The sequence below is a fragment of the Blautia sp. CGZ-1-C1 genome (assembly GCF_056504575.1).
In genome coordinates this window covers 1-48,228 of record NZ_JBWLUT010000036.1, presented here as the reverse complement: position 1 = coordinate 48,228, position 48,228 = coordinate 1, and the positions used below count along the sequence as shown (strand labels likewise).

At 41.5% G+C, this 48,228-nt stretch carries 38 protein-coding genes, 1 tRNA gene and 1 pseudogene; 9 read left to right on the top strand and 31 right to left on the bottom strand.

Annotation, left to right across the window (positions count from 1 at the left end):
- Window positions 1-541, bottom strand: a pseudogene (locus AC058W_RS02020) (sugar ABC transporter permease); the annotation flags it as partial.
- Window positions 542-905: 364 nt separating this feature from the next.
- Between AC058W_RS02020 and AC058W_RS02015 the strand changes: the two are divergent.
- The 3 genes from AC058W_RS02015 to AC058W_RS02005 are packed head-to-tail and all read left to right on the top strand — an operon-like array spanning window position 906 to window position 3,409.
- A complete protein-coding gene (locus AC058W_RS02015; protein WP_117676127.1) occupies window positions 906-1,979 on the top strand; it encodes a LacI family DNA-binding transcriptional regulator in 1,074 nt (357 codons plus the stop codon).
- Window positions 1,980-2,013: 34 nt separating this feature from the next.
- Entirely contained in the window at window positions 2,014-2,658 is a 645-nt protein-coding gene (locus AC058W_RS02010) for a YesL family protein (protein ID WP_117676129.1), read from the top strand.
- A 22-nt stretch (window positions 2,659-2,680) separates the two neighbouring features.
- Window positions 2,681-3,409 (top strand): hypothetical protein, encoded by a 729-nt coding sequence (locus tag AC058W_RS02005; RefSeq protein WP_479389645.1) that lies wholly within the window; start codon window positions 2,681-2,683, stop codon window positions 3,407-3,409.
- A gap of 122 nt (window positions 3,410-3,531) precedes the next feature.
- Here AC058W_RS02005 and AC058W_RS02000 read toward each other — a convergent pair whose 3' ends face one another.
- The 3 genes from AC058W_RS02000 to modA are packed head-to-tail and all read right to left on the bottom strand — an operon-like array spanning window position 3,532 to window position 6,187.
- A complete protein-coding gene (locus AC058W_RS02000; RefSeq protein WP_479389644.1) occupies window positions 3,532-4,590 on the bottom strand; it encodes a sulfate/molybdate ABC transporter ATP-binding protein in 1,059 nt (352 codons plus the stop codon).
- Window positions 4,590-5,285: a molybdate ABC transporter permease subunit gene (gene modB, locus AC058W_RS01995; protein WP_117676135.1), complete on the bottom strand. Its 696-nt coding sequence runs from the start codon at window positions 5,283-5,285 to the stop codon at window positions 4,590-4,592. The genes AC058W_RS02000 and modB overlap by 1 nt, the downstream gene beginning before the upstream one ends.
- 2 nt (window positions 5,286-5,287) lie before the next feature.
- Window positions 5,288-6,187 (bottom strand): molybdate ABC transporter substrate-binding protein, encoded by a 900-nt coding sequence (gene modA / locus AC058W_RS01990; RefSeq protein ID WP_181977690.1) that lies wholly within the window; start codon window positions 6,185-6,187, stop codon window positions 5,288-5,290.
- Window positions 6,188-6,414: 227 nt separating this feature from the next.
- On the opposite strand from modA, the gene AC058W_RS01985 reads away from it, so the two are divergent.
- Both AC058W_RS01985 and AC058W_RS01980 read left to right on the top strand, forming a co-directional pair.
- Window positions 6,415-6,627: a TOBE domain-containing protein gene (locus tag AC058W_RS01985; RefSeq protein WP_008706085.1), complete on the top strand. Its 213-nt coding sequence runs from the start codon at window positions 6,415-6,417 to the stop codon at window positions 6,625-6,627.
- Window positions 6,620-7,558 (top strand): substrate-binding domain-containing protein, encoded by a 939-nt coding sequence (locus AC058W_RS01980; RefSeq protein ID WP_294437017.1) that lies wholly within the window; start codon window positions 6,620-6,622, stop codon window positions 7,556-7,558. The genes AC058W_RS01985 and AC058W_RS01980 overlap by 8 nt, the downstream gene beginning before the upstream one ends.
- A gap of 89 nt (window positions 7,559-7,647) precedes the next feature.
- On the opposite strand, the gene AC058W_RS01975 is transcribed toward AC058W_RS01980, so the two are convergent.
- The 3 genes from AC058W_RS01975 to AC058W_RS01965 all read right to left on the bottom strand — a co-directional run bounded on the left by AC058W_RS01975 (window position 7,648) and on the right by AC058W_RS01965 (window position 13,054).
- Complete coding sequence (locus AC058W_RS01975; protein WP_117676138.1) at window positions 7,648-8,550, bottom strand: undecaprenyl-diphosphate phosphatase; 903 nt, start codon at window positions 8,548-8,550, stop codon at window positions 7,648-7,650.
- Between the two features lie 212 nt (window positions 8,551-8,762).
- On the bottom strand, window positions 8,763-11,978 hold the full coding sequence (carB, locus tag AC058W_RS01970) for a carbamoyl-phosphate synthase large subunit (protein WP_118136944.1): 3,216 nt from the start codon (window positions 11,976-11,978) through the stop codon (window positions 8,763-8,765).
- Window positions 11,978-13,054 (bottom strand): carbamoyl phosphate synthase small subunit, encoded by a 1,077-nt coding sequence (locus AC058W_RS01965; protein WP_022380222.1) that lies wholly within the window; start codon window positions 13,052-13,054, stop codon window positions 11,978-11,980. The genes carB and AC058W_RS01965 overlap by 1 nt, the downstream gene beginning before the upstream one ends.
- Before the next feature lie 367 nt (window positions 13,055-13,421).
- Here AC058W_RS01965 and AC058W_RS01960 point away from each other — a divergent pair.
- A tRNA-Leu gene (locus AC058W_RS01960) sits at window positions 13,422-13,505 on the top strand.
- A gap of 193 nt (window positions 13,506-13,698) precedes the next feature.
- Here the strand turns inward: AC058W_RS01960 and AC058W_RS01955 are convergent.
- The 10 genes from AC058W_RS01955 to AC058W_RS01910 all read right to left on the bottom strand — a co-directional run bounded on the left by AC058W_RS01955 (window position 13,699) and on the right by AC058W_RS01910 (window position 27,852).
- Window positions 13,699-14,838, bottom strand: coding sequence for a hypothetical protein (locus tag AC058W_RS01955; protein WP_479389643.1), 1,140 nt, complete (start codon window positions 14,836-14,838; stop codon window positions 13,699-13,701).
- A 129-nt stretch (window positions 14,839-14,967) separates the two neighbouring features.
- Window positions 14,968-16,461 carry a leucine-rich repeat domain-containing protein gene (locus AC058W_RS01950; protein WP_117844863.1) on the bottom strand — a complete coding sequence of 498 codons (1,494 nt, stop codon included), beginning with the start codon at window positions 16,459-16,461 and terminating at the stop codon, window positions 14,968-14,970.
- A gap of 308 nt (window positions 16,462-16,769) precedes the next feature.
- Window positions 16,770-17,393: a DUF7575 domain-containing protein gene (locus AC058W_RS01945; protein WP_117676145.1), complete on the bottom strand. Its 624-nt coding sequence runs from the start codon at window positions 17,391-17,393 to the stop codon at window positions 16,770-16,772.
- Between the two features lie 91 nt (window positions 17,394-17,484).
- Window positions 17,485-18,906, bottom strand: coding sequence for an ATP-dependent Clp protease ATP-binding subunit ClpX (clpX, locus tag AC058W_RS01940; RefSeq protein ID WP_117676147.1), 1,422 nt, complete (start codon window positions 18,904-18,906; stop codon window positions 17,485-17,487).
- Window positions 18,907-19,153: 247 nt separating this feature from the next.
- Window positions 19,154-20,569: a S1C family serine protease gene (locus AC058W_RS01935; protein ID WP_479389642.1), complete on the bottom strand. Its 1,416-nt coding sequence runs from the start codon at window positions 20,567-20,569 to the stop codon at window positions 19,154-19,156.
- A gap of 281 nt (window positions 20,570-20,850) precedes the next feature.
- The gene (locus tag AC058W_RS01930; RefSeq protein ID WP_118411170.1) at window positions 20,851-21,771 is read right to left on the bottom strand and encodes a glycosyltransferase family 2 protein; all 921 of its coding nucleotides are present in this window, start codon (window positions 21,769-21,771) and stop codon (window positions 20,851-20,853) included.
- Window positions 21,772-21,968: 197 nt separating this feature from the next.
- On the bottom strand, window positions 21,969-23,414 hold the full coding sequence (locus AC058W_RS01925) for an LCP family protein (RefSeq protein WP_118247462.1): 1,446 nt from the start codon (window positions 23,412-23,414) through the stop codon (window positions 21,969-21,971).
- A 16-nt stretch (window positions 23,415-23,430) separates the two neighbouring features.
- A complete protein-coding gene (locus tag AC058W_RS01920; RefSeq protein WP_117676153.1) occupies window positions 23,431-24,834 on the bottom strand; it encodes an undecaprenyl-phosphate glucose phosphotransferase in 1,404 nt (467 codons plus the stop codon).
- Window positions 24,835-24,997: 163 nt separating this feature from the next.
- On the bottom strand, window positions 24,998-25,954 hold the full coding sequence (locus AC058W_RS01915; RefSeq protein WP_118590787.1) for a glycosyltransferase family 2 protein: 957 nt from the start codon (window positions 25,952-25,954) through the stop codon (window positions 24,998-25,000).
- The gene (locus AC058W_RS01910; RefSeq protein ID WP_119244749.1) at window positions 25,936-27,852 is read right to left on the bottom strand and encodes a glycosyltransferase family 2 protein; all 1,917 of its coding nucleotides are present in this window, start codon (window positions 27,850-27,852) and stop codon (window positions 25,936-25,938) included. The genes AC058W_RS01915 and AC058W_RS01910 overlap by 19 nt, the downstream gene beginning before the upstream one ends.
- 211 nt (window positions 27,853-28,063) lie before the next feature.
- On the opposite strand from AC058W_RS01910, the gene AC058W_RS01905 reads away from it, so the two are divergent.
- Window positions 28,064-29,344, top strand: coding sequence for a D-alanyl-D-alanine carboxypeptidase family protein (locus AC058W_RS01905; RefSeq protein WP_117844856.1), 1,281 nt, complete (start codon window positions 28,064-28,066; stop codon window positions 29,342-29,344).
- Between the two features lie 240 nt (window positions 29,345-29,584).
- Here the strand turns inward: AC058W_RS01905 and AC058W_RS01900 are convergent, their stop codons facing one another.
- The 13 genes from AC058W_RS01900 to AC058W_RS01840 all read right to left on the bottom strand — a co-directional run bounded on the left by AC058W_RS01900 (window position 29,585) and on the right by AC058W_RS01840 (window position 46,885).
- Window positions 29,585-31,042: an ArnT family glycosyltransferase gene (locus tag AC058W_RS01900; protein ID WP_117676219.1), complete on the bottom strand. Its 1,458-nt coding sequence runs from the start codon at window positions 31,040-31,042 to the stop codon at window positions 29,585-29,587.
- Between the two features lie 91 nt (window positions 31,043-31,133).
- Entirely contained in the window at window positions 31,134-33,578 is a 2,445-nt protein-coding gene (locus AC058W_RS01895; protein ID WP_117676220.1) for a glycosyltransferase family 2 protein, read from the bottom strand.
- A 1-nt stretch (window position 33,579) separates the two neighbouring features.
- Window positions 33,580-36,084, bottom strand: a complete 2,505-nt coding sequence (locus AC058W_RS01890) for a glycosyltransferase family 2 protein (RefSeq protein WP_182438284.1) — start codon at window positions 36,082-36,084, stop codon at window positions 33,580-33,582.
- A gap of 2 nt (window positions 36,085-36,086) precedes the next feature.
- Window positions 36,087-38,279, bottom strand: a complete 2,193-nt coding sequence (locus tag AC058W_RS01885; RefSeq protein WP_118629908.1) for a class I SAM-dependent methyltransferase — start codon at window positions 38,277-38,279, stop codon at window positions 36,087-36,089.
- A 98-nt stretch (window positions 38,280-38,377) separates the two neighbouring features.
- Window positions 38,378-39,652, bottom strand: a complete 1,275-nt coding sequence (locus AC058W_RS01880) for an ABC transporter ATP-binding protein (RefSeq protein WP_117676164.1) — start codon at window positions 39,650-39,652, stop codon at window positions 38,378-38,380.
- A gap of 120 nt (window positions 39,653-39,772) precedes the next feature.
- Complete coding sequence (locus AC058W_RS01875) at window positions 39,773-40,588, bottom strand: ABC transporter permease (protein WP_117676166.1); 816 nt, start codon at window positions 40,586-40,588, stop codon at window positions 39,773-39,775.
- Between the two features lie 12 nt (window positions 40,589-40,600).
- Window positions 40,601-41,155, bottom strand: coding sequence for a dTDP-4-dehydrorhamnose 3,5-epimerase (gene rfbC / locus AC058W_RS01870; protein ID WP_117676167.1), 555 nt, complete (start codon window positions 41,153-41,155; stop codon window positions 40,601-40,603).
- 20 nt (window positions 41,156-41,175) lie between these two features.
- A complete protein-coding gene (locus AC058W_RS01865) occupies window positions 41,176-42,540 on the bottom strand; it encodes a D-alanyl-D-alanine carboxypeptidase family protein (protein WP_340283890.1) in 1,365 nt (454 codons plus the stop codon).
- Between the two features lie 24 nt (window positions 42,541-42,564).
- The gene (gene rffA, locus AC058W_RS01860; RefSeq protein WP_117676170.1) at window positions 42,565-43,695 is read right to left on the bottom strand and encodes a dTDP-4-amino-4,6-dideoxygalactose transaminase; all 1,131 of its coding nucleotides are present in this window, start codon (window positions 43,693-43,695) and stop codon (window positions 42,565-42,567) included.
- A complete protein-coding gene (locus AC058W_RS01855; protein WP_181977693.1) occupies window positions 43,692-44,987 on the bottom strand; it encodes an ATP-binding protein in 1,296 nt (431 codons plus the stop codon). Before AC058W_RS01855 ends, rffA begins: the two co-directional genes overlap by 4 nt.
- Window positions 44,984-45,949, bottom strand: a complete 966-nt coding sequence (locus tag AC058W_RS01850; protein WP_117676172.1) for a hypothetical protein — start codon at window positions 45,947-45,949, stop codon at window positions 44,984-44,986. The genes AC058W_RS01855 and AC058W_RS01850 overlap by 4 nt, the downstream gene beginning before the upstream one ends.
- Window positions 45,949-46,761 (bottom strand): glycosyltransferase, encoded by an 813-nt coding sequence (locus AC058W_RS01845; RefSeq protein ID WP_479389641.1) that lies wholly within the window; start codon window positions 46,759-46,761, stop codon window positions 45,949-45,951. Before AC058W_RS01845 ends, AC058W_RS01850 begins: the two co-directional genes overlap by 1 nt.
- Window positions 46,736-46,885: a glycosyltransferase gene (locus AC058W_RS01840; RefSeq protein ID WP_479389640.1), complete on the bottom strand. Its 150-nt coding sequence runs from the start codon at window positions 46,883-46,885 to the stop codon at window positions 46,736-46,738. The genes AC058W_RS01845 and AC058W_RS01840 overlap by 26 nt, the downstream gene beginning before the upstream one ends.
- A gap of 282 nt (window positions 46,886-47,167) precedes the next feature.
- Between AC058W_RS01840 and AC058W_RS01835 the strand changes: the two genes are divergently transcribed.
- Both AC058W_RS01835 and AC058W_RS01830 read left to right on the top strand, forming a co-directional pair.
- Window positions 47,168-47,518, top strand: a complete 351-nt coding sequence (locus tag AC058W_RS01835; RefSeq protein ID WP_117676175.1) for an EamA-like transporter family protein — start codon at window positions 47,168-47,170, stop codon at window positions 47,516-47,518.
- A complete protein-coding gene (locus AC058W_RS01830; protein WP_479389639.1) occupies window positions 47,511-47,837 on the top strand; it encodes an EamA family transporter in 327 nt (108 codons plus the stop codon). The genes AC058W_RS01835 and AC058W_RS01830 overlap by 8 nt, the downstream gene beginning before the upstream one ends.
- Before the next feature lie 211 nt (window positions 47,838-48,048).
- Here AC058W_RS01830 and AC058W_RS01825 read toward each other — a convergent pair.
- A partial coding sequence (locus AC058W_RS01825; RefSeq protein ID WP_479389638.1) for a hypothetical protein occupies window positions 48,049-48,228 on the bottom strand: 180 nt, incomplete at its 5' end.

Here is a 48,228-nt window from a genome sequence, read left to right as displayed (position 1 = left end):
AGATACCGCTGATAATATAAATGGATCTGAATGCCTCCGGCATTGTCATAAAGTTAATGCTTGTGCCCAGTAAAAGGTTTACCGGACCTGTTACGGAAAGAAAAATTCTTACAATACCGCACAGTACAATTACAGAAACAAAGTTTGGCATATAAAGGATAAGCTGGACTTTTTTCTTAATTCCTTTACTCTCAATTCTGTTTAACAGAAATGCAAGCAGGATCGGTATTGGAAATCCCCACAATAATCCGTAAATACTAAGCTTCAGTGTATTTACCAGATATCTCATAAAATCCGGAGATGACAAAAACCGTTTGAAATATGTCAGTCCTACCCATTCACTTCCCATAATTCCTCTGATCGGGTTATACCTCTGGAATGCGATCAGGATTCCGCCCATCGGTATATACTTGAATATCAGAGTCAGGATAAGTGCCGGAAACAGAAAGATCACATAAAGCTGCCAGTGCTGTTTCACATAGACCAGTGTGTTATGAAGTCCCTGCTTTTTCTCTCCTTGTTTCTTTTCTGAAACACTCATAGTTTTTCCACTCATAGTTTCAGAATCTCCTCCTTTCTCCTTCTCCTGATAATTTTACATTTGTAACTATTCTTCTGACTTTTTTACAATCATCGTTTGTGCATCTGTAAAATTATCTTTTTGATTTATAACATTGTTTTACCATATATTTTTACATTTGTCAATATAGCTTTTACACTTTGCACAACTATATTTTTATTTCCTATTGTATATTTATACTTTTTATCTATATTCTGTTACATTTGTGACATTCTTTTATTTTACATTTTTACATTTATCATTTGACATTTCATCCATTTTACATTACAATAGTTATATATATAAGAAATAACTCCATAAAATTATTAAAAAACAGGAGGTAATTATGCCTGAACGAGTAACCATACAGGATATTGCCGATGCCCTCGGCCTATCCAGAAATACAGTTTCAAAAGCAATCAATAATACCGGCATCCTGGCTGATGCCACAAAAGAAAAGGTTCTCAGAAAAGCAGTAGAAATGGGATATAAACAGTTTTCCTACGCTGCAACACTGGAAGATATCACAAATCAGAACAATGCTTCTGATTCACAGTCTAATAATAAGGAAATCGCACTGCTGACAACGAAGTTTCTGGGAGATTCCCACTTTTCTTCTACCATGCTTGACAAATTCCAGAGAGAAATCTCTCAGATGGGATACAGCCTTTCCATGCACCGTATTCTGGGAAATGAATTAAAGAGCCAGAAGCTTCCGGTCACCTTCGACGCTTCCAGAACTTCAGGAATCATCTGTTATGAACTTTTCGATCACGCCTATAGTCAGATGGTCTGCAATCTGGATATTCCTGTTCTCTTTGTTGATTCACCAGTCGCAGGTCTTGCTGCCCCCTTAAAGGCAGACCGGCTTTATATGGATAACCAGTCCTGTATCTACAGTTTTATACAGGAAATGATCCGACGAGGAAAAAAGAGTTTTGGTTTTGTAGGAGAACGTTTTCACTGCCAGTCCTTCTGGGAACGTTATATGGCATTTCGTGACGCCATGTTTCTTCTTGGGCTGGATTATAATGAAGATTATTGCATGCTGGAAAACAAAGAAGGGGTAGAAAATCCCGGTTCCGAAGATTATCAGGATTATCTTACCCGGTGTTTCGTGAAATTAGAAAAGCTTCCGGAAGTAATCATATGTGCCAACGATTTTGTTGCCATTGATACCATGCATGTGCTTCGCAAACTGGGATATTCCATTCCTGAAGATGTTTATATCTGTGGTTTTGATGATTCTCCGGAATCAAAGATTGTTATGCCGCCTCTGACTACCATCCACATTCACAGCCAGATCATGGGATTTTCCGCTGTTCATCTTCTGATATCCCGGATCAAAAATCCGTCTCTGAACTATCGCACCATATACACAGAAACCAGCCTCATTTATCGAGACTCCACCGGAGACTGATCCAGCTCCCAATCTGACAGGAGGTAATTATATTATGAAAAATTTCTTCAATCCGGATAATACAGTTATGCAGTTTATAACCAAAACAGCACTCAGCGTTTACCTGAACATTTTATGGTTCATCTGCTGTATTCCTGTTGTTACCGCCGGTGCTTCCACAACTGCACTTTTTTATGTCACTCTGAAAATGGCACGAAATGAAGAAGGAAACATCACCAAAGACTTCTTTCATTCCTTTAAGAGTAATTTCCGACAGAGCACAATCGTATGGCTTATTTTACTGGGAATCGGAATCATCCTTGGCATAGACGGCTATGTGTTATACCATCTGCGATTTGAAAATGTTTTCTGGACCATCATAACAGCTGTTTTTATTGTTGCAGTAATTGCCTATGCCATTGTTCTTCTCTACATTTTCCCATTAATGGCGCGCTTTGAAAACTCCATTCCTGCCATGTTTAAAAACTCCATTATCACAGGAATGCGTTTTCTCCTCTGTACAGTTTTGATGATGGTTATCTATTTTATAATGACAGTGGTTGTAATCCGTTTCTTCACACCGGCAATTATCTTTGGCGAAGGACTCTGTGCATTTTTATGCTCCTGTCTTCTTTCCAACATTATGAAACTTCTGGAGGAAAAAAGTATTTCAGAAACTTCCAGCCCTTTACGTACATGATTTTTATAAAGGAGACTCGTTTATGACTTCCACTCATACCAGAATTTCCAGTCTGCCAGGCACAAAAGCAAAAATCAGGTATATCTGGGATTATTATAAACTGCCGATTATTTTTGTATGTATTGCGATATACATCATAGGATATATTCTGTATGGACACCTTACAGAAAAAAATCAGATTCTGTCTGCTGCCTTTGTAAATTTCGTTCCAGATGAAGAACTGAGCGAACAGCTTGGAAATGGTTTTCTTGACGCACAGAAAATTAATGATTCCAGAAATGAGGTTCGTCTGTACAAAGGTTTATATCTTACAGATAACGAAAATAATCCTAACCACGAATACACCTACGCCTCCCGTATGAAGATCCTTGGAGCAATTGACAGTGAATCACTTGATGTTGTATTCATGAACAAAGAAGCATTTGACGCCTTTTCCCAAAATGGTTATCTCTGCGATCTTGAGAAACTGCTTCAGCAAAAAAATCCCGGATTATATAAGGAAGTTTCTCCATTTCTTCAGACAAATACAAAAATCCTGAACGATAATTCAGTAGATATATATCTGGACCCTTCTGTTACTTACTCAGCTGAGACAAAGGAATATCCCATGGGACTGGATATTTCCGAATCTGTCTATTTAAAAAATGCAGGCATGAACGGCACTGTTTATCTGGGAGTGATTTCCAACTCCCCTCATTTATCAGAAGCTGTGTCTTATATTGATTATCTTTTCAACAGTAATCTGTCATAATTCAGATTGCAAAAAGTGCTGTATCTTCTTTCCTGGAAATGAAGATACAGCACTTTTCATTTTTAACCAAATCAGGTAAGTCTTCTGCGATGCTTACGAGTCTCCACTGACTTTTATAGTTCTTATTTTATATCTTTCAGCAACATCAGATGCTCTGTCGGAAAGCAGATATATTTCGGGACTTTTGCCTGCGGGTCTTCTTCGAAATCTCCTTTCGGACACATCCACCAGACCGGCTGACAGTCTCCGCCTTTCTTGTTCTTCAGTAAATACTGATGTTCAAAGGTCGTTTCAATATATTCCACAACTTCCACTTCCATGTGGTTCTCTCCGCCTTCAGATGCACCTTTCATCCAGTGACCGCGGATTCCCACATGGGTAACATCATCCGGCACCACATCTTTTGTCTGCAACATCAGATCCCAGTCCACTGCATAAATGCTGTGTTCTCCCATCTTCTGTACAGTTGAGAAATTTTTACATCCTGTCAGTCTGGCTGCCTGCAGAATACCGGGGCGCTCAAAGAGTTTCTTTGTTTCTCCTGTAGTAAGCGCCTGACCGCTGTCCAGAATTGTCAGATGTCCGCAGAACTTGTAAGCCTCATCACGGCTGTGAGTGACCAGAATCATATCACCTGTGTACTCATTAAGAAAGTTCTGCATATCACGCTGCATGATATCTTTCAGATATCCATCCAGTGCTGAGAACGGTTCATCCAGAAGGATGACTTCCGGTTCTCCGATCATCATTCGTGCCAGTGCGACACGCTGCTGCTGACCTCCGGAAAGCTGTCCCGGATAACGTTTCTCCAGCCCGTTAAGCTGATAGCGCTCTATGTAATCTGCCACTTTTGCCTTAAGATGTTTCTTATCCCCTCTGTATCCGCATGCAATATTCTTCTCTACAGTCATGGTAGGAAAAAGTGCATAGTTCTGAAAAAGATAGCCAACCTTCCTCTCCTGCGGTTTAAGATTGATTTTCTTTTCTGAATCAAAAAGAACTTTATCATTTACAACAATTCTTCCTGAGTCCGGTGTCTGGATTCCTGCAATACAGCGCAGAGTCATACTTTTTCCGCTTCCAGATGCTCCAAGAATCCCCATTGGAGAACCATCACTCTCAAGCTTTACTTTCAGAGTGAAGCCATGAAGTTTCTTCTCAATATCCACACTGACTGCCATTACATCCACCTGCCCATCTTCATTCCCTTACCGGAAACAATATTGATTGCCGCAACGATCACAAATGAAATAATAAGAATCACAACTACCCAGAAACCTGCCATTCCATAATTTCCCGCCGCAGTTTCAGAAGCAATGGCGACAGAAACAGTTCTTGTCTTGCCAAGAATATTTCCTGCAAGCATAGATGTTGCGCCGTATTCTCCGATTGCTCTGGCAAATGCAAGCACCGTACCGGAAGCAATTCCGGGTCCTGCTGTCGGCATAACAACGGTCCAGAAGATTCTTCTGTCACTCATGCCAAGTGTCTTGCCTGCTGCAATCAGATTCACATCCACCTGTTCAAATGCAGCGCGTGCATTTCTGTACATCAACGGAAACGCAATTACAGATGCTGCGATCACGCAGCCCTTCCAGGTCTGTACGATCTTAATGTCAAAATTATCCAGCAGAAATGCCCCCAACGGACGTCTCAGACTGAACAGCAGAAGCAGGATGAAACCGGCCACTGTCGGGGGAAGTACCAGAGGCATGGTCAGGATACCATCCAGTATGCCTCTGGAAACAGGTTTCATCTTCATTACCAGTCTCGCAAAGAATATCCCCAGAAAGAACGCGATCACAGTAGCCGCGAAACCTGTTTTCAGTGAAATCCATAAAGGACTCCAGTTTATTTCTGCCAGAAATTCACTCATTCTTATTTAGCTTCCTCTGTTGTCTCTGTCTCAGCATTTGTTTCTGTGTCATCTGTTTCTTCTGTTGTTTCTGCATCTTTATCATCTGTTTCGGAAATATCATCTACTTTGTATGCTGTAAAGCCATATTTCTCAAACACTTTCATAGCGTCATCAGATTTGATGTACTCAAGAAATGCTTCTGCAGCTGCTGTATCATCTTCAGATGCCTCTTTGTCTTCGATAAGGCCTACCGGATAGCGAACAGGTGTCTTCAGTGCATCTGCCGGAGCTTCTGCGATAACGTCTACTTTATCTGCAACGGAAGCTGCATCTGTAGCATAAACGATACCGATCTCATTACTTCCTTCACTTACTGCAGCAAGAACTTCAGATACATTTTTACCTTCATTGATCTCCATCTTATTTACTTCATCTGTAATTCCAAGGTTGTCAAAAATCTCTCTGGCATACTGTCCAACCGGAACACTGTCACCTGCAAGTGCAATATTGGCTGCATCTGTAATGTTCTCAAATCCTGTAACTTTTGTTTCTCCATCCTTAGGTTTGATCAGAACGACTTTATTCTCAAGGATATCTTCTACAGTATCTTTCTTAGCCAAATTTTCGTCTACCAGAGCATTCATCTGTTTATCAGCTGCTGAAAAAAAGATATCACAGCGTGCGCCTTCTTCTATCTGTGTCTGTAATGTACCTGAGCTGTCTGCATTGTAGAGGATTTCAACATCAGGATATGTCTCATTGAAGTCTTTCTGGATTTCTTCCATTGCATTGCTTAAGCTCGCTGCGATGAATGTGTTGACTTCACCTTTTAAGTCTGTATCCGCTGCGAAAACTCCTGTGCTGAGCATTCCTGCGCTCAGTACTCCTGCCATCATTGCTGCAATTAATTTCTTTCTCATATTTTTACCGTCTTTCATTTAGTTTCGTTTTGTTTTGTTCAGTTTTGTTTCATTTTGTATCTATTGTACAAAACTTTTGTATTCTTGTCAATTTTATTTGTATATGTTATCATGTAAATGACAAAAGGTCGAAAGCCTTATTTTTACCGGCATAAACAACTTTCCGGCCTTTGATCGGGTATCAGATAAATCTATAGAAAAAAATAATAAACAGTGAGGTAATTATCATGAAATTAAGTGCACGCAATCAGTTAAAGGGGAAAGTAGTAAGTATCAATAACGGAGCTGTAAACTCCATCGTTTCTATTGATATCGGCGGCGGAAACATTATTACAGCAACCATCTCCTGTGCAGCAGTTGAAGAATTAAACCTGAAAGTAGGTTCTGATGCTTATGCAGTGATCAAGGCTACTAATGTCATGGTAGGTATTGATGAATAAACTTTACACAGCTCAGGAGGTCGCAGACCGTCTGAAGATCAAAAAGACGACGGTCTATGAACTTATCAAGCGCGGTGAGCTGGAATCTTCCAAAATCGGAAAACAGCTCAGGGTCAGTGAAGAACAGTTGACACAGTATCTTAACAGAAGCAGTTCCGGCAATTTCGGAAGCGGGCAGGATATTCCGTACACTTCTGTTAATTTTGAACCTGAGAGTTCTCTGCTGAAGAGGGATTATCTGCTTCATTCCAGTGGTATCATTTTAGGCGGCCAGACTTCTGCTGCCCTGGAACTTCTTCTCGGCAAAATGTCCGCTCATCCTGATGGGCTTCCTGTCCTGCAGTCTCATATGAATGACTATAACGGACTTTATTCCCTGTATTTCGAAAAGGCACATATCGCTGCTACCAGTCTGGATGTAGATGATATCCGTCACCTGGTTCCCGGAATCCCTCTGGTACTTCTTTCTTTATATAAATACTCTGTCGGCTTCTATGTACAGGCCGGAAATCCTGAAAAAATTTCTTCTGTAGAGGACCTGACGAATCCGAAAGTTGTTTTTATGAATCGTGAAAAAGGAAGTGCCCGCAGGGTTTATCTGGACCGTCTGTTAAAAGAACGGGGAATCTCTTCTGAAAAGATCAGCGGATACAGAAATGAAGCTGTCTCTGATATGTCATCTGCATCTGCTGTTTTTGAGCACAGAGCGAATGTTGCTTTGGGAGAAGAAATGATCGCACGTTATTTTCCGGGACTTGATTTCGTCCCTGTAACTGATATGCAGATGTATCTGGCAATTCCTGCGAAATCAGTGAAAAATCCGGGGTTCTCTGCTCTTGTGGAAATTGTACAGTCTGAAGATTTCAAAACTGAGATTCATCATCTGACAGGTTATGACACCTCTTATACCGGTGAAATGATCTGCATATAGGAATCCTGTAACATGATAAAAAGCCCTGCTGTCCGGGATATACGCTTATGACGTACATGCCGCTTATACAGCAAGGCTTTTCTTATGCATTAACCAAGAAGTGTTTTTCCGATAAAGTATCCAAGCACCAGAATACCAAGTGCGATTCTGTACCATCCGAATACCTTGAAATCATGTTTCTTTATGTATCCCATCAGGAATTTAATCGCGATAATGGAAACTACAAATGCCACTACCATTCCCACGATCAGGATCATCACCTCTGTTCCTGTGAAGGAAAAACCGAATTTCAGGATTTTCAGCAGACTGGCTCCGAACATGACCGGGATTCCCAGGAAGAAGGTAAATTCTGCTGCTACTGTACGGGAGGTTCCTGCAAGAATACCTCCGATAATAGTGGAACCTGAACGGGATGTACCCGGAACTACGGAGAGTACCTGGAACAGACCGATGATGAATGCAGTCTTAAATGACAGATTTTCCAGATTTGTACAGGTTGGTCTTCTTCTCTTGTTATAGTTCTCAATGACAATGAAGAGGATACCATATACGATCAGTGCAATGGCAACTACTACATAGTTATTAAATTTCTCTTCAATGACATCATTAAACGGAAGTGCGATAACAATCGTCGGTATACAGGCTACTATAATTTTAAACCAGAGCACCCATTTCTCTTTATCACAGAATTTCTCCACAAAAGTAAGAATTCCTCTGGACACTGCACCATGCCTGTTAAGCACTGCCTGCTGCTTCTTTGAAATTGGTCTGATATAAAACGGCCACAATTTGTTCCAGTAGAGAACTACAACCGCGAGAATCGCGCCAAGCTGGATCACTACGAAAAACAGATTCTTAAAATCCTCTGTCACATTCAGTTTCAGAAACTCATCCACCAGGATCATATGTCCGGTACTGCTGATCGGGAGCCATTCTGTGATTCCCTCCACAATCCCAAGGAAAATGACCTTTAACAGTTCAATAAAATCCATAATCTTTCCTTTCTTACAGCATTCATCTATTTTCTTTTATCTGCTTATATGATTATATTACACACCATGATGCCGGCACAACTGTAATTTTCAATTTTCGTACTATAGCAATCCTCATATAAGATAAAATATGACAGCAGCTGCCATCTTCCACAAAGAAAATGCAACTGCTGTCTTTTCATTTTATACTATATCATTTATCTGCTGTAAAATTATCGCCTTGCGATCGTAGCAATATCAATAAGAGATAAATTATTCAGGTCTGTATTCTCAAGGCTGGTTGCCAGTGCTTCTGCTGTATCCAGAGAAGTAAGGACATTGACACCTGTCTCGATGGCGTTACGTCTGATGACGAAACCATCTTTCTGATGCTCTACGCCCTGTGGCGGAGTATCGATGACAACGTCGATCTTATGACCAAGGATAAGGTCCATAAGGTTTGGTGCAGGCTGCTCCAGCTTATTTGTACGGATTACCTTGATTCCGTTTTCTTTGAGGACTTTTGCAGTTCCCAGTGTAGCATAGATTCTGTAGCCAAGTGCTTCGAATCTTCTTGCGATCGGGATGATATCCTGTTTGTCTTCGTCTTTAACAGTGATGATCATGTTTTTGTGTTTCGGAAGACGGATACCAGCTCCGATAAATGCTTTATAAAGTGCTTCGTTAAATGTCTCAGCAATACCAAGGCACTCACCTGTAGATTTCATTTCCGGTCCAAGACTGATATCAGCGCCACGGATCTTCTCAAATGAGAATACAGGCATCTTGATCGCATAGTGTTTTGCTTCCGGCTGAAGTCCCGGTTCATAGCCCATATCTTTCAGCTTGTATCCAAGGATTACCTTCGTTGCAAGAGGAACGATCGGAATTCCTGTTACCTTGCTGATGTACGGTACAGTACGGCTGGAACGAGGATTAACCTCGATTACATATACATCATCTCCAAGAACAATGAACTGGATGTTGATCATACCGATAACATGCAGTGCTCTTGCAAGACGTCTGGTGTATTCTGCAATTGTCTCTTTTGCTTTTTCGCTGATGGTCTTTGCCGGGTATACGGAGATACTGTCACCGGAGTGGATTCCGGCACGCTCAATGTGCTCCATGATACCAGGGATCAGGATATCCTCGCCATCGCATACAGCATCGACTTCGATTTCCTTACCCATCAGATATTTATCAACAAGGATCGGGTGCTCCTGTGCGATCTGATTGATCACACCGATATACTCTTCTACATCCTCATCGCTTACAGCGATTCTCATGCCCTGACCGCCAAGTACATAGGAAGGACGAACCAGAACAGGATAGCCCAGCTCATTTGCCGCTTTCTTAGCTTCCTCAGCAGTAAATACTGTCTGTCCCTTTGGTCTCGGGATCTCGCATTTTTCAAGAATCTCGTCGAAAAGTTCTCTGTCTTCTGCTGCATCTACGTTCTCAGCAGATGTTCCGAGGATCTTAACCCCCATCTTTGTCAGTGCTTCTGTTAATTTGATAGCTGTCTGACCACCGAACTGTACAACTGCTCCGTCCGGTTTCTCAATATTTACTACATTCTCAACATCTTCCGGTGTCAGAGGCTCGAAATACAGTTTATCTGCAATATCAAAGTCTGTACTAACTGTTTCCGGGTTGTTGTTGATGATAATCGTCTCATAGCCTTCTTTTGCAAATGCCCATGTACAGTGCACGGAACAGAAGTCGAACTCAATACCCTGACCGATACGGATCGGACCGGAACCAAGTACCAGGATTTTCTTTTTATCCGGTGTTGCTACTGCTTCATTCTCTGTGCCTTCATCACCGTATACAGAATAGTAATATGGTGTTGCTGCCGCAAATTCTGCGGCACAGGTATCAACCATCTTATATGCTGCTTTAATCTGATATTCTTCACGGAGAGCTTTAATCTCTTCTTCCGTTTTGCCTGTCAGACGTGCAACGATGTAGTCCGGGAATTCCATGCGTTTTGCTTCAAGGAGAAGCTCTTTTGTAAGCTTTCTGGTCTTAAGAGCATTTTCCATACCTACAAGGATTGCAATCTTATCGATGAACCAGATATCAATCTGTGTGATGTCATGAAGCATGGACTGCGGCATACCACGACGGATTGCTTCTGCAATCTTCCAGATTCTGCGGTCATCTACGATTTCCAGCTCGGCAAGGAGTTCCTCGTCTGTAAGCTGTGTGAAGTCGTAGGACATCAGGCTGTCTACATGCTGCTCCAGAGAACGGATAGCTTTCATCAGGGCACCTTCAAAGTTATGGCAAATACTCATAACCTCACCTGTAGCCTTCATCTGAGTAGTAAGGGTTCTCTTTGCAGTGATAAATTTATCAAATGGAAGTCTCGGGATCTTAACTACACAGTAGTCAAGCATTGGCTCGAAACTTGCATATGTTTTTCCTGTGATCGCATTCGGAATCTCATCCAGTGTATAACCCAGGGCAATCTTTGCTGCAACCTTTGCAATCGGGTAACCTGTTGCCTTACTTGCAAGTGCAGAGGAACGGCTTACACGCGGGTTAACCTCGATTACACAGTATTCAAAGCTGTCCGGTTTCAGAGCGTACTGAACATTACATCCGCCTGTGATTCCAAGCTCTGTGATGATGTTCAGGGCTGAAGTACGGAGCATCTGATATTCTTTATCTCCCAGTGTCTGAGACGGAGCAACTACGATAGAGTCACCTGTATGAACACCAACCGGGTCAATGTTCTCCATGTTGCAGACTGTGATGCAGTTTCCTGCGCTGTCACGCATTACTTCATATTCAATCTCTTTCCATCCTGCGATGCAGCGCTCTACCAGAACTTCACCTACACGAGAAAGACGGAGACCATTCTCCAGGATTTCACGGAGTTCATATTCATTATGGGCGATACCGCCGCCGCTTCCACCGAGTGTGTAAGCAGGACGGAGAACTACCGGATAGCCGATGGTATTTGTAAATGCAAGACCATCTTCTACTGTTGTAACAACCTTGGATGCTGCGATCGGCTCACCGATCTTCTCCATGGTATCTTTAAATTCCTGACGGTCCTCTGCTTTCTTGATGGTCAGAGCTGTGGTACCGATCAGTCTTATATTGTGTTCTTTCAGGAAACCTTTCTCATCCAGCTCCATGGCCAGGTTTAATCCTGCCTGGCCGCCCAGTGTAGGAAGGACGCTGTCCGGTTTCTCTTTCAGGATAAGCTGTTCTACTACTTCTACTGTCAGAGGCTCGATATAAACTCTGTCAGCGATATCTTTATCTGTCATGATGGTTGCAGGGTTGGAGTTAAGAAGAACAACCTCAATGCCTTCTTCTTTCAGGGAACGGCATGCCTGTGTTCCTGCATAGTCAAACTCTGCTGCCTGGCCGATGATAATCGGGCCGGAACCAATTACAAGTACTTTTTTAATGTCTTTATTTCTTGGCATTATTTATTTCCTCCCATCATATCCATAAATCTGTCAAACAGGTAGCTGGAATCCTGCGGTCCCGGGCATGCTTCAGGATGGAACTGTACAGTAAAGATGTTCTTTCCTTCGTATGCCATACCTTCGTTTGTGCCGTCATTGACATTAACAAATGCAGGTTTTGCAATGTTTTTCTCTTCAAGTCCCTCAGCATCTACTACATAGCCATGGTTCTGGGAAGAAATGTAAACACGTCCTGTTGCAAGGTCTTTGACCGGATGGTTTCCGCCTCTGTGTCCGTATTTCATCTTATGGGTATCTCCACCTGTTGCAAGTGCCATGAGCTGATGTCCAAGACAGATTGCAAAGATCGGAACTTCAGAATCGTATAATTTTTTTATTTCTTTTATAATAGAAGTACATTCCTTTGGATCTCCAGGGCCGTTACTTAACATAATGCCATCCGGATTTGCCTCCAGAATCTCTTCCGCAGGTGTCAGTGCCGGATAAATTGTAACCTCACATCCTCTTTCATTCAGGGAACGTGCAATGTTTCTCTTTGCTCCCAGGTCAAGAAGTGCTACTTTCGGGCCATCGCCTTTTAAGATTTCTTTCTCGCGGCATGTTACCTTCTCTACTACCTTACCTGTTGTATATGCTTTTAACTGGGGGATAATTGTATCTAAATCATAATTTTCATTGACGGTGATCATACCGTTCATGGTACCTTTCTCACGAAGGATTTTCGTCAAGGCTCTGGTATCAATTCCGGCAATACCTGGAATATCATGCTTTGTTAAGAAATGCTGAATCGTGTCCACGCTTCTGAAATTACTTGGGACACGGGATAATTCGCGGACAATAAAGCCGTCCACCCATGGCTTTGATGACTCCTGATCATCATAACAGATTCCGTAATTCCCAATGAGGGGATAAGTCATACATACTGCCTGTCCTGCATAGGAAGGGTCGGTCATTACTTCCAGATAACCGGTCATGGAAGTATTAAAGACGATTTCGCTGATAACGTCTCTCGTTGAACCAATGCTTGTACCTTTGAACACATGGCCATCTTCTAATATCAGAAATGCTTTCATACAATCTCCCTTTCTTATCTTTATTGTGTCTATCACTTATTTTTTCCTAAATCTTCAAGATTGTATCACAGTGAAGTGGTTTTTTCAACCTTATGAGGAGCTAAAAATAATTAAGTTTGCGCCAAAAAACTTTTTGTATTGTCAGATTTCCAATTTAAAAATACTGAGACTGATTTCGATAAGGATTGTCAAAGGATATTCGCAACCTCCACAGGGGACTTACTTGATTTTGGTCAACTCAGAAATTGTCTGTTTTGAAGCTACTGTAAAAAAAATTAAAAAAATTTCAAAAAACCTATTGACTTTTATCCATGTATCAGTTATTATAAATGAGCAGTCGCGAGAGAGCGATTGATAAATAAGAAATGCAGAAGTGGCGGAATTGGCAGACGCGCAGGCTTCAGGTGCCTGTGGTAGCAATATCGTGTGGGTTCAAGTCCCATCTTCTGCATTATTTTTTATTTATGGGAAGTCTTTTAACAAGACTTCCCATTTTTCTTTTATATACCAGAATATGTTTGAAAAATCATTTCTGCAATCTGCATACTATCTACACCAGAGCATGCCTGAAAAAAGACTTTCTGCAAGATATGCATCACATTTGCAACAGGTTTGTCTGAATGAAGGCAATATAACAGGCTCTCTCATGATACAAAAGACATCAGATATCTGTATATCTTCCATGTAGTCTCGTTATCGTAATGCGTTCCATCTGTCGTTCGATATCCATTTTTCTTTAAATAAGAATAGAGATCCAGATATTTCACATTGGCAACTTCATTTTTCATCCTGGAATTAAATTCTTCGATTTCTTCATTTGTCACATAAGGATCCTTAGTCACCTGTCCCACCGCCACAATATACACATTCGCTCCTTTTGCTTTCCACTTTGGTACCTCTTCATTTAGCAGGCTGATATAGTTTGAAATATTATATACATCATTTACACCAAGCCAGATAAAAATGTCCTCATTTCCTTTCATCTGTTCCTGTAATTCTTTCAGTGCTGTATCTCTGAGCCATTTATATCCCATACCAACTTCACAGATCCATGTAATCTTATCATTCTCAACAACATCTTTCATCATATCTGTTCTTGAATCTCCGATCATGATCGTTGTCCGCTGAACCGCTTTTGCAGAATCACTTGATTCAGAGCATACTACATTTCCCTGATTTTTTACATATGCCCGTATTTTGTAATAATAAGTCTTTCCACAGACAGCTTCTGTGTCAAGATAACTAAATGTACTGTTACCGGAAATCACTTTGATTCTCTTATATCCACCATTCATTTTTTCTGATCTGAACACCTGGTATCCCTGTGCTGAATTGATTTTTTTCCACCGCACAGAAACTCCTTCTTCTTTTACTTGTGTCCTGGTAATAACTGGTTTTCCGGGTGCTGTTTTTATCTCTAATGTTTTTGAGAACGGGCTATACAAAGTTTCACTGCCCGATTTCAGATAGGAACGTATTTTATATGTATATATTTTATCTGTAGAACCTGTCAGTTTAAAACTCGTGATATTCTTGTCTTTAATTCTGCCCACACATTTATACTTTCCATAGGCTTTATAGTATAAAAAAATATGATATCCGGAAGCCCGCTTTACTTTATTCCATGTAAGCGTTACTTCATTTCCACCGGCCATTCCACTCAGCACAGGGGTTTCCGGTTTTTTGGCAGCACCATATACTGCTGTTATCATTCCTGTCTGCAGTATCAGCATCATTACAAAACAAATGGTTATTTTATACCTGAATTTAAAAAGTTTCTTCAAAAATATCCCTCCTATTCCCTTCAGGCGGATATCAATGCTCCGCTTTCTACTCCGTAATGTTCCTGTGATACAAAAAGCCGGCTCTGTAAAAGATATCTGCTTTCACATCTGCCGGCTCTTAAATGTCATTTATTTAATTTTTATTTTCTTTACAGAACTGTAGTCTGTATATACTTTCTTTCCATTTACAGTTTTGTAAGCGCGTGCTCTGAAATAATAAGTCTTTCCACTTGTAAGTTTCTTGGATGCACTCTTTTTGGTTGTTCCTTTCGCTAATGCTTTTTTAATAGAAGTTTTTGATGTTCCATAATATACATCGTATCCTTCTACATCCGTAGCACTCCAGCTGGCAGTTACATATCTTTTTTTAGATGATTTCACAGTAACTGTTGGTTTCGCTGATGCAGCTTTTGCTTTCACCTCTACTGAGTTAGACCAGGATTTATCATTTTTATTCTTATCCTTAATCTTTACAGTCGCTGTAAGTTTATATGTATAACTTGTTCCTGCAGTAACTGTTGTGTCATCATAGGTCTCGCCGAATTCAGGATCGTCAAGTTCTCCTTCGCCCCATGTTTTAATCGTTGTATATGCGCCATTTCCTGCTTTTCTCTCAAGCTTATAAGTAGCATCCTCAGAGCTGGAGCCAATACTTAATGATATCTGATTCCATGATGTGCCTGCTGAAGCTTTCGCCTTAACCATCTTTATTTTAGATGCCACTTTTGAATCACAGCTGAACTGCTGTGGCTCACTGATCCATTCCGGTGTGAAATCTACGGAAGATGTTTTGCTTAATGTATTTCCATCAAGGAAAAGTGATGTTGCCTGACATCCTTCTGTCGCATTGGATAATGCCAATGTAGTGATCTTATTATTTCGCAGATCCAGGATTCCTTTAAATCCGGCACAGTTAAAGGATGTAATCGCATTGTGAGATGCATCAACCTCTGACAGATTCGGAAGTGCCTCGCTGTCTCCGATATTCAGCCCTGCATTTGTCTGAGTTGTAAATTTGTTGTAACTTGCATCGACATAATCTAAGTTCTTCAGATATTTCTTTGATGGCATTGTTACTTTTGTCAGACTGTTGTTCGAATATCTTACTGTCTGCAGGCTTGTACATTTGCTGAGGTCTAATGTTCCGCTTAAGCTGTTCTTACTCAGATTTATGGCAGTCAGTTTGGTATTCTTTGTCAGACTTACCGTTTTTAACTTATTGCCGGAAGCATACAGTTCTGTAAGAGCTGTAAATCTCTCAATGCCTTTCAGATTCGCAACGCCTAATCCTGTTATATCGATTTTGGTAACAGCGCTGATTTCTGAAGCAGCAAGTTTTTTATCTTTGTTAGTATCAATATTGTCTAAAATATACTGACGGAATTTCGCATCCGGAAAATTTGTAGAATTGACAGCTACTGCGGCAGTTGCCTCTGCTGCATCTGACTGAAATTCAGAAGTATCATCTACATCCGGAATCTCTTCTCCTGCATCAGTTGTCTGTTCTGCCACTGCAGATGTATCGTCATCAAAATCAGCTGCATTGACACAAACACCTGAGGTCATCATTGTTGCACTGATCACACTTGCGACAAATAACTGATATAATTTTCTGTTTTTCATCTTTACCTCTCCTGTTCCTGATTTTTGGGTTACTGTTTACTTCGTTCCCAGTAACGGTTTTTGTACTCTCTGATACGATATAAGGTTATCATATACCCCTGTCTTTTGCAATACATTTTTAATTATAATGTAATTTTTTTACAGTTTTGTAAAATTCAGGTTACTGTGCATTGCGAAGTGTGTTGCCGGACACGGAATGAGCAACAACAAACTCAGGTTACTTAATATTCGCTGTACTTAGGGACACATACGGGAAGCCGCTGTATCGAAATTAATAAATGCATTTCTCTGGCAGCGGCTTTCTTCTGTTATTTATCTGTATCTTCTTCTGTTACTTTTTCTGCTTCCGGTTCTTCCACTGTCTCTTCTTCCACTGTTGATTCCTCCACTGGCTGTTCCTGTGCTGAACTTGCTTCTGCAGACTCTTCTGTTTTTGGTTCTTCTGGCTGTACTTCTTCCTGCGCTTTCTCAGTCCCACAACTCCCATCTTCAGAGTCTTCCTCAGAAGATACCGTGTCACCCTCTACATCCTTTGCCGGTTCCGGAGTCGGACATGGAGTTCCGCAATATGGACAAAAGCTTACATTGATATCAACTTCCCGCTCGCAGGAAGGACAGATCTTCTGCCCTTTTATATTGGCAGCACTGTCTTTGTATTCTCTGACTTTCAGATAGTGCTGGTCGATTTCCTGGCACAAAGCGCTCAGTTCACTGTCAATTCCATCACCCTGAGAGTGTCTTCTGTAAATGACATCACCGATATCCACCTTAATCTTCTCAATGATGCGTTCTTCACTGGCAATCTTATTTCTGATTTTCTGTGCTTCGATGCCCTGTTCTGCGCGGGCGCCTAATTCTTTGGTGGCCTTTCCGATTTCTTTGGTTGTTTTTGAAAGTGTTTTAACCAATCCGTCAATAATTTCTGCTGCCATAATATCTGCCCCTTTCCAAATTAATTTACAGTTGCTTATTCATCTATAATTACCCGTTGTTTCGCGGCTACAGCCAAACGGATATTTACAATCAGTGAACGCCCTCCAGCAGTACAGGTTCCTGACCACGAAGAAGGATTCTCGGACCCCCATTTCCTTCTATGTATTCTTTCGTGATCACTACCTCACCTATGCTGTCATCCTTTGGAATCTCATACATGATATCAAGCATGTATTCCTCCAGAATCGCGCGAAGTGCTCTGGCACCTGTATCTTTCTTTAATGCCTTTGCTGCAATCGCGTGAAGTGCTCCGTCTTCAAACTCCAGTTTTACTTCATCCAGTGCCAGAAGCTTCTGATACTGCTTAAGTATCGCATTCTTAGGCTCTTTCAGAATCTTCACCAGCATATCCTCAGTCAGGCCATCCAGAGTGAAAATAATCGGAAGTCGTCCGATAAATTCCGGTATCATTCCAAAGTTACGGATATCCTCCACGGTTACTTTCTGAAGAATATGTGGATCATTGTCATATTTGTCTTTAAGATCTGCATAGAAGCCAATGGATGCCTGTTTATTCAGTCTTTCCTTGATGATGTTCTCCAGATCCGGGAAAGCGCCGCCACAGATAAACAGAATATTACGTGTATTTACCGTTACAAGCGGCACCATCGCATTTTTGCTGTTTGCTCCTACCGGGACTTCCACTTCACTTCCCTCAAGAAGTTTCAGCATTCCCTGCTGCACAGCCTCACCACTGACATCTCGCTGATTGGTATTCTTTTTCTTCGCGATCTTATCGATCTCATCAATGAAAATAATGCCATGTTCTGCACGCTCCACATCATTGTCTGCCGCCGCCAGCAGCTTGGAAACAACACTCTCTATATCATCACCGATATATCCGGCTTCTGTAAGAGACGTTGCATCAGCGATAGCAAGCGGTACATCAAGAAGTTTCGCGAGTGTCTTTACAAGATAGGTCTTACCGCATCCGGTAGGTCCGATCATCAGCATGTTGGACTTCTCGATTTCGATCTCATCCATAGTGTCCGTCGCCACACGCTTATAATGATTGTAAACAGCCACAGACATTACTTTCTTAGCCTTGTCCTGACCGATCACATACTGGTCAAGAGTTTCTTTGATTTTATGTGGAGCCGGAATGTTCTTAAGATCCAGAACCGGCTTCTCCTCTTTCTTTTTCTTCCTGGCCTTCTTCGGCTGCTGAACAGGATTCTGGAAACTGCTCAGATCGATCATGCTTACATTAGGCATATTCAGAAGATCTGAATAATTAAATTTTCCGTCATTGAACTGCTGATTCATAGAATTAAAGCTCTTCTGCATACAATCTGTGCAGACGTGGATATTATTCGGCAGTTCAATCATCGGGCCAGCCTTACTCTCCGGTCTGCGGCAAAGGAAACAGAATTTCTCTGCTTTATCTTTCTTCTCTTCTCCATCATCTGTATCGTTATCTATTATTTCATCATCATTATAGTTCTCGCTCATAATGACTCCTTTCCATGTTTATTCACATTCAAAAGCAAATTATACCCAGTTCATTAATAGACGCCTGTCAGTGGTTTTGATTTGCTTATATAGGATTATACCATACTCTGTCTCTATCACAAAATAAAACTTTTATAAACAACCAAATTCAGAAAAAGACACTTTACTGAGAACGGAGTGAACAGTAACAAAGGCACCACCATACGGCGATGCCTTTTTGAATTTTCATATGGATACCATATATTTTTTATTCGTTATCCGGTCTGGTTCCGAGAGTCAGCTCTATTGTACTTTCCTTATACTCTCCATTATCCGATCTTGCCACAACAACTTCTATTTTCTCACCGGATTTATAGTATTGTAATTTATCCAGCAGATCATCACCATCGCTAACTTTCTGGCCATCAAATTTCACAATAATGTCGCCCTTGCAAATACCACTTTCCTCTGCCGGCGAACCTTCTTCTACGCCTCTTACGAAAGCACCTGTCGGCATATTATACATCTGAATTGCTTCTGTCGTCAGGTTTGCGAGTACAACTCCCAGATACCCTTTCTCGCTGGTATCAACCTTCTCTCTGGTCTCACGGTTCATCAGATCCTCCAGAATTGGTTTCGCCTTGGAAATTGGAATGGCATATCCCATACCTTCTACGGAACTGTCTGCATATTTTGCGGAATTGATTCCAATCAGCTGTCCTTTCATATCAAGCAGTGCGCCTCCGCTGTTTCCGGGATTGATTGCTGCATCGGTCTGGATCAGTCCTGTACTGTCTGTTCCATCTTCTGTAGAAATTGTTCTGTTCAATGCGCTTACCCATCCGGATGTAACAGACTGTCCATACCCTAATGCATTACCAATAGCCACCACCTGCTGTCCAACTACTAAATCATCCGAACTTCCTATCTGCGCTATCTTAATCTGATTCAGAGTATCCTCAGGAATGTCAGCTTTCTGTACTGCAACTACAGCCAGATCGTTGTCCGCATCAGTACCTTTAATCTTGGCACTGACCGCATCTTCCACATTCAGATCTCCATTATCACCGGCATTCACTGTCTCTGTTTCCGCACTTGACACATCATCTCCGATAAAGCAGACGCTTAACGTTGTCGCACCCTCTACCACATGATTGTTCGTAGCGATCAGGAGTTCATCATCATTATCCCCGACGATAATTCCTGAACCACTTGCTGCGCTTTTATACTGACGTGAACCATACCCAAAGAAACTTGGTATCTCCTGAACACTTACTGTAGTAATCGCAACTACTGAGGGCATGGAAGCCTGTGCTACTGCTGCCACATTTCCGTTCTCAGAAGCAGCTGTCGCAGTCTCATCTGCACTGTCTGTTGTTGCCTCCTGCTGATCTACACTCTCCGTGGTTTTTATCTGAACATCAGATTTGCCTGCATCGAAAAGTCTGTCCGCTGTAAAGTTTGCCGTCTGAAATACTACCGATGCCACCAGCCCGAAAATCACAGCCAGTGCGATCGTAGTTCCTGCTTTTTTCTGAAAAGAATTTCGATTCTTTTTATTATCAGAGGGATCTGGTGTTGTCAACGCCGTCCGGGATTCTTCATGAAATTGATAATGCTGATATCTGGGTGGTTGTTGTCCGGGATTCTTCTGCTCTTCACCCCAGTTTGTCTCATCATTCATATAATCCGCTCCCTTCTGTCCCTTTCTATATTACTGTCCGTCCCGCTTTCGCTACGTGGCTCTACACCGAATAACTGCTCCGCAGTTTATCAGGAGGGCTTGTACCCCTCCTGATACAAGCAAGTCCCACCCACTGCTTATTGCTTATTGCTCCTCGCAACCTCCGCAGGGGACTTACTTGATTCGATTTAAATTATGGGTTCAGTATAGCAACTAATTGTGTTCAAAATGTGACAATAATCGTAAATTGGCGTGTTCTGCAAGACTATGAATCTCTCCTGTTATTCACTGTCTTTTTTCTTCCAGTAATACGGACTCATCGTACATGCCAGAATCACTTTTTGTGGCAGTTTTTTATATCTTTTTCCCAGAAAATATCCCGCATATTTCATTCCGCTCTGCCAGATCAGCTGTGGAATCAGCCAGATATGTCCTGTTCTGAGCAGATAATTCAGACTCTTTTTAACCAGACGGATTCCCTCGCCTTCGGAAGGTACGCCTTCAAAAATCTCCGGATGTTCTGCCTGAGATACACCAAGATCAAAATTTCTGTGAAACTGCTGCTTTCCTGAATAATTATGAGAATGATAGACTTTCGCATCTGCCGTATAGGCCACAGAATAACCCTGTTGCACCATTGTTCCGGCATAGATCATATCCTCGTTAAAAATCGCCCGGTTTACAAATCCACCGATTTTTTGATAAATCTCTCTGTCATAAGCTGCGCATACATTGGAGCAAAAGTAAGTTTTGATTCCATACGTTTCAACATCCGACAGCGATTTGACCGAAGACTGTTCCGGATAATTAAACGAACGGGTATAACGTTCCAGGAAACGGCAGTCTGCGTTTGGTAATTGTCTCGCATAGGCTGCACCCGTACCTGAATTCCTGCTGACTGCGCGAACCAGATTTCCGATCATTTTCCGGTCTGCCGGAAGTGCATCCTGTGTCATAAAAACCATAATATCCGCTGTCGAAAGCTCTGCCGCTCTCTTTCTGGTTCCTCCGTGGTCAAAATCTTTCTGATCAAGATGATGAACTTCAAGAAGTGGATAGTTCTCCCATTCACTGTTCCAATATTCTTTTCCTGTATTCATGACAAGAATTCTATTCGGACGGTATTCCTGTTTCTCCAATCGGTGAAGCAGTTCTCCAAATTCCTTTGCCGGACGATATGTTGGAATGATCACATCTACCATCTTTCTCTCGTTGTCTTCAATATTATTCTCTAAGTTATCCGTTTTATCAGATTTCTGATCATCTGCCCCATTCTTAACTGTCGCATTACCTTTGTTATATTTATCAATATTATCCGTCATCGCTGCTCCTTATCTGAAAAAGAGGACCATCCTCACCGATGGATGGTCCTCTTTTGTAATCTTATTCAGTTTCCTGATTACTCCTCTTCTGAACTTGTTCCTGAATCTGCGTCTCCGCCGTCATCAAACCCGGTATCGCCACCGGTGTCATCTCCGCCGGAATAATCGCCGCCGCCATCATCACCGCCGCCATCGTCACCGCCGGTATTATTATCACCACCGCCATTATCGTAGTCTCCGCCGCCGGTGTTATCGTCATCACCGCCGCCATTATCATAATCTCCACCGCCGGTGTTATCATCATAGCTGCCGCCATTATCATAACTATTATCATAGTCATTATCATAGCTGTAATCGCCACTATAATCTGTACCTCCGGAACTGTTATCGCCAGACCATACAAAGGTATCTGCTGTATTAGTGGTATCCGTCTGCTGGGATGTAGCTGTTGAAGCATCATCCAGCTTACTCTCTCCACCAACGATCTCCAGAATCTTATTACTGCGCGCAACTACCTCTGAAGATGGAGTATAATCCTGATCATTGTACAGGAACTTATGAAGTTCAACTACGTTGTTCTCAAGATCTGTAGGAACGATAATACTTCCTTTGATATTTGAGAATTTATACTTCTGCGGGAAACCTGTACTGTCAGTAAATTTATATCCTACCAGAGTAGGAATCAGTCCCAGAATATCCTGCTTGGAAAGAGAAGTCGTTACCATAGGGAACACATCATCCATGATCTTAAAAATAGAAGAAAGACCTGCTATCTTTGCCTTATCAAAAAGCATTCCCAGTACACGTCTCTGACGTTCTGTACGTCCCATATCCAGACTTGCGGTATAACGGATACGGCAGTAAGAAGTTACCTGTACACCATTCAGATGATAAGTTCCAACTGTAGCTTCCTGATCTTCCGGTTTTGGTTCCGGTTTCTCGATCGGTGTGTAATCTTTTCCTGTCAGTTTGGAAGTTTCTACGCAATAGTTATTCATATGCTCGATCTCAGCATAAGATAACGGAATATCAAGACCGCCAAGGTCATCTACTACTTCTACAAGCGCAGAGAAATCAGCTGTAGCATAATCAGAGATATCCAGATCCAGGTTTGTATTTAACATGGAAATCGCCTGTTCCGGTCCGCCATATGCATAAGCCGCATTTGCCTTTGTATATGTGTCATCTCCAATATTCAGAAGTGTATCTCTGTATACGGATACCATTCGTACTTCTTTCGTATCATTATTTACACTTACAATGATCATTGTATCACTGTTCTGTGCAGAATACTGAGAACCCTCTCCTCTGGTATCAATACCAAACATTACATAGGTCTTATATCCTGTCATCTTCGGTGCTTCCTGGTTTACGATTACTTTTTCCTGATCCAGTTCCGGCTGTTCGATCTTATCCAGTCTGGAGGAAATCTGTCCATATACATATAATCCGCCAATGAACAGCAACAGTACGATAATCTCAAGCACAAACAGTACTTTTCTCTTTTTTCCTGGTTTAGCCATACTCTTTCCCCTTATCTTAATATGCATTCTTGTTTATAAATCCCTTGAAAAATGTAAGGAATATGATCTTGATATCCAGTCCGATACTCCAGTTTTCAATATAATAAAGGTCACATTCTATTCTTTTCCTTATGGAAGTATCTCCACGATACCCATTTACCTGCGCCCATCCGGTAAGTCCCGGACGCACCTGATGTTTGACCATATATCTCGGAATTTCTTCTCTGAATTTCTCCACAAAAAATGGTCGCTCTGGACGTGGTCCCACGAGGCTCATATTACCTTTCAGTATATTAAAAAGCTGTGGGAGCTCATCAATGCTTGTGTGACGCATAAACTTTCCGATTGGTGTTACTCTTGGATCATTCTTTACTGTCCATGCCTTCTTCTCTTCCGACTCCGGCTGTACTTCCATAGAACGGAATTTATACATCCAGAAAGTCTGATTGTGAAGTCCGACTCTCTCCTGCTTATAAATCAATGGCCCCGGCGAAGTCAGTTTGATAATCAGACACATCAGAAGCATCAATGGCGAAGTCACAATAATTCCCACGATTGAACCAACAATATCCATAGCGCGCTTGACCAATGCATTGAATGTATTGTTTAACGGCACATAACGGATGTTGATGACCGGAAGTCCCAGAATATCCTCTGTATATGGTTTCGTCGGAATAATCTTATTATAGTCCGGAATAAACTTCGTGTGTACTCCTGACTTTTCACACAATGCCACGATCTCTTCCAGGCGATAATACTCGCTTAACCCCAGAGTGATCGCGATCTCATCCAAACGGTTTTCCGGAAGTATCACATTCAAATTGGCAATTCTTCCAAGGACCTTAATACCTTTGTATTCTGTGCCTGCCGGTATGTTGTCATCAAGTATTCCGCGTATCACATATCCCCACTGAGGATTTGCAAGAACACGATCAATATATTCCTCTGCTGCACGGCTATATCCTACACATATCATCTGTTTCTGATTAAGTCCCTTCTCACGCATATCCCGGAGAATGGTAAATATCAGCATTCGGGCACACCACTGGAGTATGATATTAATCACATAGAACATAATATATGTGGAACGTGAGTAATCACTTTCATCAATCATATAAAATGTAAACATGAGAATAAGGAGCCCGAGTGAATTGGCCTTTATAATATTGGCCAGCACAAGTCGGCGCCCCTGCATCCGCATAGGAGTGTACAATGTAAATGCCTGATACAGCAACAAATATACAGGTACAATGAGGACCAGCATCAGCATGTACTGCTTAAAACTTCTTGTACGGACTGCCGTTGCCGCCATAGGTCCCACAAAACGAATCAGCCACGCAAGAAAGTAAGATAATACCAGTACGATCGCATCAACAAGCATATGGAGACGACTGAAATTCTTTTCATTGTCTTTTAACAATCTTTTGTCACCTCATTTTTATCGATTCGTAACCATATCCTCTTTATCACAGTTACTATCGCTTCTATATTATAATAGTTGATTTACAAAAGCAATAAAATCTTCTTCTTAATTTTATAAAATTTCCATGAATCTATTTGTTATATTTTACTGCTTTTTCTTATCATCCGCAAAAGCGCCGGAAGATATTCACCCACAATTCAAGCTGTATCTTTAAATAGTTTGGTAAATTCCGAAGTTTAAAAGATACTTTTTGATTTTTTCTGCTGATCTGAAAACCGTTTTTAATTCCCGCTATATATTCTCTGCCAAATCCTTTTAATGCGAAAAACAGAATTTTAATTCCAAATCCCACCACAAGGAACGGAAGATTTATAATGATCTGCAAAACCGGCATGTTCTTATAGATCAGGTAAATATTATTTCTGGAAGAATAGCGAATCTTAAATTGATTATACCTGGAACCGCTTGTCCCGCTTCCCACATGATATACCATCGCATCCGGTGCATACCAGTTTTCATATCCGTGGATCCTTGCTCTGTATCCTACATCCATATCTTCAAGATATGCAAAATGTTCTTCATCAAAGTATCCGATCTTATCAAAAAGCTTCTTTCTGTAAATAGCCGCACCTGCACAGGAAGCAAAGATCTGCTCTTCTTTCTCGTAAGTATGAATATCTTTTCCCTTTCCTCTGGCATAGGCCCAGCCAAGCGCACAGTAATAATTTCCTGCATCATCCAGTTTGTCTCTGTCATGGAACTGAATCATTCTGGCTGCACATGAGAAAGCCTTCGGGTGTCTTTTAATGGCAAAGATCATTTCCTCTATAAAATTCTCAGTTACTTCTATATCATTATTCAACAGCAGCACATACGGTGCCCTGGATGCCTTTATCCCTTCATTGACCGCTTTACAAAAGCCAAAATTCTCCGGCAGTTCGATCAGATGAACCCATGGATACCTCGCTGCAACAAATGCGCAGCTTCCGTCACTTGATCCATTGTCCACCAGAATCACTTCAAAATTATTCACTGACTGGCACTCCAGGCCTGCAAGTACGCCATCCAGATAAGCCATCCCGTTAAAGTTCGGAATAATCACTGATACTTCCTGCATGATTTCCTCCCTGTATTCTCTTTCTTCTGTCCATTTCTTGTTTCGGCAGTCTCCATTCCGGGAATCGGCTTCAGAGAGTAATTCCATTTAGTAAGGGACAGGTTTTTATTATAATAAGGATCTCCGTTTTTAAGGATGTCCATCCAATGACATCGCATATATTCAATTTCCGTCTGAAAACGACGTACTTTCTCTTTACTGTCCTCGGCTCCTCTTGTTTTTGACTCCATATGATAAAGCTTTGCATATGGATCGTATACAACCAGATGATTATTCTTTCGTACTTTCAGGCACAGATCTACATCATTAAATGCAACTGCGAGTTCTTCTGTAAATCCTCCGGCCCGCTCAAATACTTCTTTCTTCATCATCAGGCATGCTGCGGTAACTGCACTCATATCCTGAAGCAGAGATGCCTTGTGAAGGTATCCCGTACGATCTGCCGGCATATCAACAAACATATGCCCTGCGATCCCGCCCATTCCAATCACGCATCCCGCATGCTGAATCGTATTGTCAGGATAAATCAGCTTCGCTCCAACACCGCCGACTTCCGGTCTCTGGCATACGCCAAGCATCTCTTCCATCCAGTCCGGCTCAATAGATTTCACATCATTGTTCAAAAAAAGCAGATATTCTCCTCTGGCATGCGCTACACCAAAGTTATTAATAGCAGAATAATTAAATTCTTTTCCCCAGCGCAGAAGATGTATTTGCTGATCTCTGGAAAGTTCTTTATAGTATTTGAAAATCTCTTCTGTCGTACTGTTATTCTCTATGATTATGATTTCAAAGTTCTGATAGGATGTATTCTTCTTTAATGACTCCAGACAAGTCTGCAGGGTCTCTTTCTCATCTTTATTCGGAATGATCACAGAAACCAGTGGTTCTCCCTGTACCGGATATTTCACCCGGTAAAACCCCAGATCCTGTGTATGGCTTACGGTACCTTTCGTACCCGTTCTCTCAAGATGAGCCTCTATCGCCCTCTTTCCCGCTTCAAAAGCGTACATCTTGCTGGCCGGATTATCTGCTGTGGACGCTTTATGTGTTCTCCAGTGATACAAAATCTCCGGAACATGCAGCACTTCTCTGGCATTCTCTGTGCAGCGGAAAATAAAATCATAATCCTGTGCCCCGTCAAACTCTTTTCGGAAACCTCCTGCCTTCTCTATTATGCTTCTGCGTACCACAAAGAAATGGCAGATATAGTTATTTGAACGCAGCAGATCCAGATTAAAGTCCGGCTTCAGATGCGGCTGAAAATGCTCGTCCAGATCTGTCGTTACCTTATCCTCATCTGTATAAAGTGCATCTGCCTGCGGATGATCCTGCAGTGCATTCACGATCTCATACAATGCATTCGGAGCCAACAAGTCATCATGGTCGAGAAGTCCCATAAATTCGCCCTTTGCCATGGCAAAAGCACGGTTTGTATTCTCCGCAATGCCAAGATTTTCTTTCAGGTTACAAAACCTTACCCGGACATCTTTTGCCGAATAATCTGCCAGAACTCTCTGCATCTCTTCATTATCCGGACTTGCATTCGCAATACACAATTCCCATTCTGTGTAAGTCTGGCTGATCAGTGATTCTATCATCTGCTTCAGAAATTCTACGGGAGTCTGATAGGCAGGCACCGCGATACTGATCAGTGGTGCATAGTTGAATTTATGTTTCCTTTGTTTCTCAAGTGTTTCTTCATCCGGAACATAAGCCGCATACCATGGACCATACGGCACTTCTTCCGGTTCAAAACGTTCATGCAGCCTGATCCAGAATTCTTTCGGGCCATAATGCTTCAGATAACGAAAACCTTTCTGAATCGTATACGGAGAAAGTTTCTTCAGCATTTTCGACCACTGGATCTTTCCTCCTGCCGATTGTTTTTTTCTCATATATTAACCTCGATTTTTACTATGATTTTTTATTTTAACATTGTATGATATTTTTTGCAAGAAACACGCTAAATGTGTTATACTGTTACTGTTCACATGCCACTATCCCGCGAGGTGTTTTGGCATGTATATGCCAAAATCCGAGACATACAAGCCAAAATTCCATTGCCGCAGGCAATCTGGAACTAAAAAACAGGAGTTTTAATATACCATGAAGAAAAAAAGAATTACCGCAGCGCTTCTGGCTCTGGGACTTAGTGCAGTCACTATATGTTCCCAGCTTCCGGTCTTTGCTGCTGAAGAAACAGCACAAGCCACGGATACTGCCGCGCAACCACAGACTGCCGACCCATCTGTTGTCACTACCAACGGTATTGACGGATGGCCACAGGCTTCCGATATTTCATCCACTGCTGCTATTGTAATGGAAACCTCAACCAATACAGTTCTCTATTCCAAGAATGCCGACCAGGCTCTTTATCCTGCCAGCGCAGTCAAAGTTATGACCTGTCTGGTCGCCCTTGAGAACAGCAGTCTGGATGATCAGGTAACTATGACTGCAACCGGCGTATCCGGTGTTACGGATGGTGGAGCGAATATTTCCTCACAGCTTGATGAAGTCTTCACTATGGAGCAATGTTTATATGCAATTATGGTCGCATCCGCAAATGATATCGCATTGCAGGTAGCAGAGCACGTCGGAGGTTCTGTAGATGCCTTCGTACAGACAATGAACGCACGTGCCCAGGAACTTGGATGTACCAATACAGTCTTTACCAACCCGACTGGGCTTCCTGATGAAAATCAGCATATAACGGCGCATGACATGGCTCTGATCATGGAAGCAGCCATGGCAAACGAGACTTTCAGAACCATTGCCGCAACTACTTCCTATACACTCCCGGCAACCAACGTATCCGGCGGTGAACGTGTACTTACAAACAGTTTTACCATGATCAATAATGCCAGTGACGGTTATTATGAACCATGTATCGGTGGAAAAGAAGGCTATACCGAAGCTTCCGGAAGTACGCTTGTCTGCGAGGCAGCCAAGAATAATATGAAGCTTGTCTGCGTAGTCTTAAATGGCGCATCCGGTGTTACGGACGACGAGGCGATTGCGCTCCTTAATTACGGATTTGACAATTTCTCTCCGTTAACGATTGCTGACACTGACTTCAACCGTCTTTCCGGCGGTACTGTTATTGCTCCTAACGGTGCAACAGAAGATAACCTGACTACAGAGGATACCTCTTCTGACGGACAGATCACACGCCAGTACTACTTTGGCGGAACCCCTGTCGGAACCGCGATCCTTGAAGATACTGAGCAACAGTCAAATGATGCTGCCGTTACCGGCCAGAAGAATATGGAAGCAGCACAGAATTACTCTGCTTCTCATACAACGACACCGTATTATATCATCGGTGCGATCGGAGCTGCATTCCTGTTATTCTTTTTATTCCTGCTGGTCAAAGTAATCCGGTCCTGATTTACAATTCCTATTATCTGACAAAACCTGCCGTTAAAACAGGCAAACGTGCAGATAATCGTAACCAAAAAGAGACATAAAAAACAAGGTAGAACTTATTCTTTGTAAAATAACTCCTACCTTGTTTTATGTCTCTTTTTTATTCCAATATATTATGATATCAGGGGCAAAAGGTCAGAAAGCCGTTCGTGCCTGCACGATAAAGTTGTTGAAACAAAACGCCAGATAAACTTTCATCCTTTATTTCGCATAAAACGGTACTATAAGAAATGCCCAGCATGCAAACGGTGAAATGACGAGTAAAGCAGTGATTGCTTTATATATCCAGCCTCTCACTTTTTCATTTTTTATTACCTTAGTCAGAATCTTGTTCCAGCCCAGTGTAACAAAATACATCAGAGGATATAACGCAGGCATCAGATATCTTCCCTGTGCCTGATTATCATTGTAATACACATAATCCATAAATAAAATCACCGGAATAACGATCAGCAAGATCATCATCCAATGGAAGATTCCCTCTACATTACACTTTCCCGACGTCACTTTTGCCTTGATCTTCCAGGTATCACCTGCTACCGTTTTCTTCTGTCGGATATACATTGTCTTTCGGAGGTTAAATATCCCTCTTGTCAGAAAAACACTTAATATTCCAACTGCAAAAAATACAATGTACATTTTGCTCACAGCATATGGCATATAAATCTCCATCAGCCCAAATGTACCAATAAAGCTTACGCACACAGTCAATGCCCAGTTATGATACCATCCCGGATCCTGATAAAAAATAATGTCTTTCCAGCTCCATTTCAGCTTCTCCGGTGTAGGATAAAGAGATGGTCTGTAGTCCTTCTGCGCATATTTCTCGGCACATTCCGCGCAGGATCTTCTTCCAAGAAAATCACCATTATACAAAACTGCATTACGGATAAACCACCAGCCGCAAAGCAGTATCGTTACTCCTGCAATCACAATTCCCCGGCTAAAAAGAAAACGGATTCTCTGTGGGAAAGGCTCCTCCCTGCCAAGCAGTATTGTAAGGCAGAAAAAGAAAAAACTACAAAGTATCCAGCCATATGCATTGTAATAAGATAACGCACAAACTGCCATTCCCACAGCAAGGACAATGCAGTTCTTCCATGTCCAGTCCTCCCGAAGATAAGAAGCCCACGCGTACAGAATCATTGCTGCTGCCAAAAGTGCCAGAGAATCTGTATTTACATAAGTTCCCAGAAAAATTGCCTGCGGCATAAATCCGGCAAGCGCTGCAAACATCCATCTGACCTCCGGGGAATATTTTTCCTTTGGAAATAATTTGCCGGAAGCTTTTACTACAAAATATACCGCTCCTGTGACAAATAATACATCTGCCATACGCGCGATCTTAAATATAGAATATCCCGGATTTGTAAAAAGTCTGGCTATCCTCATAAATACCGCAGAAACCATATAGGACACGATCGGATAATACGCATAGGAAATGCCCCAGACCTTATTTCTGACTTCCGGATCATCTCCCCGCGGGAGTGCTCCATGATACTTGTATATATAATCTGCAACAAGATATCTCATATGCTCATCCGGTCCTGAATCAAATGGCTGCGTCATCGCCCAGACAGTCAAAAGTACAAATGCAAGGAGCACAAAGACCAGTGTCATCGTCTTTTCATTTATCTCTGTTTTCTTTTTCTTTAACATATCTTCTTTCACATTCAATTATTTTTTGAGCGTTACTGTTCCCTTCCATCTCAGAATAACGGCACGTGAACAGCAATTTTTGAGTACTGCCTCAAATTCTTTTTAAAGAAAAGTCCTGGCTTTTCAATGTAAGATTCGGATTATAATACGGATCTCCATTTTTTAAAATATCCGGCCATTTTTTCTCAAAAGCAGCGATTTCCTTATTGAAACGCGCTACCTTCTCCGGAGTATCTTCCAAACCTCTGGACTTGGATTCATAATGATATAACTCCGCATATGGATTATACACGATCAGATATCCTGCCTGTCTCAGTTTCATACAGAAATCAATATCATTAAATGCAACTGCCAGTTCTTCTGAAAGTCCGCCTACTGCATCAAAAGCAGATCTCTTTACCATCATGCAGGCAGCTGTGACTGCACTGTAATCCTGTGCGCAAATGATTCTGTGGCAATATCCTGTCGTACCTCTCTTCTGCTGAACGAAGCAATGGCCTGCGATTCCGCCAAAACCGATCACAACACCGGCATGCTGAATCGTATCATCCTCATAATAAAGTCTGGCGCCTACTGCTCCGACATCTTCACGCATACAATATCCCAGAAGCTCTTCCAGACAATCCGGATTGATGATCTCTGTATCATTATTTAAAAGAAGCAGGTACTCTCCTTTCGCAAAAGATGCTCCGTAATTATTGATTGCAGAATAATTAAAGACTCCATCCCAATATACCATATGCACTTTCGGATTCTCTGCCTCCAGTTTCTTATAATACTCAAAGGTCGCAGGATCTGTGCTGTTATTTTCTACGATAATATATTCATAATTTTTGTAAGTAGAGTTCTTCTCGATTGAATCCATACATCTTTTCAGATCATCAATGTGATCTTTATTCGGAATAATAACAGAGATCAGAGGATCATAATCTCTGATAAACTTCGTTCTGTATAATCCCAGATATTCTCCCTTGAAAACCTCTGCCTTGACACCAATTCTGTTATAGTGCTCCTGAACCGCACGTTTTCCTGCCTCAAAAGCATAAAGCTTACTCTCCGGATTCTCCGCGGTAGAATCCTCATGACAGCGCCAGTGATACAAGATCTTTGGAATATGGCAGATTTCTTCTGGTTTTACTGTTTCCACACAGCGGAACACAAAATCATAATCCTGCGCACCGTCAAACTCGCTTCTGAGCCCACCTGTCTTTTCAATCACTTTACGTGATACTACAAACAGGTGGCAGATATAATTTACCGTGCACAAAAGATCCGGGTTGTAATCCGGTTTAAAATGTGGCTGGAAGAATTTATGTCCATCCATTGACATCTTATCTTCATCAGTGTAGATCACCAGTGTTTCCGGTTTGTCATTCAAGGCCTTAACACATTCAAACAGGGCATTTGGTGTCAGCTCATCATCGTGATCTGCAAAGGCAATAAAATCACCTGTGGCAAGTTCTATTGCGCTGTTGGTATTCTCTGATATCTGAAGTGCCTCCTCATGAGAAACATATTTGATTCTCTTCTCTTTCGCAGTCAGCTCTTTTAACAGACCTGTCAGAGGTGACTGTGCACCACTTCCGTCAGAGAAACAAAGTTCCCAGTTTGAATAGGTCTGCTCCTGAAGCGATTCGACCAGCCTTCGCAAATATTTCTCTGGAGTTTTATATAGTGGCACTACAAAAGAAATCTTCGGATTATATGCAAACGTTGTTTTCCTTTGTTTCTCAAGCTCACTCCTGTCCGGCAGATGATGCCTGATCCACTTCTGGTAAACCGGCGGGCCCTGACGTACATTTTTGATTTTGGTAACTACTTTCTCAGCCAAAGCCGTTGCTCCCTGAGATTTCCAGTAACGAATACCTTTTTCTACGTATTTGTCTATTTTTTTCGCCAGAATATCTGCTTTTCTCAGTGGAACGACATGTACGGTTTTTTTGTCTCCGGCATAAAAAACTACATACAGGCATTTTCCGGAAACATTCGTAATCTCAGCAAAGAATCCTGTTTTTCCCGGGTTTTTGGCTTCTTCAAACAGCTGGTTTACATCCACTCTGTCTGTTCTCTGAATCTCAGCCGTAACCGGCTTCTTATCTGCGTCAAAAATCCGGATCATTACCGGCTTCTGCGCGATCGCCCATCCTCTGATGCGTACAGTTCCCTGTTCTGCTTTCTCCTCTTCGAAATAAACCTGTGGCCTGTCTCTTTTTTTCTCCAGCTCACGCGTTGTAACAGAAAACCAGGCTGTTTTTTTATCCGCAAATTTCTCATAGATCACCAGTTTATGAAAACCGTTTAAGTCTTCCGGTATCCGGATTTCTGCCGTTACCTGCATTCCTTCCAGCTTCTCAGGATCCTGGAAGCGCTCCAGCGCACTTACATTATTATTTTCTTTTACAGATACTTCCAGCTTCTTATTGTCCAGATAAACCTCCATGGAAGCTTCTTTGGGCCAGTGTCCCTGAACGATATATAAATTTTTATCAGATAAATGAAATCTCTCTCTTACTACTTCAAATATTTCCTTAGGCATATCAATCTCCATTTCTCTCCAGTTTTCTCAGAGAGCAGTCTGTATTATTCAACGTCAGATTTGGGTTGTAATAAGGATCCCCTTTTAACAGTTCTCTTTCCCATTTTCTGCGGAAACAATTTACCTCTCTGGAGAAACGCAGCTGCTTTTCCGGTGTATCTTCCATTCCCCTGGACTTGGATTCATAATGATACAGTTCTGCATACGGCGTAAACAGGATCTTCTCTCCTTTATCTCTTACTTTCATGCAAAGATCAATGTCATTAAACGCCACTTTCAATTCTTCATCAAATCCGCCAACTGCTTTAAAAACAGAAGTCTTTACCATCATGCAGGCGGCTGTAACTGCGCTCATTTCCTGCACGCAGCGCAGTCGTCCCATATATCCTTCTGCATCCCCTGGAAGTTTACATAAAACATGAGCTGCAACACCGCCAAGACCTACCACAACACCGGCATGCTGAATCGTATCATCCGGATAGTACAGCTTCGCACCAACCATTCCGACGCCTTTTAGCTGGCAAAACTGTAACATTTCCTCAAGCCATGAATCCGTGATGATCTCAACATCATTATTGAGGAATAACAGATATTCTCCCTGTGCCTCTCTTACGGCAAAATTATTGATTGCTGAGTAATTGAATTCCTTTTTCCACGTAAGAATCCTGACATTTGGATATCTGCTTTTCAGCGTTTCGTAATATACAAATGTCTCCTTCTCTACACTGTTATTCTCTACGATGATAATCTCATAATTTTTCCAGGTCGTTTTTTCTTCTATGGAAGAAACACATAAATCCAGATCATTAATATGATCTTTACTCGGAATAATAATAGAGATCATCGGCTCTGACTGAATTGCCAGATGAGTTCTGTACCATCCTGCTTTATCTGCTGGCTCTGCAACTGCCGGAAGCTGTGTTCTGTTATAATGATCTTCCAGTGCTCTTCTTCCTGCCTCCCAGGCTTTCTGCTGTTTGTGAGATTCTCCGTTTTCATTTTCCATGCAGTGGCAGAGGACTCTTGGAATATGCACGATTTTTTTTGCCTGTTCACAGCATCTTAAAATCATGTCAAAATTCTGAGCCCCATCATATTCCGGACGAAACTTTCCGCTTTGTTCCAGCACGTCTCTCCGGATTGCCCAGAACTGCCCGATGTAATTATTCTCTCTTAATCGGAACAGATTAAAATCCGGTTTGAATTTCGGATCGTAATGATGCTTTCCATCTGTACTTACTTCATCCTCATCTGTATAGATCATATCTGCTTTCTTCTCAGTAACTGCCTTGATCATCCAGAAAAGAGCATCCGGTGACGGTACTGTTTTCTGATCAGAGAATAAAATGTAATCTCCCATTGCGAGTTTCAGCGCTGCATTCAGATTCTCAGAAGCGCCTTTATCTTCTGTGATTTTTTTATAAGATAACCGGATTTCTTTTTTGTACTTCTTCCGCAAAAAGTCTCCGGTTTCTTCTCCCTGATTTACATCCACCAGACACAGCTGCCAGTTACTGTACGTCTGATCCATGTATGCATCGATCACACTGCTCAGAGATTTTACATCTGTGTCTGACAGAACGATCACGACGCTCACCAAAGGCATATAAGAAAATATCGCATTTCTCTGTCTTTTCAGTTCTTTTCTAAACGCTTCATGGTCTTTCAGCCAGTCCTCGTATTCCTGCTCTCCATCCTTAAGCTGAGAGTTTTTCACATATCGGAAAAATCTTCCAATTCCGTTTTCTTTTATATACGCATGGTTTTTCTGTCTGTTTTCCAGGGACAGAAGTTTCATCTGCTGATAAAAACCTGTATTTTCTCTCTTTAGCTTCTTTACATCTATCTTATATATTTTTTGTATGTCCCGACCACGGAAACAAATGCAGATATTCTGGCTGTGTATATTCTCCAGATTCACTGTGATACAAAAACCGAGATTTCTTTTTTCCGCCTCTGGAATTCCCTTTACCTCTTCCACATCCGGCCGTCTTTGTCTGGTGATCGTACATTCCAGAACTTTTCCATCCGAATTCTGAACAAATACATCATCAGAATCCATCTGATTTACGACCCAGCCTTTGATCGTCAGGATATTTCCCTGTGTGATCTGCTCTTCGTCGATATGATACTCGATAAGACTTTCTGTACAAAACTTCTTTATTTCCTGCGCAGATGCTTCCCAGATAACTTCCTTTTCATTTCCTGCCTGCAGTACAAGCTGTAAGCTTTCATGTTCCTGTGCAAGCTGCAGAATCTCCGGTATCTTTATTGTGAAACCTGCGTTTTTTATTTCTTTTATCCCTTTTGTTTCTTTTAGATTATCAGCCACATCTGTTCTTTCATAGCGCGAAAGTTCAGGAAAAGAAATTTCTTTTCCTGAACCATAAAGAGAAAAATTACATATTTTCTGTTCTCTGGCTACGGCCCAGCCGGTAATAGTCAGAGTATGATTTTCTTTATCACTGTATATTCTTTTGTCTACACTCCAAAGTATATTTCCCATAACTAAACCCTTTTTACCGTACGATACAGTTTCCATGCCTTACTGCGTTCTACCTGATCCACCAATGCTTTCTTCTGCTCAAGTTCCTGTCTCAGCTGATCCACTGCTCTTTTCTGTTCTGTATAGATCTTCCAGAATTTCTTTTCTGTTTTCTTCTCATCCAGAATTTCCATTTCAATCTTCATGGATTTTTTGTTTTCAGGAACAGATGGCACGATAATCTGCGGATCATCCCCTCCGAAATAAAATTCTCCATTTTCTACCTCACAGCCATCTGTATGGAAATCAACAAAATTTCCATCTTCCCAGGTAAGCCTGCTGATTTTGAGTCCTTTCGCCAGTTCTCCCGGATCAAGGCGAAGCATTCTTGTATTTTCAGGAAGTTTAAATTCCACACAAACTTTCCTGTTTTTAAACAGATATCTTACAGAATCTGCCTCATTAAAACTCTTTCCGTTATCCCAGAAAATCTGAAGATTCTCCAGAGTTTCCTCCTTCTTCTCTCTGTAGTAATCCTCAATCTCTGCCCTTCCCGGAGAAATCTGAGTATACATATTCCGCATTGCTGTATGTTTTCCCAGAATATATGCCTGTAAATTGTGTTCCATTTCAACATATATTTCTATATCTTCAGGAGTAATTCCTGCTTTTTCATAAAAGTTCAGGTTTCTTAACACTCTGCGTTTATCATTCAGTTCCAGATAATAAAAGATCATGCGGTAAACCAGATACTGAGATGGCACAGGGAATGCAAATGTCCATTCATAGTCAATAACAGATACTTTATCATCTGACAGAATAATGTTTGCAGGGACGAAATCAATGTTGGAAATTTCTGCGCATTTCAGATCAGAACGCAGATTTACATCTCCAAACACCCTGACAAAACCTTTCGTTTTCTCAAAAGGTTTCCTTTCATGAATGTTCTTTACTTTTCCTATATAAGTAAAGAATAATTTCTCAAGCTCCTCTGTTCTGCCCTCTTCCAGAAGATGATCCAGCTTATCTTCCAGTGTGATTCCTGTCAGGTATTCCAGCTCTGCACAGTTATCTTTTAACGAACACTGATTGACCTCAATTCCCTCTTCTTTATACATCTCCGTCAGAGTCTCATAAATGATTCTCAGATTCCTGATATGCTCTACGGCTTTCTTGTGTGCAGGCGCTTTCTTTACAGTCAGTTTTCCGTCTGCCGTTTGATCGATCTTCGTATAAATGGAAAGCTTCTGATCTCTTTCGTTGGAAAATTTCACATAAACCGGCGCCATCTCCGGCTGTTCTTTTCCGATCACAAGAAGAAATGAATTGGCAAACTGTGGATACATATCATTGCTCAGAAGTGTATCATAGACCCGGGATTCCTGAAAAAGTCCCAGCCGCAGTCTGTCAAAATTGTAATCTTTCATATGCAGTTCTCCACCAGCCGGGAGATGCCTGTCTGAATGAATCATCATTGGAAATTTATAGTCCGGATATGGATAATACCAATCTGCCTTTAAGTTTCCGGCATCCTGCAAAATCCCGTTAAATTCTTTTCTTGAAAAAGTTTTGACACCTTTTGTATTCGGATATCCCTGAATTCCCTCGAACAGAGTTCCGAAATGATCTTCCGTACATCCGGCCCAGTATTTCAGTCCCAGTCTGTTCTCGATGGCCAGAATAATCTTTCCATCCGGTTTCAGATGTCTGGATATGATCTTAAGAAAATCCACATATGGGTTCTCACTCTGGATATAAGATTCCCCATACTCAAACACACCGATCAGGGTAATATAATCATATTTTTCTGTCAGATTCTTCTCTATCTCCTGAAAGTTTCCCACAAGAATCCGAAGGTTATCCTGATCCTGATGTCGGTATGCATTGATCTTGCTTCTCTTCATCGAAAGCTCAATACAGGTAACTTCTTTCGCTTTCTCACACAGAGCACCTGTGACGGCCCCACATCCGGAACCGATCTCCAGGACCTTTTCCTCTCCGGTAAATGGAAGCCAGTTTAAAATATTCTCTCTGATATGAGAGAAATGATAAAGAATCGGCCAGCTCTCCCGTTCACTGATCACTCTGTTAAATTCTTCCGGTGCAAAATCTCTGGAAATTGCAAGCATTTCATCTTCTATCGCACCATCACTATATAAATCCTTTCCCGGATAGCACGTAGTATCCAGAATTACTTTTCCGATTTTTTCTTCCATATATTTCCCTCGCGCTGATTTTTATTCACTGCATCGTCCTGAAACGTGTTTCAAACACGCTTTCCTATATCCTGTCACCGGCATCAAAAAGTTACAGGCTATTCCCCACACTGAACTTCCACTTTAGAATCCATGTCATAAAAACCAACTGTATTCTTGCTGGAGATCACCGTAATATTACATGCATCATAAAGTCTGTGGAACACTGTGAAGTCTCCATTCTTATATCCGGTGCAGCCAAATGACAAAAGATATTCGCCACCCTGAAGGTTCATCGTCTGGGTAAATGTTACCGTACATGTATCACCCTTACCGGAACGCTCAACTTTAGCATTCTCATACATGGTATTCGTGCCTGTGATTTCTGTACCCTGGATGTTTTTGAATGTATATGCCATGATCGGTTCCTGAATATCCTCATTGAACCGGACTTTCATGCGGATTTTGAATTCGCTGCCTTTCTCTATCGTATTGGAGCACATTCCCTTGTCATCAATCACTCTGAAATCTGTGATCTCTGCGATACGGCTTCCATATTCCAGCATATTCGGATTCATCTGGAAATCTCCCAACTCCTCGCTGTTCTCCGCCGGAATCTGTTCCTCACTTGCGGATTCATTCTGCTTTACAGGGTTCTGACCTACGAGAAGCTGTTTATAAAGATCGACCATCTGCTTCGGTGAACCTTCATCCAGTTTCACGCCTTTGTTCAAAAGCACAACTCTGTCACAATATTTTGAAACACTGCTGAGGTCATGACTTACAAAGAGGATCGTCTTGCCCTGTTTCTTAAATTCTTCAAATTTATGATAACACTTTGCCTGGAAAAATACATCACCTACTGATAATGCCTCGTCTACGACCAGAATCTCAGGATCAATATTGATTGCAACAGCAAAAGCCAGACGCACGAACATACCGCTGGAATATGTTTTGACAGGCTGATGAATAAAATCTCCAATATCTGCAAATTCCAGAATATCATCCAGTCTGGCATCTATCTCTTCTTTTGAAAAACCGATCATCGTTCCATTCAGATATACGTTCTCAAGTCCGGAATATTCCATATTAAATCCGGCACCTAACTCCAGCAGGGCAGAAATTCTTCCATCTACCTTCACCTCCCCCGAAGTAGGAGTCAGAACACCTGTGATGATCTTTAAGATCGTTGATTTACCGGAACCATTGGTTCCGATAATTCCCACGCATTCGCCCTCATAAATATCAAAATTCACATCATGAAGTGCATAATGCTCTTTATAGAGTTTCTTTCTGGTAAGCCCAAGCGCTTCTTTCAATCTGTCTGAAGGCTTATCATATAATTTATACATCTTGGTGAGATCTTTCACCTGAATTACTTTCTTGTTCTCCACATTATTTCCTTTCCGGTCAGGCGGATCATCATCCGCTTCGTTACTTACCTATAACCAAATGGGCACCTGACAGCCTTTTACAAACAAATCAGCTGACAGGTATTCCGGATTTTCAGGTCATTACAAAACATCCGCAAAATGAATGCGCAGACGTTTAAATACCCATCCTCCGAATACGAAACACAAAATCGTAAACACCCAGAAATAAATGGTCCAGCCTGCATGTTCCCAGAACCAGGTCTTCATCAGAAATGTGTCTCTGTATCCGGAAACAATATAATACATTGGATTCAGTTTCAGAATCTTCATAATAATCGGATGCCCCTGTAAAGGAGTATTCTCAACGATCCACATGATTGGTGTTAGCCAGACACCTACCTGAAGCACAATATTGATAATCTGTGTCAGATCCCTGAAAAAGATTACGATTGCGCTGGTAGCATAGGATAATCCAAGCACCAGAAGAAACACACATCCACTGTAATAAATAATCTGCAGATAATAAAGATCCGGCAACTTCCCGTAAGCTGCATACAGAATAATCGTAAACAATACAAAGAATGCATGTACAAACATCGCAGAAATAATCTTGACCACCGGGAGCACACTGATATTAAAAACTACTTTTTTTACCAGATAATTATATTCCAGCAGAGAGTTCGTTCCGCCGATCAGTGCGTCCTGGAAAAAGAACCATGGCACGATACCGGCAACCAGATAGAGAACAAACGGAACTCCCAGATCTCCGGTTCCTGAACGAAAGCCTACAGAGAATACAAACCAATATACAAGAATCGTGATCACAGGCTGAATAAATGCCCATACGATTCCCAGATAAGAACCTGCATATCTTGTCTTAAAATCATTCTTTGCCAGCTTTGCCACAAGCCGTCTGTTTTTATAAATATCCTTTGGTAAAGAAAAAATCGTATCCAATCTCTCGTTCTCCTATTTGCGGTAATCCTTAAAGCTTCCCCATTTTGTATCTTTGTCAGAAAAGCTTAATTCCATTCCTTCCGGAATTGGCCATTCTACTCCGATATCCGGATCATTCCAGATCAGTCCGCCTTCATCGTTTGGATGATAAAAATCAGAGCATTTGTAAACAAACTCCGCATGATCAGAAAGTACAAGGAATCCATGTGCAAATCCCTTAGGAATGAAGAACTGTTTCTTGTTCTCAGCAGAAAGTACAACGCCAAACCATTTTCCATAGGTTTCGGAACCCTCACGAAGGTCTACAGCCACATCAAATACTTCTCCATTTACAACACGTACAAGTTTATCCTGTGGGTAATTGATCTGGAAGTGAAGTCCACGGAGCACGCCTTTGTGGGAACTGGACTGATTGTCCTGCACAAATTCAACATCGATTCCCGCTTCTTTAAAGTCATTGTAGTTGTAAGTTTCCATGAAATATCCTCTGGCATCTCCGAAAACTGTAGGCTCTACTACTTTTAATCCCTTGATTCCACCACATTCTGTTACTTTAATTTTTCCCATTTTGTTTTCCTCTTTTCTGTTTATCTATAATATTTTTTCTCTTTCTTCGACAATGCGATCAGAAGAATAATCAGCAGCAGGATCATCGCAGCACCTATTCCCAGCAGTATTTTTCGCAGCTGCGGTATCCCTGCAGAACTTTTTGAATTCTGAGAACTCTCCTGAACTTCTTCATCTGTACTTTCGGACGTATCCGTTCCCACTGACTGTCCAGCATCAGACGAATCCGCTGTTCCATTCTCCGAAACAGTATCTGCCGCCGGCTCTGGTGTCGGTGTTGCCTCAGGAACCGTTACACTTCCTACCATATAATCTCCATAATAATAATTATCTATGATTTCTCCATCTGACGGTTCCTCTCTAACAGTCAGGTTATCCACAGTCACGCCATTCGGGACAAGTACTTCTCCACCATTTACCTGAAGCTTTGTGAAATTCTGGTATCCATAATTAAACATCGCTGTGGAATCTGTGCTGGCGATTGCAAGATCTGCCGCCTTCATGGTGACCGCAATATAAGTAGTTCCATTCTTCTCAACGGCCGTTACAAGAGTATTGCCCGCCTCGCTGGTATATCCTGTTTTGCCGCCAATGCATCCGTCATAATAATAGCTGCTCTCCGGCGCAAGCATCGGGTGATGTGTATGCAGCACCCTTGACTCACTGTTCATGTTTGTCGGTTTGATCGTATAATCTGTAATGCCAATGATCTTGCGGAATTTCTTATTCTTAAGACCTTCCCGCATAATCAGTGCCATATCGTGTGCTGTAGAATAATGATTTGGATCCGGAAGACCGCTTGCATTTGCAAAATGTGTATTCGTGCATCCAATCTCTGCCGCACGCTGATTCATCATATCAATAAAATTCTGTTCCGTACCGCCTACATGTTCCGCGATCTGAGCTGCAACCTCATTTGCCGATCGGATAATAAGTGCGCAAAGGCATGCTTTCATGCTCATTACTTCCCCAACCTGCATTCCGATATTTCCTGAATCCCAGCTGATGTCGCGTGTTCCGGTTTCGGTGAAGACCACATCTTCTTTCATTGAGCAATTCTCCACAGCAAGCAGCAGCGTCATAATCTTCGTGATACTTGCAGGATAACGAATCTCATCTCCGCCTTTGCTATACAGAAGGACTCCGCTGTCCGCATCCATCAGCACGCCTGTCTCTGATGTAATCTCCGGACCTGTCGGCCAGCCGGAAATTTCATTTGTTGAAATAGTTGCCGGAGCTGTTGCCGCATCAGCACTCTGTACGCCTGTTTCAGATGTTGTATCCGTCTGCGTCGTTACCTCCGCAGCACTACAGATCTGTACAGATGTCATTGCGATCACACCTGCGAGAATTGCAGCCTTACATAAATGTTTCCATTTTTTCATAATATATCCTCTTGTTGAATAAAATCAAAACTCATCGAATGAAGCAATCGTATCTGTGATATATTTCACATCTTCCATATCCAGATTATAAAACATCGGCAGTCTCAGCAGACGTTCGCTCTCTTTTGTAGTATAAACATCTTCCCCTGAAAATCTGCCAAATTTCTGTCCGGCAGGAGCAGAATGAAGCGGTACATAATGGAATACGCTGCAGATTCCTTTTTCCCTCAGATACTTGATCAGACGTGTTCTTACCTGGATATCGCGAACTTTAATATAGTACATATGTGCATTATGGCTACATTGTTCCGGCACATATGGCTGTTCAATCTTGCCCTCAGCTGCAAGATGCGCCAGGTTTTTATTATAATAATTGTAGATTTCCATTCTTTTATTGAAAATCTTTTCACGCTCCTCCAACTGTGCGTACAGATATGCTGCATTCAGTTCACTTGGAAGGTAAGAAGATCCATAGTCCATCCACCGGTATTTATCTACCTGTCCCCGGAAAAATTTACTTCTGTCAGTGCCTTTTTCCCTCAAAATTTCTGCTTTTTCCTGATATTCATCATTATTAAAGAGGATTGCTCCGCCCTCTCCCATAGTATAATTCTTTGTCTCATGGAAGCTGTAACAGCCAAAATCTCCAATCGTACCAAGCGCTTTGCCTTTATAAAAGGCGTCCACTCCCTGGGCCGCATCTTCAACAACTTTAAGATTATATTTCTTTGCAATTGCCATGATCGCATCCATCTCACAGGCAACTCCGGCGTAATGAACCGGCACGAGCACCTTGGTTTTCTCCGTGACTGCTGCCTCGATCAGTTTCTCATCAATATTCATTGTATCCGGTCTGATATCAACAAATACAATCTTCGCTCCCTTTAATACAAATGCATCCGCCGTTGACACAAATGTATAAGACGGCATGATCACCTCATCTCCCGGTTTGATGTCACAAAGGTGTGCTGCCATTTCCAGTGCATGTGTACATGATGTCGTTAACATGACATGCTTTATATTAAAATGCTCCATCATCCACTGAGAGCATCTTTTCGTATATTCTCCGTCTCCGCAGAGCATTCCTCTCTGCACTGCATCACGGATGTAGTCAATTTCCCTGCCGGTAAAAGCAGGTCTGTTAAAATCAATCATCTGTTTTCTTTTTCCTTCTCATATTCAGGTATCTTATTTCTGTAGGCTACTTCTTGCCCTTTTGAATCCCGGATACTCATTTCATTGAAAAATTTCCTGGTTTCTTTCTCCAGCTGTCCCCGGGTATCTGCTTCTATATAATATAACGCAAGATACGGATTTGGTCCGTATTCTATCACGTTTTCTCCCTCTTTATAAAAGATCCATGGTTTTACAACGCATCTCTCCTGTGCCAGCTGATATGCTGCTTTCTGATCGGCAATCTGAAGCTGTCTTCCCTGAAAATACAGCACAGCCCCATACTTCGAAGGAGAGCAAATATCATGCTGTGCAAACATTGTCTGTATCTTATCTTTCTCATAAAGATAATTCAGCAGAAGTTCTTCTATCGAAAATCCATATACCATATCTGTCAGCTCATGCTCATAGCCAAAGAAACGCCCCGCAATCTCGCAGACCTGAATTCCTTTATCCGGTTTCCAGAAAAACTGCATAGACAATGCTCCCTCCATCTGTCCTGTATGCCGGATATATTTTTGCAGAACATCTGTGGCATTCTTTTCAACCTCTGACAAAAACCTGGATGGATAAACATTCCGGGTGCTGATTGGAAGCATTCCCTCTTCCACTTCCGTTTTCTCACGGTCTGCAATGCTGATTACATTTACTTCTCCATCCATGACCCATGTCATCATATTAAATTCAAATCCATCATTGTATTCTTCGATCAGAATCTCCTGACAGTTTGTATATTCTGCTGTCTGCAATGCTTTGGTAACAATTTCATCCTGGTCGTGAATGATAAATATTCCCCTTGAGCCATATTTATCCAGTGGTTTACTGATAAGTGGATATTGCAGACCTGAAACAGATTTCTGTATCTCCTCCTCAGAGCCTTGTTTCAGTAAATCTACAGGCACTTTGCGAAATCCCGGTGTCGGCAGCCCAAGCTTATCCAGCACTTCTCTGCACGCAGATTTATCTCTGTACCATGGAAGCTGTTCAGGTTTCAGATAACAAGGCAGCCCGGCCTTTGCCGCGATCTTTACCATACATTCTAAAAGCAAATCTGAAAATGATGTAATGATCCCATCTATCTTTTCTTCTCTGCACATCTGAGCAATAGAGTCAATGTCCGTCACAGGGATCGTATAATCCTTATCTGCATATTTCCTCGCGATACCATCCGGATAGCCGTCACATACAACAACCTCATAGCCTCTTTTTTTCGCTTTCTGAACCAGTTCTGTAAACTCTCCGAGCGTACCCAGAATCAGTACTTTATGTTTCATTCCAATTCCTCACATTCTCTGACAACAGCCGCCATATATTTCATATCCTCTGCATCATAGCGCTGGTCGCATGGCAATGGCAGAATATTGGCCGCCCAGGTATATTCCAGACTGTTTTTCTCACAGTTCTCAATAATATTTTTCCAGTAAGTAGGTACAAATATCTTCTTTGCTGCAAGGCGCCTGCGAAGTTCAGGACCATTCGTATGAAAATATGGATAGGCAAAAGGTCCTTCCGGTATGATTTCATTGAATATATTCTCTGATGGAAGCAATTCTCTCAGAATCTGATAATTCTGCTCTCTTCTTTCTTTCGCACTGTCATAATCCACCGCTTTTAGCAGATTTTGTGTAAGTCTGGACATCTGCCTGATTTCCATTCCATCATACTTCGCTGCATTCGCAAGCATATCTTTATAATATGTTCCCGCATCCTGCTCATAGCGTCCCAGAATATGTTTCATACGCTCTGCAGAATAATCCGGTATGTTGTTCTCCGTCAGCTGTGCTTCTGTTGACAGATAAGCCCCGTCACTGACACCCCAGAATTTCCTGCATGAATAAAGCGTATCAATTCCTTCTAACGGTTTCTGGAAAAATGCATGGGTGTGATCCACAATAATATTTTCATAAATTCTTTTATATTCCAGAATCTTAGAATCTGTCAGCTGTCCATAATAGTTTACCAGATACAGATACTCCCCGTTTGTAAGCTGCTTCTTGGGATAGATAACCTCCAGTTTCTCATTCAGATGATAAAATTCTGTCTGTATCTGATTCTCCTGGCAGGTATGCACTACAGATTCACACAGAAAATAAGGAAGAATAACTTTCTTGCATCTGCGGCTCTGTAACAGCCATAACAAAGCCGTTCTTCCGAGGTTCACCCTATATAAATCAGAATAGTATTCCTTACCCGGCATTTCTTCCAGTTGAAAATATCCACCGATTTCCTTCGCCATTATTCGTCTGTATCCTCCTGACGTATTACATAATGCGGCATTTTCTTCGCTTCGTTAAGAATATTCATCAAGTAAATTCCCATAATTCCGATTGATAACAGGATTAGGCCAAAAAATGCCAGCATAACCAGCATTAATGAAGTCCATCCCTGTACAGACACTCCCATGGTAAAATACCTTACCAGATAATAAATCGCCATTATTACACTTGTCAGAAAGCTGACAATTCCAATATTTCTAACCAACAGAAGTGGAAATGCGGTATGTGCAGTGATGTCATAAATCAAATCCTTTACCAGTCTCTTAAAAGAATAGCCGCTCTTGCCATAAGCTCTGTCTGCATGCTGAACCGGAACATTGATAATACGGTTCGAGCTTAAGATCAAAAGATTTCCAATCTGCGGAAGGTATGTATTTGTCTTGATCATCGCATCCACAAGAAATCTGCGGATCAGTCGATAGCTGGTGATCTGAAGATCGGGATCTTTCCCAAGCATTTTGGATGTTGCCCATACCGAGAACTTTGTTCCAAGCTTGCGGATCGGACCATGTTTTCTGCCCTCATAGCTTGCGATGATAACGTCCACATCCGGTCTCTCCTGCATGGTTCTTACCATCTTTGGCAGTTCCTCCGGCTGATGCTGAAGGTCATCATCCATAGTTACTACAAATTCTCCCCTTACATGTGCAAATCCGCATAAAAGTGCAGGATGCTGTCCAAAGTTTCGTGCCATCTGTATAATACGGACTCTGTGGTCTTTCTCCCTTAATTCTTTCATTATCTCATCAGGATCTGTCCTTAAATCCGTCATCCACAAGAATCAGCTCAAAATCTTCTTTCAGAGTTTCCCGAAATACTTTCTCCAAACGAGTATATAGTTCTCCCAGTGTATGTTCAGAATTATATACAGGAACAACCACTGAATATAAGCTCATATTCATTTCCTCTTTCTTTTTCTCATCTTTTTGCAATCATTTTTATCATATCATTTTCACCATGCCTTTTCAAGTTTCATCCGGTACAAAACCTTGACTTCCCGGTGTTTTTATGTAAAATAGACTACATATGCAAATTAACCGGTGATTTATTGGTTTTATTGCTTATTTATAGTATGGTCATATGTATTTACAAATATATTTTGTATATAAGAACACTGATATTAATCGAATCAGAGAAATTCCTTTCTTCAAATTTTATAATTTTATCATGGAGGTATCATGTCAAAGGTAAAAGATTACATACAGCTACATTTAAATATTCTGTTGTTTTCACTGACAAGTGTTTTTTCCAAATTTGCTTCTATTCAATATAACAGGCATGGTCTGAGCAGTCCTCTGCTTTATCTTTTTTTATTTCTGATGGTTGCCAACTGTGGAATCTATGCGATCACCTGGCAGCAGGTAATCAAGAAATTTTCCCTGTCCACCGCCTATGCAAATAAGAGCGTATATCTTTTATGGTCACAGATCTGGGCAGTTGTGGTCTTTCACGAAAATCTTTCTATCCAGAATATTATTGGTATCCTGGTAGTTTTATTCGGAGTATGGACGGTGCAAAGATATGAATAGAACATTTATTTTAATTATGCTGGGAGGAACTTTTTTCTCCGCAGTCTCTCAGATACTTCTAAAACAAAGCGCAAATATCAAATATGAAAACCGAATCCGGGAATATCTCAATTTCCGGGTAATTCTCTCCTATGCCATATTTATGCTGATTCTTCTGCTGAATACCTGGTGCTATACAAAAGTAGATATGCGCTATGGTCCTGTTATCGATACAGCGGCATATGTGTTTGTTCTTCTTCTCTCTCATTTCATTCTGAAGGAAAAGATTACAAAAGGAAAGATCATCGGAAATCTGATCATCATTGCCGGAATTCTCTAATCTATACGCTTTAAATTGTTTGTAACTGTTCAGTACCTTCACAGTTACGGGATAGCTGCAGACTTGCTGAATAGTTACAATTGTTTAACAAATATTGTCAGATAAATAGCCCCTTGCTTATTGCTTTTTGCAATTGAAGCAAGGGGCTTATTTAATAACTATCGTAACTGTTCAGTATCTCGCAGGAAGCAGGCTGCCGAATAGTTACTATTTATATTCTTTTATTATACTGCCGGATCTGTAGGTAAAACTTAGCTGCTCCTCTTAATGGTGTCAGTGCCTTCTTTCCAAGCGGTCCCTTTCGTGCATCATCTGCTTTATAGGCTCCATCAAAAATATAAATCCTTGATCCATTACAATTATCATATACCCACTTTGCATCAGCAACACA

Bases quoted from the DNA above. Each gene is read 5' to 3' on its own strand.
- AC058W_RS01965 (WP_022380222.1), bottom strand. From the start codon at position 13,054: ATGAAAGCATTTCTGATATTAGAAGATGGCCATGTGTTCAAAGGTACA.
- AC058W_RS01890 (WP_182438284.1), bottom strand. From the start codon at position 36,084: ATGGGAAATATACTTTGGAGTGTAGACAAAAGAATATACAGTGATAAA.
- AC058W_RS01855 (WP_181977693.1), bottom strand. From the start codon at position 44,987: ATGAAACATAAAGTACTGATTCTGGGTACGCTCGGAGAGTTTACAGAA.
- modB (WP_117676135.1), bottom strand. From the start codon at position 5,285: ATGAGTGAATTTCTGGCAGAAATAAACTGGAGTCCTTTATGGATTTCA.
- AC058W_RS01935 (WP_479389642.1), bottom strand. From the start codon at position 20,569: ATGAATGATGAGACAAACTGGGGTGAAGAGCAGAAGAATCCCGGACAA.
- AC058W_RS01840 (WP_479389640.1), bottom strand. From the start codon at position 46,885: ATGAGCTTATATTCAGTGGTTGTTCCTGTATATAATTCTGAACATACA.
- AC058W_RS01900 (WP_117676219.1), bottom strand. From the start codon at position 31,042: ATGTTAAAGAAAAAGAAAACAGAGATAAATGAAAAGACGATGACACTG.
- AC058W_RS02015 (WP_117676127.1), top strand. From the start codon at position 906: ATGCCTGAACGAGTAACCATACAGGATATTGCCGATGCCCTCGGCCTA.
- AC058W_RS01950 (WP_117844863.1), bottom strand. From the start codon at position 16,461: ATGAAAAACAGAAAATTATATCAGTTATTTGTCGCAAGTGTGATCAGT.
- AC058W_RS01830 (WP_479389639.1), top strand. From the start codon at position 47,511: ATGAATAGAACATTTATTTTAATTATGCTGGGAGGAACTTTTTTCTCC.
- AC058W_RS01845 (WP_479389641.1), bottom strand. From the start codon at position 46,761: ATGACGGATTTAAGGACAGATCCTGATGAGATAATGAAAGAATTAAGG.
- rfbC (WP_117676167.1), bottom strand. From the start codon at position 41,155: ATGGGAAAAATTAAAGTAACAGAATGTGGTGGAATCAAGGGATTAAAA.
- AC058W_RS01980 (WP_294437017.1), top strand. From the start codon at position 6,620: ATGAATAAACTTTACACAGCTCAGGAGGTCGCAGACCGTCTGAAGATC.
- carB (WP_118136944.1), bottom strand. From the start codon at position 11,978: ATGCCAAGAAATAAAGACATTAAAAAAGTACTTGTAATTGGTTCCGGC.
- AC058W_RS01835 (WP_117676175.1), top strand. From the start codon at position 47,168: ATGTCAAAGGTAAAAGATTACATACAGCTACATTTAAATATTCTGTTG.
- rffA (WP_117676170.1), bottom strand. From the start codon at position 43,695: ATGATTGATTTTAACAGACCTGCTTTTACCGGCAGGGAAATTGACTAC.
- AC058W_RS01895 (WP_117676220.1), bottom strand. From the start codon at position 33,578: ATGCCTAAGGAAATATTTGAAGTAGTAAGAGAGAGATTTCATTTATCT.
- AC058W_RS01905 (WP_117844856.1), top strand. From the start codon at position 28,064: ATGAAGAAAAAAAGAATTACCGCAGCGCTTCTGGCTCTGGGACTTAGT.
- AC058W_RS02000 (WP_479389644.1), bottom strand. From the start codon at position 4,590: ATGGCAGTCAGTGTGGATATTGAGAAGAAACTTCATGGCTTCACTCTG.
- AC058W_RS02010 (WP_117676129.1), top strand. From the start codon at position 2,014: ATGAAAAATTTCTTCAATCCGGATAATACAGTTATGCAGTTTATAACC.
- AC058W_RS01865 (WP_340283890.1), bottom strand. From the start codon at position 42,540: ATGAAAAAATGGAAACATTTATGTAAGGCTGCAATTCTCGCAGGTGTG.
- AC058W_RS01975 (WP_117676138.1), bottom strand. From the start codon at position 8,550: ATGGATTTTATTGAACTGTTAAAGGTCATTTTCCTTGGGATTGTGGAG.
- AC058W_RS01915 (WP_118590787.1), bottom strand. From the start codon at position 25,954: ATGCAGGAAGTATCAGTGATTATTCCGAACTTTAACGGGATGGCTTAT.
- clpX (WP_117676147.1), bottom strand. From the start codon at position 18,906: ATGAGCGAGAACTATAATGATGATGAAATAATAGATAACGATACAGAT.
- AC058W_RS01885 (WP_118629908.1), bottom strand. From the start codon at position 38,279: ATGGAAGAAAAAATCGGAAAAGTAATTCTGGATACTACGTGCTATCCG.
- AC058W_RS02005 (WP_479389645.1), top strand. From the start codon at position 2,681: ATGACTTCCACTCATACCAGAATTTCCAGTCTGCCAGGCACAAAAGCA.
- modA (WP_181977690.1), bottom strand. From the start codon at position 6,187: ATGAGAAAGAAATTAATTGCAGCAATGATGGCAGGAGTACTGAGCGCA.
- AC058W_RS01925 (WP_118247462.1), bottom strand. From the start codon at position 23,414: ATGGCTAAACCAGGAAAAAAGAGAAAAGTACTGTTTGTGCTTGAGATT.
- AC058W_RS01945 (WP_117676145.1), bottom strand. From the start codon at position 17,393: ATGGCAGCAGAAATTATTGACGGATTGGTTAAAACACTTTCAAAAACA.
- AC058W_RS01985 (WP_008706085.1), top strand. From the start codon at position 6,415: ATGAAATTAAGTGCACGCAATCAGTTAAAGGGGAAAGTAGTAAGTATC.
- AC058W_RS01930 (WP_118411170.1), bottom strand. From the start codon at position 21,771: ATGGTAGATGTGATCATTCCAACATATCGTCCGGCAAAGGAATTTGGA.
- AC058W_RS01850 (WP_117676172.1), bottom strand. From the start codon at position 45,949: ATGGCGAAGGAAATCGGTGGATATTTTCAACTGGAAGAAATGCCGGGT.
- AC058W_RS01910 (WP_119244749.1), bottom strand. From the start codon at position 27,852: ATGAGAAAAAAACAATCGGCAGGAGGAAAGATCCAGTGGTCGAAAATG.